The organism is Streptomyces sp. NPDC015220 (genome assembly GCF_043079345.1).
Taxonomy (GTDB): Bacteria; Actinomycetota; Actinomycetes; order Streptomycetales; family Streptomycetaceae; genus Streptomyces.
This window is the reverse complement of record NZ_JBIBUK010000023.1, coordinates 1-56,703: the sequence shown is the minus strand read 5'-3', so window position 1 is coordinate 56,703 and position 56,703 is coordinate 1. Positions and strand designations below refer to the sequence as shown.

At 73.7% G+C, this 56,703-nt stretch carries 49 protein-coding genes, 2 pseudogenes and 1 riboswitch (1 of these 52 only partly in view); of the genes and pseudogenes, 23 read left to right on the top strand and 28 right to left on the bottom strand.

What is annotated here, in order from left to right:
- Positions 1–817: the 3' portion of an AAA family ATPase gene (locus tag ACF061_RS31845; RefSeq protein WP_392270465.1), read on the top strand. It extends 2,177 nt beyond the left edge of the window; 817 of the gene's 2,994 nt are visible here — the last part of the coding sequence; its start codon lies beyond the left edge, outside the window; the stop codon is at positions 815–817.
- Positions 818–871: 54 nt separating this feature from the next.
- On the opposite strand, the gene ACF061_RS31840 is transcribed toward ACF061_RS31845, so the two are convergent.
- Positions 872–1,318 carry an Lrp/AsnC family transcriptional regulator gene (locus ACF061_RS31840; protein ID WP_392270464.1) on the bottom strand — a complete coding sequence of 149 codons (447 nt, stop codon included), beginning with the start codon at positions 1,316–1,318 and terminating at the stop codon, positions 872–874.
- Positions 1,319–1,442: 124 nt separating this feature from the next.
- On the opposite strand from ACF061_RS31840, the gene ACF061_RS31835 reads away from it, so the two are divergent.
- Positions 1,443–1,961 (top strand): rhodanese-like domain-containing protein, encoded by a 519-nt coding sequence (locus tag ACF061_RS31835; RefSeq protein WP_392270527.1) that lies wholly within the window; start codon positions 1,443–1,445, stop codon positions 1,959–1,961.
- A gap of 147 nt (positions 1,962–2,108) precedes the next feature.
- Here ACF061_RS31835 and ACF061_RS31830 read toward each other — a convergent pair whose 3' ends face one another.
- Positions 2,109–3,797 carry a DUF885 domain-containing protein gene (locus tag ACF061_RS31830; RefSeq protein ID WP_392270463.1) on the bottom strand — a complete coding sequence of 563 codons (1,689 nt, stop codon included), beginning with the start codon at positions 3,795–3,797 and terminating at the stop codon, positions 2,109–2,111.
- Between the two features lie 42 nt (positions 3,798–3,839).
- Positions 3,840–4,379: an Lrp/AsnC family transcriptional regulator gene (locus ACF061_RS31825; protein WP_392270462.1), complete on the bottom strand. Its 540-nt coding sequence runs from the start codon at positions 4,377–4,379 to the stop codon at positions 3,840–3,842.
- Positions 4,380–4,450: 71 nt separating this feature from the next.
- Between ACF061_RS31825 and ACF061_RS31820 the strand changes: the two genes are divergently transcribed.
- On the top strand, positions 4,451–5,659 hold the full coding sequence (locus ACF061_RS31820; protein ID WP_392270526.1) for a trans-sulfuration enzyme family protein: 1,209 nt from the start codon (positions 4,451–4,453) through the stop codon (positions 5,657–5,659).
- Positions 5,660–5,984: 325 nt separating this feature from the next.
- On the opposite strand, the gene ACF061_RS31815 is transcribed toward ACF061_RS31820, so the two are convergent.
- The 5 genes from ACF061_RS31815 to ACF061_RS31795 form a co-directional block, all read right to left on the bottom strand.
- A complete protein-coding gene (locus ACF061_RS31815) occupies positions 5,985–7,424 on the bottom strand; it encodes a GNAT family N-acetyltransferase (RefSeq protein ID WP_392270461.1) in 1,440 nt (479 codons plus the stop codon).
- Between the two features lie 195 nt (positions 7,425–7,619).
- A complete protein-coding gene (locus tag ACF061_RS31810; protein WP_392270460.1) occupies positions 7,620–10,277 on the bottom strand; it encodes a DUF6493 family protein in 2,658 nt (885 codons plus the stop codon).
- Positions 10,274–11,680, bottom strand: coding sequence for an SWIM zinc finger family protein (locus ACF061_RS31805; RefSeq protein WP_392270459.1), 1,407 nt, complete (start codon positions 11,678–11,680; stop codon positions 10,274–10,276). The genes ACF061_RS31810 and ACF061_RS31805 overlap by 4 nt, the downstream gene beginning before the upstream one ends.
- 144 nt (positions 11,681–11,824) lie before the next feature.
- The gene (locus ACF061_RS31800) at positions 11,825–13,408 is read right to left on the bottom strand and encodes an alkaline phosphatase D family protein (protein ID WP_392270458.1); all 1,584 of its coding nucleotides are present in this window, start codon (positions 13,406–13,408) and stop codon (positions 11,825–11,827) included.
- A 587-nt stretch (positions 13,409–13,995) separates the two neighbouring features.
- On the bottom strand, positions 13,996–15,537 hold the full coding sequence (locus ACF061_RS31795; protein ID WP_392270457.1) for a PLP-dependent aminotransferase family protein: 1,542 nt from the start codon (positions 15,535–15,537) through the stop codon (positions 13,996–13,998).
- Between ACF061_RS31795 and ACF061_RS31790 the strand changes: the two are divergent.
- Positions 15,528–16,373 (top strand): annotated as a pseudogene (locus ACF061_RS31790) (EamA family transporter); the annotation flags it as partial. The gene ACF061_RS31795 and the pseudogene ACF061_RS31790 sit on opposite strands and share 10 nt — an antisense overlap.
- Positions 16,374–16,469: 96 nt before the next feature.
- On the opposite strand, the gene ACF061_RS31785 reads toward ACF061_RS31790, so the two are convergent.
- Entirely contained in the window at positions 16,470–17,300 is an 831-nt protein-coding gene (locus tag ACF061_RS31785) for an alpha/beta fold hydrolase (RefSeq protein WP_392270456.1), read from the bottom strand.
- Between the two features lie 213 nt (positions 17,301–17,513).
- On the opposite strand from ACF061_RS31785, the pseudogene ACF061_RS31780 reads away from it, so the two are divergent.
- Both ACF061_RS31780 and ACF061_RS31775 read left to right on the top strand, forming a co-directional pair.
- Positions 17,514–18,396, top strand: a pseudogene (locus ACF061_RS31780) (sigma factor).
- 261 nt (positions 18,397–18,657) lie between these two features.
- Positions 18,658–19,419 carry a GntR family transcriptional regulator gene (locus ACF061_RS31775; protein ID WP_392270455.1) on the top strand — a complete coding sequence of 254 codons (762 nt, stop codon included), beginning with the start codon at positions 18,658–18,660 and terminating at the stop codon, positions 19,417–19,419.
- Between the two features lie 195 nt (positions 19,420–19,614).
- Here the strand turns inward: ACF061_RS31775 and ACF061_RS31770 are convergent, their stop codons facing one another.
- Positions 19,615–20,772: an ROK family transcriptional regulator gene (locus tag ACF061_RS31770; protein ID WP_392270454.1), complete on the bottom strand. Its 1,158-nt coding sequence runs from the start codon at positions 20,770–20,772 to the stop codon at positions 19,615–19,617.
- 231 nt (positions 20,773–21,003) lie between these two features.
- Between ACF061_RS31770 and ACF061_RS31765 the strand changes: the two genes are divergently transcribed.
- Positions 21,004–21,447, top strand: a complete 444-nt coding sequence (locus ACF061_RS31765; protein WP_392270453.1) for a hypothetical protein — start codon at positions 21,004–21,006, stop codon at positions 21,445–21,447.
- Positions 21,448–21,604: 157 nt separating this feature from the next.
- Here the strand turns inward: ACF061_RS31765 and mug are convergent, their stop codons facing one another.
- The 12 genes from mug to bioB all read right to left on the bottom strand — a co-directional run bounded on the left by mug (position 21,605) and on the right by bioB (position 35,659).
- Positions 21,605–22,189: a G/U mismatch-specific DNA glycosylase gene (mug, locus tag ACF061_RS31760; protein WP_392270525.1), complete on the bottom strand. Its 585-nt coding sequence runs from the start codon at positions 22,187–22,189 to the stop codon at positions 21,605–21,607.
- Positions 22,186–23,628 (bottom strand): adenylosuccinate lyase, encoded by a 1,443-nt coding sequence (purB, locus tag ACF061_RS31755; protein WP_392270452.1) that lies wholly within the window; start codon positions 23,626–23,628, stop codon positions 22,186–22,188. Before purB ends, mug begins: the two co-directional genes overlap by 4 nt.
- Positions 23,629–23,804: 176 nt before the next feature.
- Positions 23,805–24,611 (bottom strand): SGNH/GDSL hydrolase family protein, encoded by an 807-nt coding sequence (locus tag ACF061_RS31750; RefSeq protein ID WP_392270451.1) that lies wholly within the window; start codon positions 24,609–24,611, stop codon positions 23,805–23,807.
- A gap of 268 nt (positions 24,612–24,879) precedes the next feature.
- Complete coding sequence (locus tag ACF061_RS31745; protein ID WP_392270450.1) at positions 24,880–25,893, bottom strand: hemolysin family protein; 1,014 nt, start codon at positions 25,891–25,893, stop codon at positions 24,880–24,882.
- Entirely contained in the window at positions 25,890–27,296 is a 1,407-nt protein-coding gene (locus tag ACF061_RS31740; RefSeq protein WP_392270449.1) for a hemolysin family protein, read from the bottom strand. The genes ACF061_RS31745 and ACF061_RS31740 overlap by 4 nt, the downstream gene beginning before the upstream one ends.
- A gap of 151 nt (positions 27,297–27,447) precedes the next feature.
- Positions 27,448–27,882, bottom strand: a complete 435-nt coding sequence (locus ACF061_RS31735; RefSeq protein ID WP_392270448.1) for a GNAT family N-acetyltransferase — start codon at positions 27,880–27,882, stop codon at positions 27,448–27,450.
- Between the two features lie 131 nt (positions 27,883–28,013).
- Positions 28,014–30,581 (bottom strand): ABC transporter permease, encoded by a 2,568-nt coding sequence (locus tag ACF061_RS31730; protein WP_392270447.1) that lies wholly within the window; start codon positions 30,579–30,581, stop codon positions 28,014–28,016.
- 5 nt (positions 30,582–30,586) lie between these two features.
- Positions 30,587–31,450, bottom strand: a complete 864-nt coding sequence (locus ACF061_RS31725; protein ID WP_392270446.1) for an ABC transporter ATP-binding protein — start codon at positions 31,448–31,450, stop codon at positions 30,587–30,589.
- A 221-nt stretch (positions 31,451–31,671) separates the two neighbouring features.
- Positions 31,672–32,370 (bottom strand): class I SAM-dependent methyltransferase, encoded by a 699-nt coding sequence (locus tag ACF061_RS31720; RefSeq protein ID WP_392270445.1) that lies wholly within the window; start codon positions 32,368–32,370, stop codon positions 31,672–31,674.
- A gap of 65 nt (positions 32,371–32,435) precedes the next feature.
- Entirely contained in the window at positions 32,436–33,164 is a 729-nt protein-coding gene (bioD, locus tag ACF061_RS31715; protein WP_392270444.1) for a dethiobiotin synthase, read from the bottom strand.
- A 1-nt stretch (position 33,165) separates the two neighbouring features.
- Positions 33,166–34,464, bottom strand: a complete 1,299-nt coding sequence (locus ACF061_RS31710) for an adenosylmethionine--8-amino-7-oxononanoate transaminase (RefSeq protein ID WP_392270443.1) — start codon at positions 34,462–34,464, stop codon at positions 33,166–33,168.
- Positions 34,457–35,659, bottom strand: a complete 1,203-nt coding sequence (bioB, locus tag ACF061_RS31705) for a biotin synthase BioB (protein ID WP_392270442.1) — start codon at positions 35,657–35,659, stop codon at positions 34,457–34,459. The genes ACF061_RS31710 and bioB overlap by 8 nt, the downstream gene beginning before the upstream one ends.
- 148 nt (positions 35,660–35,807) lie before the next feature.
- On the opposite strand from bioB, the gene ACF061_RS31700 reads away from it, so the two are divergent.
- Positions 35,808–36,935 (top strand): 8-amino-7-oxononanoate synthase, encoded by a 1,128-nt coding sequence (locus tag ACF061_RS31700; RefSeq protein WP_392270441.1) that lies wholly within the window; start codon positions 35,808–35,810, stop codon positions 36,933–36,935.
- 42 nt (positions 36,936–36,977) lie between these two features.
- Here the strand turns inward: ACF061_RS31700 and ACF061_RS31695 are convergent, their stop codons facing one another.
- Both ACF061_RS31695 and ACF061_RS31690 read right to left on the bottom strand, forming a co-directional pair.
- Positions 36,978–37,208: a DUF397 domain-containing protein gene (locus ACF061_RS31695; protein WP_392270440.1), complete on the bottom strand. Its 231-nt coding sequence runs from the start codon at positions 37,206–37,208 to the stop codon at positions 36,978–36,980.
- Positions 37,209–37,235: 27 nt separating this feature from the next.
- Positions 37,236–38,096, bottom strand: a complete 861-nt coding sequence (locus ACF061_RS31690) for a helix-turn-helix domain-containing protein (protein ID WP_392270439.1) — start codon at positions 38,094–38,096, stop codon at positions 37,236–37,238.
- A 276-nt stretch (positions 38,097–38,372) separates the two neighbouring features.
- On the opposite strand from ACF061_RS31690, the gene ACF061_RS31685 reads away from it, so the two are divergent.
- Positions 38,373–38,870: an ATP-binding protein gene (locus ACF061_RS31685; RefSeq protein WP_392270438.1), complete on the top strand. Its 498-nt coding sequence runs from the start codon at positions 38,373–38,375 to the stop codon at positions 38,868–38,870.
- A gap of 55 nt (positions 38,871–38,925) precedes the next feature.
- Here the strand turns inward: ACF061_RS31685 and ACF061_RS31680 are convergent, their stop codons facing one another.
- Positions 38,926–39,399 (bottom strand): C40 family peptidase, encoded by a 474-nt coding sequence (locus tag ACF061_RS31680; protein ID WP_392270437.1) that lies wholly within the window; start codon positions 39,397–39,399, stop codon positions 38,926–38,928.
- 3 nt (positions 39,400–39,402) lie between these two features.
- A riboswitch (cyclic di-AMP (ydaO/yuaA leader) is annotated at positions 39,403–39,616 on the bottom strand.
- Between the two features lie 335 nt (positions 39,617–39,951).
- Positions 39,952–40,284 (bottom strand): hypothetical protein, encoded by a 333-nt coding sequence (locus ACF061_RS31675; RefSeq protein ID WP_392270436.1) that lies wholly within the window; start codon positions 40,282–40,284, stop codon positions 39,952–39,954.
- A gap of 316 nt (positions 40,285–40,600) precedes the next feature.
- On the opposite strand from ACF061_RS31675, the gene ACF061_RS31670 reads away from it, so the two are divergent.
- The 3 genes from ACF061_RS31670 to ACF061_RS31660 all read left to right on the top strand — a co-directional run bounded on the left by ACF061_RS31670 (position 40,601) and on the right by ACF061_RS31660 (position 43,656).
- Positions 40,601–40,957: an ANTAR domain-containing protein gene (locus ACF061_RS31670; protein WP_392270435.1), complete on the top strand. Its 357-nt coding sequence runs from the start codon at positions 40,601–40,603 to the stop codon at positions 40,955–40,957.
- A gap of 31 nt (positions 40,958–40,988) precedes the next feature.
- Complete coding sequence (locus ACF061_RS31665) at positions 40,989–41,252, top strand: type II toxin-antitoxin system Phd/YefM family antitoxin (RefSeq protein ID WP_392270434.1); 264 nt, start codon at positions 40,989–40,991, stop codon at positions 41,250–41,252.
- Positions 41,253–42,057: 805 nt separating this feature from the next.
- Positions 42,058–43,656 carry an alpha/beta hydrolase gene (locus ACF061_RS31660; RefSeq protein ID WP_392270433.1) on the top strand — a complete coding sequence of 533 codons (1,599 nt, stop codon included), beginning with the start codon at positions 42,058–42,060 and terminating at the stop codon, positions 43,654–43,656.
- Between the two features lie 70 nt (positions 43,657–43,726).
- Here the strand turns inward: ACF061_RS31660 and ACF061_RS31655 are convergent, their stop codons facing one another.
- Together ACF061_RS31655 and ACF061_RS31650 are read right to left on the bottom strand one after the other, a co-directional pair.
- Positions 43,727–44,452, bottom strand: a complete 726-nt coding sequence (locus ACF061_RS31655; RefSeq protein WP_392270432.1) for a lysophospholipid acyltransferase family protein — start codon at positions 44,450–44,452, stop codon at positions 43,727–43,729.
- A 378-nt stretch (positions 44,453–44,830) separates the two neighbouring features.
- A complete protein-coding gene (locus tag ACF061_RS31650) occupies positions 44,831–45,127 on the bottom strand; it encodes a heavy-metal-associated domain-containing protein (protein WP_392270431.1) in 297 nt (98 codons plus the stop codon).
- 294 nt (positions 45,128–45,421) lie between these two features.
- On the opposite strand from ACF061_RS31650, the gene ACF061_RS31645 reads away from it, so the two are divergent.
- From ACF061_RS31645 to ACF061_RS31595, 11 genes are all read left to right on the top strand, one after another.
- Positions 45,422–46,861 carry an MFS transporter gene (locus ACF061_RS31645; RefSeq protein ID WP_392270430.1) on the top strand — a complete coding sequence of 480 codons (1,440 nt, stop codon included), beginning with the start codon at positions 45,422–45,424 and terminating at the stop codon, positions 46,859–46,861.
- 164 nt (positions 46,862–47,025) lie between these two features.
- A complete protein-coding gene (locus ACF061_RS31640; RefSeq protein WP_392270429.1) occupies positions 47,026–48,201 on the top strand; it encodes a trans-sulfuration enzyme family protein in 1,176 nt (391 codons plus the stop codon).
- 96 nt (positions 48,202–48,297) lie between these two features.
- Positions 48,298–48,810, top strand: a complete 513-nt coding sequence (locus ACF061_RS31635; RefSeq protein WP_392270428.1) for a MaoC family dehydratase — start codon at positions 48,298–48,300, stop codon at positions 48,808–48,810.
- A gap of 68 nt (positions 48,811–48,878) precedes the next feature.
- Entirely contained in the window at positions 48,879–49,709 is an 831-nt protein-coding gene (locus ACF061_RS31630; protein ID WP_392270427.1) for a class I SAM-dependent methyltransferase, read from the top strand.
- Positions 49,706–50,779, top strand: coding sequence for a class I SAM-dependent methyltransferase (locus tag ACF061_RS31625; RefSeq protein ID WP_392270426.1), 1,074 nt, complete (start codon positions 49,706–49,708; stop codon positions 50,777–50,779). Before ACF061_RS31630 ends, ACF061_RS31625 begins: the two co-directional genes overlap by 4 nt.
- 105 nt (positions 50,780–50,884) lie before the next feature.
- Positions 50,885–51,775, top strand: coding sequence for a diiron oxygenase (locus ACF061_RS31620; RefSeq protein ID WP_392270425.1), 891 nt, complete (start codon positions 50,885–50,887; stop codon positions 51,773–51,775).
- Between the two features lie 85 nt (positions 51,776–51,860).
- Entirely contained in the window at positions 51,861–52,739 is an 879-nt protein-coding gene (locus ACF061_RS31615; RefSeq protein WP_392270424.1) for a hypothetical protein, read from the top strand.
- Between the two features lies 1 nt (position 52,740).
- Positions 52,741–53,463, top strand: coding sequence for a holo-ACP synthase (gene acpS, locus ACF061_RS31610; protein WP_392270423.1), 723 nt, complete (start codon positions 52,741–52,743; stop codon positions 53,461–53,463).
- A 1-nt stretch (position 53,464) separates the two neighbouring features.
- Positions 53,465–54,673, top strand: a complete 1,209-nt coding sequence (gene metK, locus ACF061_RS31605; RefSeq protein WP_392270422.1) for a methionine adenosyltransferase — start codon at positions 53,465–53,467, stop codon at positions 54,671–54,673.
- Position 54,674: 1 nt separating this feature from the next.
- Positions 54,675–55,658: a carbohydrate kinase family protein gene (locus ACF061_RS31600; protein WP_392270421.1), complete on the top strand. Its 984-nt coding sequence runs from the start codon at positions 54,675–54,677 to the stop codon at positions 55,656–55,658.
- A partial coding sequence (locus ACF061_RS31595) for a homocysteine S-methyltransferase family protein (protein ID WP_392270420.1) occupies positions 55,655–56,703 on the top strand: 1,049 nt, incomplete at its 3' end. The genes ACF061_RS31600 and ACF061_RS31595, both read left to right, overlap by 4 nt.

Genomic DNA, 56,703 nt, shown 5'->3' with positions numbered 1-56,703 from the left:
CCGCGAGCTCCAGCGCCGACTGGACACCTGGCAGGCGGAGGAGGCCGCCGTGCGCGCGGCGCTCGCCGAGACCGACACCGTCGCCGCCGCCCAGCAGGCGCCGGCCGACCTCGCCGCCGCGGAGGACGCCGCGGCCGCCGCCGGCCGGCGGCTGCGCGAGGCCGCCTCCGAACGGGACGCCGCCGCCCGCCGCTGCGCCGACCTCGACCGGCTCTCCGCGAACGCGGCCACCGGCGTCCGACGCCTCGCGCCGTTGCGCGAGGAGTACGACCGGGTGGCCCGGCTCGCGGCCCTCACCGCGGGCACCTCCGCCGACAACGAGCGCCGGATGCGCCTGGAGTCCTACGTCCTGGCGGCCCGCCTGGAACAGGTCGCCGCCGCCGCGACCGTGCGCCTGCTGCGCATGTCGTCCGGCCGCTACACCCTGGTCCACTCCGACGACCGCACCGGCCGCGGCCGAAGCGGCCTGGGGCTGCACGTCGTCGACGCCTGGACCGGCCGGGAACGGGACACGGCGACCCTGTCGGGCGGCGAGACGTTCTTCGCCTCGCTCGCCCTCGCCCTCGGCCTCGCGGACGTCGTCACCGACGAGGCCGGCGGGGTCCGGCTGGACACCCTCTTCATCGACGAGGGCTTCGGCAGCCTCGACGACCAGACCCTCGACGAGGTCCTGGACGTCCTCGACTCGCTGCGCGAACGCGACCGCAGCGTGGGCATCGTCAGTCACGTCGCCGACCTGCGGCGGCGCGTGCACGCGCAACTGGAGCTCGTGAAGGGCCGCTCCGGGTCGACGGTGCGGCAGCGCGGAGCGGCCTGACAGGGCCGTGCCGGGCCCCTGCCGGACCGGACCGCGCCGGGATCCTGGGCGGCCCTATCGGCCGAGGGGGCGCCTCGGCAGGGGAGAGGAGTACACCACGCTCGTGGTCACCGACCCCAGCGCGCCGATCCTGCCGGACACCTCCTCCAGGTGGCGCATGGAGCGCGCGGCGACCTTGATGACGAAGCAGTCGTCGCCCGTCACGTGGTGCGCCTCGAGGATCTCGGGGGTAGCGGCGACCAGGTCGTGGAAGGGCTTGTAGTTGCCGTTCGGATAGCGCAGCCGTACGAAGGCGAGGATCGGCAGTCCCAGCCGGTCCGGGTCCACCACGGCCGCGTACCCCTGGATGACGCCCGCCTCCTCCAGCCGCCGCACCCGTTCGGTGACCGCGCTCGGGGACATCGACACGGCACGTGCGAGTTCGGCGTAGCTGGCCCGGCCCTCCCGCTGGAGGACGTCGAGAATGCGCCAGTCGGTGGCGTCCGGGGAAAACGCGGTCATGGGCGATGGATAGCAGGGGAAACCCCGGCCGATCAAGAGGTGCGCGGTGGATCACCACTTCAGGGCGGCGGTCTTCGACCGTAGATTTCAGGTCGCCGAACCGATCCACGGAAAGGGCCAGACGATGACCTCCCCCGCAGCCACCGCCGCAACAGCCCCCGCCGGGCCCTTCCGGGCCGCCGCGAACCCGGTGCTGCGTGTGCCCCCCGCCGCGCCGGCCGAGGCCGCCGCCCACTTCCGGGCGAGCCTCGCCTTCCACGCGGACGTCTCCGACGTCGCCGCCGCGCTCGCGGCCGGCGGCGACGCCGGGTTCGTCGTGCTGGACTCCCGCTCCACCGAGGCGTGGGACCAGGGGCACGTCCCTGGCGCGGTGCACCTGCCGACCGCCCTGATCCCCGAGCAGGCCGAGGCGCTGCTCGACAGGTCCGTGCCGGTCGTCACCTACTGCTGGGGCCCCGGCTGCGACGGAGCCACCCGCGCCGCCCTCGCCCTCGCCGAACTGGGCTACCGGGTCAAGGAGATGCTCGGCGGCTTCGAGTACTGGGTGCGCGAGGGCTTCGCGTACGAGACCTGGCAGGGCGGCGAGCGCCGCGCGGCCGACCCGCTGACGGCACCGGTCGGGGGCGACGACTGCGGCTGCTGACCCGTCCCGGCCGCGGGAGCCACGGGCGCCGGGCGGGGCGGGCCGAAGGCGGACCCAGGGGAAAGGCGAAGGCGCGTCGGGCGAAGGCGCATCGGGCGGGGACCGGACGCGGGCGGGGCGGTCCGCCGGGCCGCCCCGCCTCCGGGATCACAGCTGGGAGAGCTCGTCCAGCAGGTCGTCCAGCCCCAGCGAACCCTGGGACAGGGCCGCCATGTGCCAGGCCTTCGCGTCGAACGCGTCGCCGTGCCGCTTCCGGGCGTTCTCGCGGCCCAGCAGCCAGGCCCGCTCGCCCAGCTTGTAGCCGATCGCCTGGCCGGGCATCGACAGGTAGCGGATCAGCTCGCTCGCCACGAAGTCCCTCGGCCGGCTGCTGTGCGAGCCGAAGAACTCCAGCGCCAGTTCCGGAGTCCAGCGCTCACCCGGGTGGAACGGCGAGTCCGCCGGGATCTCCAGCTCCAGGTGCATGCCGATGTCGATGATGACGCGGACCGCGCGCATCATCTGCGCGTCCAGGTAACCGAGCCGCCGCTCGGGGTCCGTGAGGAAACCGAGCTCGTCCATCAGGCGCTCCGCGTACAGTGCCCAGCCCTCGGCGTTGGCGCTGACGATGCCCACCGTCGCCTGGTAGCGCGAGAGGTCATCGGCCACGTGCGCCCACTGGGCGAGCTGCAGATGGTGCCCCGGAACGCCCTCGTGGTACCAGGTCGACACCAGGTCGTACACCGGGAAGCGGGTCAGCCCCATGGTCGGCAGCCAGGTCCGGCCCGGCCGCGAGAAGTCCGCGGACGGCGCCGTGTAGTACGGGGCCGCGGCGCCACCGGGCGGCGCGATGCAGGACTCCACCTTCCGTACCCGCTCGGCGAGTTCGAAGTGCGTGCCGTCCAGTGCCTCGATCGCCTCGTCCATCAGGCCCTGCAGCCAGGCGCGGACCTCGTCGACGCCCTCGATGCACGCGCCGTTCTCCTCGAGGTGCGCCAGCGCCACCCACGGCGTCCCGGCCCCGGGCAGGACCTTCTCGGCCTCCTTCTTCATCTCGCCCAGCAGACGGTGGAACTCCGACCAGCCGTAGGCGTACGCCTCGTCGAGGTCCAGGTCCGTTCCGTTGTAGTAGCGGGAGAAGCGCGCGTAGCGTTCCCGGCCGACCGTGTCCGGCGCGCCCTCGACCGCCGGCGCGTACACGTCGCGCATCCAGTCCCGCAGTTCGACGACGGCCGCGGTCGCCAGCCGGGCGGCCGCGTCCAGTTCGCCGCGCAGGGACTGCGGGCCGTCGGCGGCGAAGTCCTCGAACCAGCCGCGGCCCTGGCCGGTGTCCGACCACTCGGTGAGCTGTTCGACGAAGGTGGCCGTCGGCCGCGCTCCCGCGTACAGCTTGCGCTCCAGGCCGAGCGCCAGCGACTCGCGGTAGCCGCCCAGCGCGGCCGGGACGGCGCGCAGCCGTTCGGCGACCGCCGCCCAGTCCTCGTCCGTGTCGGTGGGGGTGATGGTGAAGGCCTCGCGCACCGAGTGCACCGGGCTGTGGATGTTGCTCACCGCCCGCAGGGACTCGTCGGCCTCGTGCACGGCGAGTTCGGCGGTCAGTCGCTCGCGCAGCAGACGGGCGCACCGGCGTTCGATGTCGGTGTCGGCACCGGGCAGGCGCTCCGCCTCCGTCAGCCGGGCCAGCGTCGTGCGCGCCAGCTCCGCGAGCGCCTCCTGGCCGGCGGGCGAGGTGTCGGGCAGCCGGCTGGAACTCTCCTTCACGCCGAGGTACGTGCCGGTGATCGGATCGAGGGCGATGAGCTCGTCGACGTACGCGTCGGCGACCTGACGGGGCAGCGGGCTATTGGTCTGAGACATGCGGACCATACTCGTACGCCGACGCCGCCCGCGTCAGCCCGGTTACCGGACCCCGGGCGGCGTTCCGTCCGATATGCGGTCCTGTTTCGCGGAGAGCGTTCCCGTCTCCGCGCCGGGCGGCAGCAGCGGTCCGCACTCCCACTGCTGGAAGATCAGCCGGGTCTCCACCCGCGCCACCTCGCGGCGCGCGGTGAACTCGTCCAGCACCAGCCGCTGCAGATCAGCCATGTCGGCGACCGCCACATGGACGAGGTAGTCCTCCGGACCGGTCAGGTGGAACACGGTCCGCGACTCCGGCAGTGCCCGGATCCGCTCCACGAACGGACCCACCAGCTCCCGTCGGTGCGGCCTGACCTGGACCGACAGCAACGCCTCCAGCCCCCGGCCCAGCTTGGCCGGATCGAGCCGCAGCTGATGGCCGAGGACCACGCCCGAGCGGCGCAGCCGGGCCACCCGGTCCAGACAGGTCGACGGCGCGACCCCGACCTGCGCGGCGAGATCGCGGTAGGTGGTCCGGGCGTCGTTCTGAAGCAGCCGCAGCAGATGGAGGTCCACCGGGTCCAGTACGACAGATTCCGCCATGCGCCGAACGTAGCACGGAGTTCCGGCCGCCCGGCCCGTTCGCTGTTCACCCTTCGGTCATGGACACGCCCTTGGACTCAGCGAGCACGTCCGCGTACGACGACGTACGCCCCGCCCCCAGAGCACTGGCCACCGAAGCGGTGCACGCCGGCCGTGAGGACCTCGCCCGGCAGGGGCTGCACGCCCCGCCGATCGACCTGTCCACCACCTACCCCTCCCGCGACAGCCGGGCCGAGGCCGCCCGCATCGACGCCTTCGCCGCCGACGGCGCCGAACTCGACGGCCCACCGGTCTACGGGCGGCTCGGCAACCCGACCGTCGCCCGCTTCGAGACCGCGCTGGCCCGGCTGGAGGGCACCGGATCCGCGGTCGCCTTCGCCAGCGGCATGGCCGCGCTCAGCGCGGTCCTCCTCGTGCGCGCCTCGATGGGCCTGCGGCACGTCGTGGCCGTCCGCCCCCTGTACGGCTGCAGCGACCACCTGCTGACCGCCGGGCTGCTGGGCAGCGAGGTGACCTGGACCGACCCGGCCGGGATCGCCGACGCGCTGCGCCCGGACACCGGCCTGGTGATGGTGGAGTCCCCGGCCAACCCGACGCTGGCCGAGGTGGACCTGCGAGCCGTCGCCCACGCCTGCGGCTCGGTGCCGCTGCTCGCCGACAACACCTTCGCCACCCCCGTGCTGCAGCGCCCGGCCGAAGCCGGCGCCCGGCTGGTGCTGCACAGCGCCACCAAGTACCTGGGCGGGCACGGGGACGTGATGGCCGGTGTGGTGGCCTGCGACGAGGAACTCGCCGGGCGGCTGCGGCAGGTGCGGTTCGCCACCGGCGGGGTCCTGCACCCGCTCGCCGGCTACCTGCTGCTGCGCGGCCTGTCCACGCTGCCGGTGCGGGTGCGCGCCGCCTCGGCCACCGCGGCGGAGCTGGCCACCAGGCTGGCGGCCGACCCGCGCGTCGCCCGGGTGCACTACCCGCGGATCGGCGGCGCGATGGTCGCCTTCGAGGTGCACGGCGACCCGCACGCCGTCATCGGCGGGGTCCGCCTGATCACGCCGGCCGTGAGCCTCGGCAGCGTCGACACGCTGATCCAGCACCCCGCCTCCATCAGCCACCGCATCGTGGACGCGGATGACCGGCGGGGCGCCGGGGTGAGCGACCGGCTGCTGCGCATGTCGGTCGGTCTGGAGGACGTCGAGGACCTGTGGGCCGACCTGGACACGGCCCTGGGCAGGCTCCGGCCGGGAACACCCGACGTGAAGGGCCTGCACGAGGCGCTGAACTGAGCGGGCCCACCGGCCCACCGTCCTGCCGGTCCGCCGTCCTGCCGGTCCGCCGTCCTGCTGGTCCGGCGGGCGATCCGCCGTCCGTCGGACCAGGAAGCTCTGGGGCCGCCGGACTTCCGCCGGTCCGGACCGCCGTCCTGCCTGTCCGGCTGTCCACGGGCCCGGCTGTGCGTCGGCCCACCGGTCCGGCGGGTCTCCCGGCCCGCCGTCCACCCGTTCGGCTGTCCGTCGGCCCACCGGCCCGCCGTCCCGGCCGAACTCCCGGCCCTCCGGAACGGCGGACAGCCGGACCGGTGGACTTCCACCATTCGGGGCGGGCCGGAGGTCAGTCGCGCAGGGCGGAGCCGTCGTACTCCCGGCGGTGGCCGTCCTGCGGCGGCCGCGAGTGTGCCGGGTGCTTGTCCAGGCGGGCCGTGATCACCAGGGTGCCTTCCTCGATCTGGTAGTCGAGCGGGAGGCCGAGACCGCGCATGGCGGCGACCATGCCGGTGTTCGACGCCTGCGTCACGGCGTACACGCTCGCGCAGCCCGCCTCGACGGCCATCGCCACCAGGCGGCTCAACAGTTCGGCGCCGATGCCACGCTGCTGCCACTCGTCCTCGACGAGGAGCGCGACCTCCGTCTCGTCGCCGTCCCACAGCAGATGGCCGAGGCCGACGATCCGGCCCGACGCGGTCTGCGCGGCGAGGGTCCGCCCGAAGCGCGGGCTGAGCAGGTGGTTCAGATAGCGGTCGGCGTCGCCGACCGGTCCGTGATAGCGCCGGCCCAGCGTCCGGGCCGAGCACCGGTCGTGCATCCGCCTGGCCGCGGGCAGGTCGCTGGTGTCGGCCCGGCGCACGGTGATCGCGCTGCCCTCGGGCAGCGTCAGCACGTCCTGTCCCCGCGGAATACGCGGTCCGAGCCGGGCGTCCAGCTCCACCAGCGCCCGGGCCCGGGCGAACTCGGTGGGTGTGAACGGCAGATGGGGCCGCTCGACGGTGATCACACCGCCCTCCGGCGCCCGCAGCCGCAGCACCGTGTCCTCCAGCACCCCCTCCGCAGGCACCTCCTCGGCCCCGTGGCCACCGCCCGCCGGCCGGTCCGGGAGGGAACGGATAGTGCACCGCCCCAGCAACTGCCGGAGTGCCAAGGGGAGCTCTGCCGCGTCCAGTGCCGTGCGCGCCGCCAGGCCCAGGACCCGGGTGGGCGCGTCCACCAGATCGTGCGCGTCGGCACGTTCGATCCACGTGTCCAAGCCACCGGCCGAGGCCACCGCGCGGGTCACCTCCGACGCCTCGGTCCCGCCGGGCGCGCGCAGCAGGAACTCGTCCACCGTGCCCGCGGCCAGCGGGTGCGTCTGCAGGCTGAGGATGTCGACGTGCCGGGTGGCCAGTGCCGCGCAGAGCGCGGCCAGCGACCCCGGCTCGTCCTTCACCGTCGTCCGCAGCCGCCACAGCGAGCTGGGCACCGGCACCGAGTCGGGTGCCGCCGGCGCGGCGACGGACGGCCCGGCCTGCCGCCGTTCGGCGGCGGGCGGCCGGGCACCGGTATCCTCCGCCGGGGGCGCGTGGCCGTGGCGCCGTGCCCACCAGGTGTGGAACGCCGTCGTCGCGATCAGCGCCAGTGCCGAGACCAGCAGCAGGGCCGGCCCGTCCGGGCCATGGCCGATCAGGTTCGCCACGCCGTCCGCCACCGCCACCGCCGTGAACAGCGCGGCAAGTTCGATCACGTCCCGCCGCCAGTGGTGCACCGGGCGACCGTGCTTCGTCCGTGTCACATCAGACATTTCCCGAGTCATACCGTCACTGTGGAGGAACGGTGTTGCCTGATCGCGAACGCCCTGTGACTTACTGGTAAAGCGTCGATCCGCCCCGTTGAACCGGTTTGGTGCGGTGTGCGGTGTGCGGTGTGCGGTGTGCGACGGCCGCGCCGGTCGGAGTGCGCCGCGGGAGCGACCGGCGGCCGGGCGCTCGACGTCAGGTCATGCGGCCACCTCCGCCGTCAGCGTGCCCCGCAGCCGGCGGGCCTCCGCGACCAGGCGTGACGAGCCGGGCCGGTCGGCCGTCACCGCCAGGTGCGGCAACTCGCCCCGGGCGCCGCATCGTTCCGCGCACTCCGCCGCCACCGCCAGCAGATCACCCAGCCCGCGCACCGGCCCGGCCGGGCCGCCGGCCGTGAGATCGGCGAGCAGAGCGGGCAGCAGGTGACTGAGCAGCCCCCAGAGGGTGGCGTTCGCCCCGGTGGCCGCCGCCGTGCGCAGCGACTCCGCGAGACGCAGCGGCTTCACGGCGCCCGACCGCACCAGCTGCCCCAGGTCCGTGCCCAGGCGGGCGGCGTCCAGCTGCCCGCGTGCCGCCAGGACCAGCAGCGCGTCCACGGCGGCCAGCCGGTCCTCCGGGTGCCGCGCGCCGAGCCCGTACGCCAGGCCCAGGTGCGTCGACTCGCCCGCCGCGCCGCCGGACTCGGCGAGCAGCGGCAGGACGGAGGCCACGCCCCGGACTCCGTCCACGGCGGCGGTGGACAGGTCGCGCAGCAGCCGCACGGAGACCAGCTCACGCCGTTCGGGGACCATGGTCGGCCAGTGCGCCTTCAGGGAGGTGCTCCAGTGGTAGCAGTACTGGCTCTCCCCGAACGCGCTCGTCGGCCGGCCCAGCGCCCGGAGGACGGCCGGGAAGTCCTCCTGCAGCTCCGGCAGTTCGCCGGCCTCGGCGAGTATCCGGGGCCCCGACGTCCGCCGGCGGATCGCGGGCAGCGCCGGCTCCCCGGCGGTCAGCCACCGGGCCAGGCGTGCGCCCTCCGCGGTGCCGAGGGCCGCCGCCCGCTCCGCCGCCGCCGTGGCCGCGGCACGGTCCTCGCGCCCCACCCGCAGCAGCGCCTGGGCGAAGTCGATCGCGGCCGCACGGACGCCCAGGCGTCGGTAGGCGTCGAGGCGCGTCACCAGTTCGTCCGGCTCCAGCAGGCCGGTGCTCCAGGTGGGCGTGGCGAGCAGGAACGGCAGCGGCTCGGTGCGTATCCGGTGGGCGACCTCCCACAGCCGGGCGTCGAAGACGTGGGCGAGCGCTTCGTGCGCGCAGGTTCTGGCGGGTGTGCCCCGCTGGAGCGCGGAGTGGAGCGTGGCGGTGCGCGTTCTGCTCCACAGCGTCGCCAGAATGAGGTCCAGGCCGTCGGCCGCGCCCGTCATGCCGTGGCGGCGGCTGCCGTAGTGGTGGTCCGCGTCGAACGGGTACGCCGGGCGGTCCTCGGCCCACCAGCGCCTGCCGACCACGGGACGCAGGGCCTCCAGCAGCGGCTCCCGGTCGGCGTACGCGTGACGGACCAGCCCGTCCAGGGTTCGTTCGAAAGTGGCCGGGTCCGCCTCCGCCGCCAGCGCGGCTCCCACCTCCTCGGCGAGTTCGGTCACCGAGGCCGGGGCCGGTGCGAGACGCAGCGGTCGTGGCACCGGCGGAAGGACCTCTTCGTGGACGGCCGGCCCGGCCGGTGCCGCGCCCAGGGTGCCCACCGCCCGAGCGCGCAGCGCGGGCCCCAACAGCTCCGCCGCGGTGTGCAGTTCCGCCCGCGCCTCGGTGGACCGGACCTTCTTCACATGCCGTTCCACGAGCTTCAACGCCCGCTCCCGCACGTCCGCGTCCTCGTGCCCGAAGGCCTGGGCGACGGCGGGCAGCAGCTCGTCCGCCGCGCCCCTGTCCCGGGCGAGCGCCTTTCCCACCAGGACGAGCTGCGCCCGCACCAGCTTGCGTTCCGGCCGGAACAGCACCGCCTCGGACATCTCGGCCAGCCGGCGGTGCGGCAGCTCGCCGTCCAGGGCGAGCGCCCCCAGCACGGACTGCGCGTAGGAGGCCACCACGGACACCCCGTCCGAGGCCAGCGCCAGCCAGTCGGCGATACGCTCCCGCTGTTCCTCGCGCGCCGGATCCAGGGACTTCAGCACACGCAGGAACGCCCGCTGGTCGGCGGCCCGGCCGCCCCGCAGCAGACGGGCCACGCAGGCGTCGACCGTCGCCCCGCGGTCGAGGGCGCCCTCGGCGGTGAGCCGGGCGAGCGCTTCGTGCCAGCTGTTCGGCCCCTCGCCCGCTCCCCCCTCCAGCAGACCGCCGATGTCGTCGGTCACGAAGAGCGCAGCCACCAGGTCCGTGAGGTACGGGTCCTTGCGCAGCCGGTCGAACACGGAGTCGCCGAGCTGCCAGGTGCCGCGGATGTGCCGCACCCAGCCGTGCACGTAGGCATCGGTCGTCGGCACCGGGCAGCCGGCCAGCCGCACCAGTCCGGCCATCAGCCCGTAAGGCACCGCCGCGCCGGGGGGCCGCTGTGCGATGCGGTGCGCCACATCGGCGAGCCAGCCGGGCTCGCGGTCGCCGAGAACGTGCAGGACGAGCCCGGGGGAGATCCCCGACCAGCGCATGTCGGCCGCCGCGAGCCAGCTCGCCGCACCCGCCGCGCCGGTCTGGCAGGCCGTCCCGGCCACGTGCAGCGCCGGATAGGCCCGGCGGGAGTCCGCGTCCCACCGCGCCGCCCGGAGCTCCTTGCGCAGAGCCTTCAACGCGGGGAACTCCGCCCGCCGTTCGGCGTCGGTCATCCCGTCCAGGAGATTCACGGCCTCGGCCGTCCGTCCGGCCCGTACCGCTTCCAGCAGCTCACTCATCGCACACCCCCGGCGACCCGCGCTTCGTACCGCTCCACGGCGACGGTTCCCCGCCGCACCATCCGCACCGCCAGCGCGTGCTTGCACGGCCCGCGCCCGCCCCGGTACCGCGCCCACCACAGGCAACTGCAGCTGAGCACCCCGTCCTCCTCGCGCACCCGGTGCGCGTGCCCGTCCTCTGCCGTGACCGTGGCCAGGGCTCCGTCCAACGCCACGGCCCCCGAGTCGGCCAGGACACGGGCGGACCGCAACCGAGGATTGTGCCGCTCGGCGCGATCGGCGTCGTAGGGCAGCTCCCGGTGGAAGTAGGCGGCCTCCGCGGTGTCGTACCCGACGCGGCCCGAGGTGCCCAGCCGGACCAGCGCCGCGCGGACCCGCTCCGGGCCGAGTCCGGAGGCGGCGCCGAGGTCGGCGACGTCGACGCGGGGCTCCCAGGCCAGCAGCACCGAGATCAGCTCCGCGTCCTGGGCCGCCTCGTCGGTGGCCAGCGCGTCCAGCACCCCGCCCTCACCGGAGAACCCGCGCGAGGCGTCGGGCGACAGCGTCAGCGTCAGCCGCATCCCGGGCAGGACGGCCTCCCAGGCACTGGCCGACGCGGCGGCGTCCGCGACCGCGGGCCCGTAGACCCGCAGCGCCGTCGCATGCCGAAGCACCCGCTGGAGTGCGGCCAGCCGTTCGGGACCCGGCAGGCACACCGCGCCGGGCACCGGCCGCACCGTCGGCCGCAGCCCGCGTCCGGCCGGCACCACCCAGCGTGGGCCGCTCCCGGCGCCCCGCTGCCCGCCGCGCGGCAGCGACCGCAGGAACCGCACGGCCTCGGCCGCCGGCAGTTCGGCCCGCAGATCGAAGCCGGCCGCTATGACCTGGGCCTCCGCGAAGCCGCGCAGCCACCGGTCCGGCAGCGGCACCTTCTTCTCCACCACCGGCCCGTCCGTCGTGGTGACGGCCAGCTCCTCGGGCCCGACCCGCAGGTGCAGCGGGTCGTGGGCGCCGATCCGGGACAGCGCCTCGCGCAGCGGGTTGTTCACGTCGACATTGGTCGTGCCGTGCCCCACCTCGCCACCGTCGAGGCCGGACCGCAGCACGTCCAGGCGCGCGTACACCCCGCAGCAGCCGGAGAAGGACTCGAAGCGCAGCCGGTCGCCGTTGCCGGTCACCACCGGGTCGAGGGAGGCGCGCAGCTGGGGCTGGTAGTAGCGGGCCGCCGCCACGTCGGCCACCGCCAGCAGTCCGGCCGCGGCCGCCCGCGGGGTCGTCAGGAACCCGGAGAAGAAGCGCGGGTGGTCCTCGACACCCGCCGGGGTGGCACCCCGCGACGTCTCCAGTCCCAGCCGGCGTCCGTCCGCGGCGGACTCCAGCACGGAGGGTCGGCAATAGGTCACGGCCTGCAAGGATCGCGTCATGGGAAAACCGTAGAGGCGACCACTGACAATGGCTCCGGCCTGCGGAAACGCTGGGATCCTCGGCCAGTTGGGAGTGTCGGTGCGACGGTGCCGCGCACCGGGGGATGACGCCGGTGCGCGGCACAGGAGAAGAGAGTACGGGAGTTACTGCCCGACCCGCCCCGGCTGAAGCACCTGGGTGAACAGCACCGTGCCGTCCTGCTCGCGCAGCCGGACCGTCAGTTCACCGCTGCCGCCGTCGATGTCGACCTCGCCGAAGAACTGGTAGCCCTCGGCCGGCGAGACGTTCGACGTGGTCGGCGCCTTGACGAAGACCCGGTCCGGCCCGAACGTGCCGTCGAGGGCGCTGGCCGGGAAGGCGCCCGCGTTGAGCGGGCCCGAGACGAACTCCCAGAACGGCTCGAAGTCCTTGAACGCCGCCCGCGCCGGGTCGTAGTGCTGGGCCGAGGTGTGGTGGACGTCGGCCGTCAGCCACACCGTGCCGGTGATCCGCCGGTGCTTGACGAACCGCAGCAGCTCGGCGATCTGCAGCTCGCGGCCGAGCGGCGCGCCGGGGTCGCCCTGCGCGACGGCCTCGAAGTTCGCCTTCCCCTCCACCCCGTCGGGCACGACCAGCCCGAGCGGCATGTCGGCCGCGACGACCTTCCACACCGCGCGCGAGCGGGCCAGTTCGCGCTTGAGCCACTCCAGCTGCTCACGGCCGAGGATGCCCTGCGGGTCGGTGGTCTGGTCGTCGGGCGAGTTGGCGTTGCGGTAGGTCCGCATGTCGAGCACGAACACGTCGAGCAGCGGGCCGTGGTGGTGCACGCGGTAGATCCGCCCGTCCGGGCGGCCGCTGACCGTGGAGACCGGGAAGTACTCCGAGAAGGCCCGCCGGGCCCGCAGCGCCAGGTCGTCGAGCCTGGTACCGGCCGGGTAGGGCGTGCCCGCGCCGATGACCTCGCCGGGGTACCAGTTGTTGCGGACCTCGTGGTCGTCCCACTGGACGATGTTCGGCACCTGCGCGTTGAACCGGCGCAGCGCGCCGTCCAGCAGGTTGTAGCGGAAGTTCCCGCGGTAGTCGGCCAGCGAGACCGCGACGTGCGACTTCTCCTCGGTGGTGACGTTCCGGTAGAGGCTGCCGTCGGCGAGCGTGGCGGTGGCCTGGATCGGGCCGTCGGCGTAGATGTTGTCGCCGCTGCACAGGAAGAAGTCCGGGTCCAGCTTCGCCATGGCGTCGAAGATCCGGTAGCCGCCGATCGACTCGTTGATGCCCCAGCCCTGCCCGGCCAGGTCGCCGGACCAGACGAACCGCACGCCCTGACGCCGGCGCCCGGGCGCGGTGCGGAAGGTTCCGTGGGCGGGCTCGCCGGTGCGGCGCGGATCGTCCGGGTCGGCGAGGAGCACCCGGTAGTGGATCTGCTCGCCCGCCGGGAGCCCGTGCAGCCGGGTCGTGCCCGTGAAGTCCGTGTCCGCGCCGAGCAGCGGCCCGTGCCATCGGCGGGGGTTGCGGAACGACTCGGTGGCGGACGTCTCGACGATCATCCGCGCCGGACGGTCGGCCCGTACCCACACCAGACCCGAGTCGGAGGTCACGTCCCCCGCCTGCGTGCCCCAGCCCGCCCGGGGGCGGCCCGACAGGGCGAGCGCCGGGGCGGCGCCGAGCGCGCCGGGCAGTGTCAGGGCCGCCGACGCGGCCAGCGAGCCGCGCAGAACGCTGCGGCGGCCCGGGAAGGGACGGTTGGACATGGCTGCGCCTCCAGGGACGGGATTCGGCCAGTGTTCGGTCCCACACCTACTGGTGCGGTGCGGCGCGCACGGAAACCACGGGTGAACAACCGGCCGCACGGGCCGCGCCGACCGGCGGACGCCTCGCTGGATCGACCCCGCGCCGAGGCGGGCCGGCCGGTGCCGCGACCGTGAGGGCGCACCGGGAAGCCCGCGGCGTCCGGTGCGGTGCGGGGCCTCGCGGGGCGGAGTGTCGCCCGCGCCCCGGGTGTGCTCGGGTGGTGCGGCCACGCGGCGTGGAGGTGTCCCCTGCCGAGGGACGGGGGAGCGCCGTCGCGGGCCGGTGAACCCCTTCCGGTCGCGGCACCGGAGCGGCGCGGTGGCCCGACGACTCGTGGACGGCCGACAGGGCGCACCCGTTTCCGGCCACCCGTGCGGCCACGCGGCCGGCCCCCGTCCGGCCACCCGTCCGACCACCCGCGCGGGCGGCCGCGAGCGGCGGTCACCGGTCGGCCGGCGTACGGGCGGGGCGGTGGGCCGGAGCGACCGGCGCGCACGGCCGCGAGGGCGTGCTCGCTCGGCGGCCCGCGCGTCGCTGCCGGGCCCGGTCACCCGTCGACCGCCCCCGCCATCAGCCGTACGCCCTCGCGGATCCGCGAGGGCGCGAGATGCGCGTACCCCAGGACCAGCCGCACGCCGTCGCGCCCCTCGCCCGCGTCGTCGCCCGCACGGACCGCCCCGGCGCCCGGGCCGCCGGTTGCCGAGTCCGCGACGCGCGCCGCACCCGGGACGTCCTCCCCCCGGGCCGTGTCACCACCGGCGCCCGCGTGCGTGTACGCCGTCAGCGTGCGCACCGCGACGCCCGCCGCGCCCACGCGGGCGAGGAACCGCTCCTCGGGGCCGTACCGTCCGGGCAGATCGGCGATCAGGTGCAGACCCGCGGCGATCCCGGACAGCCGCGCGCCGGGGAAGTGGTCCGCCAGGGCGGCGACGAGCGCGTCCCGGCGCTCCCGGTAGACCCGCTGACAGCGGCGGAGCTGCCGGTCGTAGTCGCCCCGCTCGACGAAACGGGCGAACAGCGCCTGGTCGACGGTCGGATGCCCGAGGTCGGCGGTCCGCTTGTACCCGACGACCTCGTCGGCCAGCGAGTCGGGTACGAGCAGCCAGCCCAGCCGCAGTCCCGGGGCCAGCGACTTGCTGACCGACCCCGCGTAGACGACGTGCTCCGGATCCAGGCCCTGCAACGCGCCGACCGGAGCACGGTCGTAGCGGAAGTCGCCGTCGTAGTCGTCCTCGAAGACGACGCCGTCCACCGACCGCGCCCAGTCGAGCAGTTCGGTGCGGCGCCGCGCGGAGCAGGCGATGCCGGTCGGGAACTGGTGCGCGGGCGTCGTCACCAGGGCGCGCACGCCCGACCGGCGCAGCGGGGCGAGCGCCGGCCCGTCCTCGTCCAGCGGCAGCGCGACGGTGCGGACGCCGGCCGCGGCGTACAGGGCGCTGTGCTGCGGGCTGCCCGGGTCCTCGACACCGACGGCGCGCATCCCGCGCGCGTACAGCACGGAGCCGAGCAGTGCGGCGGCCTGCGCCACCCCGGAGACGACCACCAGCCGCTCCGGGTCCGCGACGACGCCGCGGCGGCGGGTGAGCAGTTCGGCCAGGGCGGTGCGCAGCCGGGGCAGCCCGCGCGGGTCGGGATAGCCGAGGTCGTGGTGCGGGAGGTCGGCCAGCACCGAGCGGTGCGCGGCCGTCCAGGCCGCCCGAGGGAACAGCGACAGGTCCGGCGTGCCGGGCACGAAGTCCGCGCGGGCGCCGGGCGAGCGGGGAGCGAGGTCCCGCGTGCGCGTGCGCGCCGCCCGCACCGCGCCGCCCACCCAGGTCCCGGCTCCGCGTCCGCTGCGCAGATAGCCCTCCGCCGTCAGCTGCTCGTACGCCTCCGTGATCAGCCCGCGCGACACGCCGAGATCGGCGGCGAGGTCCCGGCTGGAGGGCAGCCGGGTCCCCGGGGCGAGCCGGCCGGAACGGACGGCCTCGCGCAACGCGGCCTGCAGGGAGCGGCCACGCGCTCGTGCCGGGGCCGCCGCGGCCGGCACCAGCAGTTCCCAGGCGGCCGAACCGAAGAGCCCACCCGGATTGGTCCCCGATGACGTCATGGAAGTGGACCTTAAACCGGTCCGCCGCGCTCCCTAGCGTCGCTGCCATGAACGCCACCACCTCGCGCGGCGCCCTGCTCGCCGCGTTCGCCTGCGTCCTCGTCGGAGGATCCTTCACCGCCAACAGCGTCCTCGGCCACTACCCTTACGCGGGGGGCCAGTTCCTGCGCTACGGACTGGCCTGCCTGCTGCTCCTGCCCCTGGCCGGGCGGGACGCCGCCGAGCGGCTGCGACGGCTGCCGCCGCGTCGGTGGGGCCGGCTGGCACTGCTGGCGGCGGTGGGCATGGTCGGCTTCAACCTGTCCGTCCTCGCGGCCGAGCGCACCGCCGAGCCGGCGGTGCCGGGCGTCTTCGTCGGCTGCGCCCCGGTGGCCGTGGCGGTCCTCGTCCCGTTCCTGGAGCGACGCCGTCCGCAGCGGGCCGTGCTCCAGGGAGCCCTGCTCGTCGCGGCCGGCGCGCTGACCGTGCAGGGCTGGGGGCGGACCGACGGCGCCGGAATCGCCTTCTCCGTGTGCGCGCTGGCCGGTGAGGTCGGCTTCGCCGTCCTCGCGGTGCCCGTGCTGCGCCCGCTCGGACCGCGGTTGCTGGCCGCGGTGGTGTGCGGCGTCGCGGCCGTGGAGTCGGCCCTGGCGGGCGCCGTCGTGGACGGCACGGCCTGGCTCCGGCGCCCGGACGCGGGGGAGGCCGCCGCGCTGCTGTGGCAGGCCGCGATCGTCACGGTCGTCGGCTTCGTCTGCTGGTACATGGGCATGGAGCGGATCGGCGCCGAGCGCGCCACCCTCTTCTCCGGGCTCATCCCCGTCGCCGCCGCCTGTACCGCGCCGCTGGTCGGCACCGGCTCGTACGGGGCCGCGCAGGCCGCGGGCAGCGCCCTGGTGGGCGCCGGGGTCGCCGTGGGCTCGGGGGCGCTGCGGAGGTCAGGACGCCGCCGGTCAGCGGCTGCCGTCGAGGAGCACGCGCGCGACCAGCGCCGGGTCGTCGTTCATCGGGACGTGTCCGCAGCCGGGCAGCCGCACCAGCCGGGCCCGCGGAATGATCTGCTTGGCGCGCACCCCCTGCCGGCGAACGAGCAGGCGGTCCTTGGCGCCCCAGGCCACGGTGACCGGGATGCCGGGCACGTCTTCCGTGAATCGCACGCCGACGCCCGCGCGGAGGGTCTCCCCGAACCCGGTGGCCCCCGCCAGGGCCAGCGTCTCGGCGACCACGGCCTGCGGTGAACGCCGCGCGGGCCGCGCGTAGATGGTGCTCGTCAGAACGGTCCGGCCGGCCGCCGTACGGGAGAGCCGCTCGACCAGCGGCACTGGCGTGCGCAGCGCGACCCCGCGCATCGTCCGCAGCACGCCGAACGCGTAACGCCGCTCGGCCTGCGTCCAGAACCCGGCCGGCGACAGGGCCGTGACGGACCGTGCGAGCCCTTCCCGGCCCAGCTCCAGGGCCAGCAGGCCGCCCAGGGAGTTGCCCGCCGCGTGGGGCCGGTCGACTCCCAGGGTCTCGCACAGGGCGCCCAGCGCGGTGTTCATCGTCGGCAGGTCGTGCCGCAGCCCGTCGGGCAGCGCGGGGGAGGCTCCGAAGCCGGGCAGGTCCACGGCGATCACGTCGCGCTCGGCCGCGAGGAGGTGGATCACCGGGTCCCAGGCCTGCCGGTGGTGACCGATGCCGTGCAGCAGGAGCAGGGGCTCTCCGGTGCCCACGCGCGCGTAGGAGAGGGTCACGGTCCGCGGGCCGTGCGGAGAGGGGACCTTGAAGGAGACTGTGGCGGACATGGATGCTCCTCGTCGGGGGATCGCCGGCGGACGCCAACTGGCGGTAGACAGCTTGTCAGCAATCACTACCCGCGGGTAGCCCCCTGATCGCACCCGTGAGCCGCGGCCCTGATCCGGCGCACACGGGCCGGATCCGGCGCGCACGGTCCCGATCCGGCGCGCACGGGCCGGTGGCCGCTGGACACGGCCTGGGGCGTCGGCTGGGACGGGGTGGTGACCACCGACACGGACACCGGTCTCTTCGAAGCGCACCGCCCCGTCCTCATGGGTGCCGCCCACCGCACGCTCGGGTGGCCGGCGGACGCCGAGGACGTGGTGCAGGAGGCCTGGCTGCGCTGGTCCGGCGCCGACCGGAGCGAGGTGCGCGAGCCGCGCGCCCATCTGGTGCGGATCACCACCCGTCCGGCCGTCGACCGGCTCCGCCAGACCAAGGCGCGCGGCGAGTCGTACGTCGGTCCGTGGCTGCCGGAGCCCCTGGTCACCGACTTCGCGGCCACCACCCAGGACGGTCCCGAGCGGGCCCTGCTCGCCGACTCGGTGTCGCCCGCCGTGCTGGTCCTCCTCGAGTCGCCGTCTCCCCTCGAACGCGCGGTGTTCGTCCTCAGGGAGCCTTCGGCTACCCCTACGGGGAGATCGCCGCCATGCTCGGCCGGGGCGAACCGGCCGTGCGCCGGCCGGCCGGACGGGCCCGCGGACACGTCGGGGAACGCCGGCCGCGCTGCGGGGCCGACCCGGCCCGGCGACGCGACCTCACCGAGCGGTTCCCGGCCGCCGCCGCGGGCGGCGACCTGGCCGGGCTGATGGCGCTGCTCGCGCCCGAGGTGCGGCTGGTCGGCGACAGCGGCGGCGAGGCCAGGGCGTCGCTGCGGGTCCTGGGACCGCCGGCAAGGTGAGCCGCTTCCTCGGCGGCGCGGCCCGGAAGGGCGTGCTGGACATGTCCTTCCGGATCCTGGAAGTCAATGGCGGTCCCGCCGCGCTCACCCTCTCGGGGGACAAGCCCGAGAGTCTTTTCCGGATCGACGTCGCGGACGGCCGTATCCAGACGGTCTACATCCTTCGCGATCCGGACAAGCCGACTCGGCCGGCCGACGCCTGAGCTCCCGCTGCCGCCGACGTCCGAAACCGCAGACCGGGCCCCCGTCCGTGCGACGGGGGCTTCTCCGTCACGTCATAAACGCGACTCTGTGCGAACGCCTCGTGAACGCTGTGCGGCACCACGGCGGTGTACGGCACAAGCGGCCGAGGATTGGTCTTGACCAAGGGTGGGGGCGGCTTTATGGTCGCAGATAAGTACAACAACCTTTAATAAACAAGGGCGCTAAAACGCCGCCGGACCACGGCGATTGCGGAGGACAGGGTGGGGACCACGCAACTGGAAACGGTGCCGGAGCCGAAGTACTGGCATCTCAAGACCGTGCTCAGTGAGGCACTGGACTCCGAGTTCGCGGTCGGCGAGATCCTGCCCAACGAGCGGGAACTGGCCGCCCGCTTCGGCGTGGCCCGTGCCACGCTCCGCCAGGCCCTGGAACAGCTGGAACTGGAGGGCAGGCTGCACCGCCGCCGCGGTGTCGGCACGACCGTCGCGCCGCCGCGCGTGGGAGTGGCCGTAGGCACCGAGCAGCACGCCTGGCCGGGCGCGGCCGGCGACGCCTGGCAGCCCGTGGACTGCGTGCAGGCCGTCCCGCCGGCCGCCGTCGCCGCCGTCCTGGAGACCGGCCCCGAGGAAGCCGTGCACACGGTGCGCCGGTCCCGGGTGAGCCACGGCCAGCCGGTCGCGGCCGAACTGCTCCACATCCCGGCGTCGTCGGTCCCCGACCTGACCGCGATCGACACGCCCTCCGGACCGGCGCGCGCTCGTGCCGTGCTGCGTGAGCTGCAGCACCTGGAACTGGAGGGCCAGGAACGCGCCGTGGAACTCGGCTCGGCCCGCGCGGACGACGCCAAGGAGCTGGACCGGCTGCCCGGCGCCCCCGTTCTCGTCGTCACGACCCGCTTCGTCGCCGGGGGCCGCACCGCCGCGCTCTCCGTGGCCACCTACCGCGCCGACACCTGCCGTCTGACCTTCGGGGACTCCGGCGGGGTGGAGATCCACCACGGTCCCGAGCGGCGCGCCTCGTGACCGCCGCCGGCGACCGGCGCGCCTGAACGAGGCATCCGGCCGCCGGGCGAAGTCCACGGCCGCCGGAGGAAGCCCCTGGCTGCCCGGGGCCGCCCACGGCCGCCGCGCGCCTGCGTGACACCCGGAGCCGTCCGGCACGCGACGGGCACGGGCGTCCGGCCGCGCGCGCCGGCCCCGGCCCGGCGCGCGGGCGCCTCAGCGCCGGGCCGGCACCGTGCCCTCCACCGCGAAGAGCTGCTCCTCCACGTGGTCGAGCGCCAGCCGCAGGGCGCCCGTCGCCACCGCCGCCTCGCCCAGCATCGACAGGGTCACCTGCGGGGGCCGCAGACAGTAGCGGGCCAGCTCGCGGCGCAGCGGCTCCAGCACGCCGTCCAGGCCGGCCGCCCAGCCGCCGACGACCACCAGCTCCGGGTCCAGGGCCAGCGCCAGCACCGCCACGTCGTGGACGAGCCGTCGGATGAACCGGTCCATCGCCGCCAGGGCCTGCCGGTCGCCCTGGCGGGCCAGTGCGAAGACCGCCGCCACCGCCTGCTCGTCCAGCGGATGCAGCGGCTGGTCCGTGGTCGACAGCAGCGTCTCGGGGGTCTCCCCCCGGCCCAGCAGGTGAAGCGCCCCGATCTCGCCGGCCGCCCCGCCGAACCCGCGGTGCAGCCGGCCGCCGATCAGCGCACCGGCGCCCGGGCTCAGCCCGGCCAGCACGAACACCACGTCGTCGGAGTCCTTGGCCGAGCCCTTCCAGTGCTCGGCGACCGCCGCGGCGTTGGCGTCGTTCTCGACCAGGACCGGGCACTTGAACGAACGGCTCAGCCGTTCGCCCAGGTTCAGCCCCGTCCAGCCGGGCAGGGCGGTGCCCAGCCGTACGATGCCGCCGGCCTCGACGATCCCCGGCGTGCCGACCCCGACGGCACGCAGTGAGCTGCGCGGGACCCCGGCCCGGCGCAGCAGCTCGGCGACGGCGCTGCGCAGCCGCTCCAGGCGCTCGTCCGCGTCGGCCGTCTCGTCCACGTCCTTGGCCTGGGCGCCGACCACCCGGCCGTCCAGGTCGGACAGCAGCGCGGCGACCCGGTGAGCGCCGATCTCCAGGCCGAGCAGATGCCCGGCCTCGGCACGGAACCGGAACCTACGCGCGGGCCGTCCCTGTCGTCGGGCGGCGCCCTCCTCGGCGGCCTTCTCGACGACCAGGCCCGCCCCGATGAGATCCTCGACCACGCCCTCGACCGTCGGCCGGGACAGCCCGGTCACCCGGGTGATCTCCGTGAGCGTGGCGCAGTCCGTGGCACGCAGCGCGTGCAGCACCACCGCGGAATTGATCCTGCGCAGCAGCGAGGGATCCCCGCCGGTCAGCCGCCCCAACGTTCGTCCTCCCAGCTCGTGCGCGTGTTGGGCGGATCGTACTCGGCGCGGGCCGGGGCAGCGACCGCCGGGAGGGCAAGGGCGCCACGCCGGGCCGTCGCATCCGGCGCCGCGACCCGTGGGGCAGGCCGCGGAGCGGGCCCCGTCGACGGCCCGTCGGCGGCCGGGCCAACGGCCGTCAGCGGGTTGACGCACCGCCAATTGTCAGTGGCGGCCGCTTTACTGGAACGCATGGACATCGCCAAGGCGCTCGCCGCGATCGACCGGCTGTGCTCCGGGACGTTCCCCGCCGAGCCCACCCGGACGGACACCGGCCCGGCCGGCCCCGGTTACCGGACAGCCGAACTGGCGACGAGCGAGGACTTCCGGGAGGACGACGGCGCCCGGCGGGAGGAGACGGCGGAGCAGTACGAGTGCGACCGGGACGGACTGGGGGAGCGGCTCACCGAACGCTGGGGCCCGCCCCAGGTGTTCAGCCTGTACAGCGTGTTGGCGCGGACCACGGAGGGGGAGGCCGTGGCGGAGCCGTGGGGCCGGCTCAGCGGGCATGTGCCGGACGTCCAGCTGTGGCGGGCGCGGGAGACCGGCCGGTGGGTAGCCCTGGGCGTCTCCCAGTGGGACGAGGAGTGGCCCTTCCAGCTCCTCGCGATCGTCACCGACGTGGACCCGCCGTGACCGGTCGCGCCGTGACAGCTCGGGCGTGATCCGGCCCGCCCGGCCCCGACACGCCGGAGCTCACCGCGGACGGCGACGCCGGGCACGCCCTCGGGCCGTCCGGCACCGGCACGCACCGGAGGGCGCCGGGGCGTCCGCTCACGCCGACCGGCCGCCGTCACCCGGCCGCGGCGCGACCGGCGGGCGCGATGTGCGCGTCCCCCGCCGCCGCCGCCCGCAGCCGGGCGAACTCCTCCGCCATCGTCTCGGCCGTCCAGTGCGCGTTCAGCCCGCTCGGGTTGGGCAGCACCCACACCCGCGTGTCGCCGATCAACCGTTCCTGCGGCCCCACTTGGGCCTTGCGGTCGCCGAAAGCCGCCCGGTACGCGGTGACACCGACCACGGCCAGCCACCGGGGGCGCAGCCGTGCCACCTTCAGCGCCAGCAGCCGGCCGCCCTCGCGGTACTCCTCGGCGGTCAGTTCGTCGGCCCGGGCGGTGGGCCGGGCCACGACGTTGGTGATGCCCAGCCCGTACGACAGCAGCTCGCCCTGCTCCGAGGGCTTCATCAGCCTCGGCGTGAACCCCGACCGGTGCAGCACCGGCCAGAAACGGTTGCCGGGCCGGGCGAAGTGGTGGCCCGTCGCCGCCGTCATCAGGCCGGGGTTGATGCCGCAGAACAGCACGTGGAGGCCGTCCGCGACCAGGTCCGGTACCGGACGGTCGCGGGCGGCCTCGAGCTCCGCGGGGGTGAAGCGGGTCAGAGGATCGCCCCCGGCGCGTAGGCCGCGGCCTGCGGGTGCTGCTTGACGATCTCGTCGATCCGGCCGACCACCACGCCGACCTGGTCGGCCGCCGCACCGGTGAAGGAGAGCTTGTCGGCCATGAGCGCGTCCAGCCGCGCCCGGTCGAGCGGGAGGCGCTCGTCGGCGGCGAGCTTGTCGAGCAGGTCGTTGCGCTCCGCGCCCTGCTCGCGCATCGCGAGCGCGGTGGCGACGGCGTTCTCCTTGATCGCCTCGTGCGCCACCTCACGGCCGACGCCGGCCCGCACCGCGCCCATCAGCACCTTGGTCGTCGCGAGGAACGGCAGGTAGCGGTCCAGCTCCCGGGCGACGACCGCGGGGAACGCGCCGAACTCGTCGAGCACCGTCAGGAACGTCTCCAGCAGGCCGTCCAGCGCGAAGAACGCGTCCGGCAGCGCGACCCGGCGCACCACCGAGCAGGACACGTCGCCCTCGTTCCACTGGTCGCCCGCCAGCTCGCCGGTCATCGAGGCGTAGCCGCGCAGGATCACCATGAGGCCGTTGACGCGCTCGCAGGAGCGGGTGTTCATCTTGTGCGGCATCGCCGAGGAACCCACCTGGCCGGGCTTGAAGCCCTCGGTGACCAGCTCGTGGCCGGCCATCAGCCGGATCGTCTTCGCCAGCGAGGAGGGCGCCGCGGCGAGCTGCACCAGCGCCGTGACGACCTCGTAGTCCAGCGAGCGCGGGTAGACCTGGCCGACCGAGGTGAAGGCCTGCGAGAAGCCGAGGTGGCGGGCGACGCGCCCTTCCAGCTCCGCCAGCTTGGCCGCGTCGCCGCCGAGCAGGTCCAGCATGTCCTGAGCGGTGCCGACCGGGCCCTTGACGCCGCGCAGCGGGTAGCGGGCCAGCAGCTCCTCGACCCGCCCGTGGGCCACCAGCAGCTCGTCGGCGGCGGTGGCGAACCGCTTGCCCAGCGTCGTGGCCTGCGCCGCCACGTTGTGCGAGCGGCCGGCCATGACCAGCTCGCCGTACTCCGCCGCCAGCTTCCCCAGCCGTGCCAGCACGGCAACCGTACGGTCCCGCACGAGCTCCAGCGAGAGCCGGATCTGCAACTGCTCGACGTTCTCCGTCAGGTCCCGGGAGGTCATGCCCTTGTGGACCTGCTCGTGCCCGGCGAGGTCGTTGAACTCCTCGATCCGTGCCTTCACGTCGTGCCGCGTGACCTTCTCGCGCTCGGCGATCGAGGCCAGGTCGACCTGGTCCAGGACACGCTCGTAGTCCGCGATCGCCTCGTCCGGCACCTCGATGCCGAGGTCCTTCTGGGCGCGCAGCACGGCGAGCCAGAGCTGCCGCTCCAGCCTCACCTTCTGCTCGGGCGACCAGAGCGTGGCGAGCTCGGCGGAGGCGTAGCGTCCGGCGAGGACGTTCGGGATGCGGGGCTTGGCGGGCGCAGAAGTCACGTGACGGAATTCTACTGGCGATTCGTGCAGACCAGCGCCGCGGGGGTGCTCGTCGGAAGCTACGAGAACGAACCCGCCGGGAGCCGGGCGGGTCCCGGCGACCGCGGCAGCCGGTTCCTCCGTCCGGACCCGGACCGGGCCGGACCCGCGAGCCGGCCCGGACCGGACGACGGGAGCTAGGAGAGCTTCACGTCGGCGGGCGGTCGCGCCGGGTCGTCGTAGGGGAGCAGCTCGGGCCGCTTGGGAGGCCGGCCGTCGCCGGAGGAGCGGCCGGTCAGGCGCCGGCCTATCCAGGGCAGCAGGTGCTGCCGGGCGAAGCGGGCGTCCGCGACCCGGCGGCTGGCCCAGCCCGGTGGCACGGTCGCGGCCATCGGTGTGCGCCACTCGGCGTCCTCGGGTTCGTACCCGAGCGACTGCCACACGGCCTCCGCCACCCGGCGGTGGCCCTCGGCCGTCAGGTGCAGCCGGTCCACGTCCCATATGCGTGGGTCGGCCAGCGACGGCGCGCCGTACAGGTCGACGACCAGTGCCCCGTGCTTGTCGGCGAGCTCGTCCACGCAGGTGAACAGCTCCTCCATACGCGGCCGGAAGCGCTCCAGGACGGGGCCCTGCCGACCCGGGCTGCGCATCAGCACGAGCTGCCGGCACGAGGGCGCCAGGCGTTCCACCGCCTCCGTCAGCAGACCCCGCACCCTGCCCATGTCGCACTTGGGCCGCAGGGTGTCGTTGAGCCCGCCCACCAGCGTCACCACGTCGGCCCGCATGGCCGCGGCCACCTCGACCTGCTCGTCGACGATCTGCCCGATGAGCTTGCCGCGCACGGCGAGGTTGGCGTACCGGAAACCGGGCGTACGGGCGGCCATCCGGGCCGCCAGGAGGTCGGCCCAGCCGCGGTAGGAGCCGTCGGGCAGCAGGTCCGACATGCCCTCGGTGAACGAGTCGCCGACCGCGACCAGACTGGTGTGTGTGGGATTCGTCTGCATGGCGTGAGCGATGGTAACCCGACGCGTCCAACGCATACCAAGCGGTCGGTCCGGCTGTGCGGGTCGCCGCTCCGCCCGGACCCGCGGCCGGAGCGGCGCACGGACCCGCGGCCGGAGCGGCGCACGGACCTGTGGCCGGAGCGGCGCACGGACCTGTGGCCGGACCCGCGGCCGCTCCCGGCCCTGCGGCCGGGACCGCTCCCGGACCCGTTCCTGCACCTGCGGCCCGCTCCCGACCCTGCGGCCGGGCCCGCTCCCGGACCCGCTGTCAGACCCGTTGACCGAACAGCTCCCGCAGCACGTCCTCCATGGTCACCAGGCCGGCCAGCCGTCCGTCCGCGCCCAGCACGGCCGCAAGATGGGTGCGGCTGCCGCGCATCGCCGTGAGCACGTCGTCCAGCGGAGTGCCCTCCCGCACCCGGGCGATCGGGCGCATGTCCCGCAGTCGGAACGGCTCGGTGCTCGGCGAGGCGTCCAGGGCGTCCTTCACATGCAGGTAGCCGATGATCCGGCGGCCCTCGTCCACCACGGGGAAGCGGGAGAAGCCGGACTCGGCCGACAACCGTTCGAGCTGCTGCGGGGTGACCCCGAGACGGGCGTAGACGACGCGTTCCAGCGGGAGCACCACGTCCCGCACAGGCCGGCTGCCCAGCTCCAGGGCGTCGTGCAGCCGCTCCTGCGCCCGGTCGTCGATCAGACCGGCCTCACTGGCGTCCTTGACGATCTCCGCCAGCTCGGTGTCCGTGAAGGTCGCCGACACCTCGTCCTTCGCCTCCACCCGCAACAGCTTGAGCAGCGTGTTCGCGAACGTGTTCACCGTGAAGATCACCGGACGCAGGGCCCGGGACAGGGCGACCAGCGGCGGCCCCAGCAGCAGCGCGCTGCGCACCGGCTCGGCGAGCGCGATGTTCTTCGGCACCATCTCGCCCAGCAGCATGTGCAGATACGTCGCCAGGCCCAGGGCGATCACGAACGACACCGCGTGGCCCGCGGCGGCCGGCACGCCGATCGCGTGGAACGCCGGCTCCAGCAGGTGCGCGATCGCGGGCTCCGCCACCACGCCGAGGACCAGCGTGCACAGGGTGATGCCGAGCTGGGCGGCCGCCAGCAGCGCGGAGACGTGCTGCAGGCCCCACAGCACGCTCCTGGCACGCCGGTCGCCCTCCTCGGCGTACGGCTCCACCTGGCTGCGGCGCACCGAGATCAGCGCGAACTCGGCGCCCACGAAGAAGGCGTTGACGACCAGGGTCGCCAGTCCGATCAGGATCTGTACGGCGGTCACCGGCCGGCCCTCTTCCCCTCGTCCGGGTGCTTGCCCTGTCTGCCGGAGCCTTCGCCCCGGTGCCTGTCGTGTCCGGGGCGTTCCTCGTCCGGCTCGTCGTCGAGCGGGGCGTGCAGCAGCACCCGCGCGGCCCGGCGCCCGCCCGCGTCCACCACGTCCAGCCGCCACCCGGCGACCTGCAGGACGTCACCGGTCTGGGGTATCCGGCCGAGTTCGGCGGCGACCAGTCCGGCGAGCGTCTCGTAGGGGCCGTCGGGCACCCTCAGCCCGACGCGCGCCAGCTGGTCCACGCGCGCGGAGCCGTCGGCCGAGTACAGGCCGCGGCCCTGCGCGTCGGCCCCGGCCGGGGCCAGGTCGGGCGTCTCGTGCGGGTCGTGCTCGTCGCGCACGTCGCCGACGACCTCCTCGACGATGTCCTCCAGCGTCGCCACTCCCGCCGTGCCGCCGTACTCGTCGATGACGACCGCCATCGTGCGCCGGCCGGACAGCCGGTCCAGCAGCCGGTCGACGGTCAGGGACTCGGGCACGAGCATCGGCTCGCGCATGATCTCGGAGACGCGCAGGTTCAGCCGCCGCTCGGCGGGTACCGCCAGCACGTCCTTGACGTGGGCCGTTCCCACCACCGAGTCGAGGTTGCCGCGGTACACGGGGAAGCGGGACAGCCCGGTCGCCCGGGTCGCGTTCGCCACGTCCTCGCAGGTCGCCTGGGCGTCCAGGGCGACGACCTGGACACGCGGCGTCATCACGTTCTCCGCGGTCAGGTCGGCGAGGTTGAGGGTGCGCACGAACAGCTCGGCGGTGTCCGCCTCCAGGGCGCCCTCCTTGGCGGAGTGCCGGGCCAGCGCGGCCAGCTCCTGGGGGCCGCGCGCGGAGGCGAGCTCCTCGGCGGGCTCCACCCCCAGCCGGCGCACCACGCGGTTCGCCGTGTTGTTGAGGTGCGTGATGAACGGGCGGAAGGCCGAGCTGAACCAGCGCTGCGGGGTGGCCACCCGCTTGGCGATCGCGAGCGGCGAGGAGATCGCCCAGTTCTTGGGGACCAGCTCGCCGACGACCATCAGGAACACCGTGGACAGTGCGGTGCCCAGCACCAGCGCCACCGATGTCGCCGCGGACCGGGACAGGCCGAGCGCCTGGATCGGACCGGCGATGAGCTTGGCGATGGACGGCTCGGCGAGCATGCCGACCACCAGGTTGGTGACCGTGATGCCGAGCTGGGCGCCGGAGAGCTGGAACGTCAGGTTCCGTACGGCCTTGAGCGCGCCGGCGGCGCCGCGCTCGCCGCGTTCCGCCGCGCGCTCCAGGGCGCCGCGCTCGACGGTGGTCAGCGAGAACTCCGCCGCGACGAACGCGCCGCAGGCCAGCGACAGCAGCACCGCCACGAGCAGGAGGAGGACTTCGGTCATCGGGTCACCCCCCTCCCATGGTCGGACAGGACAAGGGGGATCGCGCGGCGGTCATCGCCGGGAGGCTCGCCCATGGACGGACGCTCACAACCTTTCATGGAGGATCGAGTGCTCCTCCAAGGGTAAAGGATGGGCAAAAAGCCGTGGTGGGTCAGTCCGACCGGTCCGCCAGCGGCTTCACCCAGCGGCGCCAGTGCTCCTCGGGGGCGTACCCGGCCGCACGCCAGGCGTGGTGCGCGCGCTCGTTGCGGGTCAGCACCATCGCGTCCCCGCGCCGCCCGCCCAGCCGTGCGAACCGCTCCTCGGCGGCGGCCAGCAGCGCCGAGCCGATGCCCCGGCGCCGGCGGTCCGGGCGCACCGCCAGCCGGTACAGGTGGCAGCGCCAGCCGTCGAAGCCCGCGATGACCGTGCCGACCAGCTCGCCGGCCCGCTCCGCGAGCAGCAGCGCCCCGGGGTCGCGGGCCACCAGCCGCCGCACGCCGTCCCGGTCGTCGGTGATGCTCGTGCCCTCCGCGGCCGTCCGCCAGAAGGCCAGCACGGCGTCGATGTCGTCGGCGGTCGCGGGGCGTATGCGCGGCTCTGTCATGCGGTGATCACACCACTCCCGGCCGGCCGCGGAACGCGATTTCCAGGATCCGGACACACCGGCACGTCGACGGCACCGGTCCCGCCGCGGGGGCTTCCGCCTCCGTGTTCGTGCCTGACTGCCGCGGTTCCTCACTCGTGCGCGATGGCCGCCAGCACGTTCATGCGCGACGCCCGCAGCGCCGGCAGCAGGGCCGCCACGACCCCCACGAACGCCGACCCGACCACGACGGCGGCGATGGTGCCCCACGGGATCGCCAGCGCGGTCATGCCCTGCAGGGCCAGCACCCGCTGGGCGCACACCCCCCACACCACCCCCACTACCAGTCCCAGGACCGCCCCGAAGACCGAGATCACCACCGACTCCAGCCGGATCATCCGCCGCAGTTGCCGCCGGGCCAGCCCGATGGCCCGCAGCAGCCCGATCTCGCGCGTCCGCTCCACCACCGACAGGGCGAGTGTGTTCACCACGCCGAGCACCGCGATGACGATGGCCAGCCCGAGCAGCGCGTAGACGAGGTAGAGCAGCACCGCGATCTGGTCGTGCACCAGTTTCTTGTAGTCGGCCTGGTCCCGGACCTGCACATTGGGATAGGGGACGAGCGTCCGCTCCAGCCGGGCGCGCAACAGGCCGGTGCCGGTGCCGGGAGCGGCGTCGACGTACAGGGCGGCGTCCTGCGTGCCGGGCTCGTACCGGTCGACCGTGCCGATGCCGAAGTACAGACCGCCCTGCAGACCGAACCCCTGGGCCTGCTGCTGGTGGGTCAGGGCGCCCACCGTCAGTCCGGCCCGGCCCCCTCCCTGGAACTCGGTGGGCAGCACGCTGCCCAGCCGTACGCCGTGCTTCCGGGCGAAGCCCACGTCCATGGCCAGGTGCCCGTCGGCCAGTGCCGCCGCCGAGTTCCCGGCCGCGTACTTGATGTGCGCGACGGCGTCCAGTGGCCGGTCGAAGCCCGAGGCGGCCGTCTCGACCCGCCTGCCGTCCGGCAGCCGCACCGCGACCTCCACCAGCCGCTGCCGTACGACGACGCCCGCGCCCGGGGTGGCGCGGACCTTCTCGGTGATCTCCGGCGGGAACGGTATGAAGCTACGGTTCTGCACGATGTAGTCGGCGCCGAGCGTCCTGTCGATCTGATGGTCGATGGACCGGGTCATGGAGGCGCCGGCCACCGACATCCCGCCGACCAGTGCCAGACCCACCATCAGCGCCGCCGCCGTCGCACCGGTGCGGCGCGGGTTGCGCAGGGCGTTGCGCTGGCTCATCCGCCCGACGGAGCCGAAGAGCGCCGGGAACGCCCCGCCCAGCACCCGGATCAGCGGGCGCGCCAGCAGCGGCCCGGCGACCACGGTCGCGATCAGGGTGAGGACGACGCCGAGCCCGAGCAGCGAGACGGCGGTCGCGGTCGTGCTCGCCGTCCCGCAGCCGGTGAGCGCGCCCGCGCCGGCCGTCCCGAGGACCGCCCCCACCGCCGCGCGCACCCGGAGCGGCCGTCCGGCGTCGGCGACCTCGGCGTCCGCGAGCGCCGCCATGGGGGACACGGCCGCGGCGCGGCGGGCCGGAAGGTAGGCCGCCACGAACGTCACGGCGACACCGACGACGTACGCCGCGACGGGTGTGGCCCGGCCGATGACCATCTCGTCCACCCGCAGGCGCATGCCGAACGCGCCCATGAGCCTCATGAGACCGGCGGCGAGCCCGATCCCGGCCGCCAGGCCCAGTGTGGAGCCGGCCAGCCCGAGCAGTACCGCCTCGGTCAGCACCGACCGCCGCACCTGCCGCCGGTCGGCGCCCAGGGCGCGGAGCAGGCCCAGTTCGCGGGTGCGCTGGGCGATCAGCATCGAGAAGGTGTTGACGATCAGGAAGACGCCGACGAGCACCGCGATCCCGGCGAAGCCGAGCATCACGTACTTGATGACGCCCAGGAACCCGCCCAGGCTCTCGGCGGCCGACCTGGCCTGCTCGGCGGCGGTCTTCACGTCGTACGTCCCGGTGCCGACCGCCGCGCCGACGCGCCGCCTCAGCTCCGTGTCGGTGACGCCCCGGGCCGCGTCCACCGCGATGCCGGTCGCGCGGGCGGTGGAGCCGAGCAGCCTGGTCTGTGCCGTCGGGGTGTCGAGGCAGAGGAGGGCCGCGCCCGGGTTGGTGGTGGTGAAGGTGGTGATGCCGACGATCCGCACCCGGAACGTGCCCGGCCGTGCCCGCACCGTCAGCGTGTCGCCGATCCGCAGGTGCTGGTGCCCGGCCGTGTCGGCGTCCAGCAGCGCCTGCCCGTCCCCGTGCGGGGCGTGACCGGAGGTCAGCCTGACCGGGCTGCGGCCGGTGTCCTCCCAGTTGCGGACGGTGGTGGACGCGCCGGTGGTCGGGCCGACGGGTTGGTTCCGGTCGTCGACGACCACCACGTTGTCCACGACCGCGTCCACGCGGGCGGCCGCGACCCCGGGCACCCGGGCCACGCGCCGGGCGAGCGAGGCGGGCACGGTCTGCACCGCGCCGCTCGGCACCGGTGGCGTGAGGTCCTGCTTCGGCCCCACCGTCACATCGGCGGCGGTCGAGGCGAAGAGGCGGTCGTAGGTGCGGCCGACGGTGTCGGAGAAGATCAGGCTGCCCGCGACGAAGGCCACCGACAGCACGACGGCCAGGGCCGACATGAGCAGCCGCCCCTTGTGGGCGAGGAAACTGCGCAGTGTCGCCTTGAGCACGTCCCTCAGGCCTCCTCGACGGCGGCGTCGTTGCCGTCGCGCAGCGGGCTCCCGTCCCCGGCGAACCGGCCGCCGACCGGACCGGGACCGGGCGACGGGGCGCCGTCCCGGGCGAACAGGCGCACGCGCTCCAGCACCGCCTGGGCCGTCGGATGCGCCATCTCGTCCACGATCCGCCCGTCCGCCAGGTAGAGCACGAGGTCGGAGTGGGCCGCGGCGCCCGGGTCGTGGGTCACCATGACGACCGTCTGCCCGAGGTTGTCGACGGCGTCCCGCAGGAAGCCGAGCACCTCCAGGCCGGCCCGTGAGTCCAGATTGCCGGTCGGCTCGTCGGCGAAGATGAGTTCGGGCCGCGAGACGAGCGCCCGCGCGCAGGCCACGCGCTGCTGCTGGCCGCCGGAGAGCTGGGCCGGCCGGTGCCCCAGCCGGTTCCTCAGTCCCAGGGTGTCGATGACCCGGTTCAGCCACCGCTCGTCGGGGGCGCGGCCCGCGATGTCCATCGGCAGGGTGATGTTCTCCAGCGCGTTCAGCGTGGGGATGAGGTTGAACGACTGGAACATGAAGCCGATCCGGTCCCGGCGCAGCCGGGTCAGCTCGCGGTCCCTCAGTCCCGTGATCTCGGTGCCGCCGATCCACACCTGCCCGGCCGAGACCGTGTCGAGCCCCGCCAGGCAGTGCATGAGGGTGGACTTGCCGGAGCCGGAAGGGCCCATGACCGCGGTGAACCGGCCGCGCGCGATGTCCACGTCCACCGAGTCCAGCGCCAGCACGGCGGTCTCGCCCGACCCGTACGCCTTGGTCAGCCCGCGGGCCCGGGCCGCGGTCCCGGCGGACGGCGCCCGGCCCGGCGTCGCGGCAGGTGTGGACACGGCGGCCTCCTCGATGGTCGGTCGACGCTGCACATGAGGGGATACGACTGCTTTGTCCCCCGCTGAGCCTAATGTGAGCGGGCGCACCCCTGGTATCCCCCGATGAGCCGAGCCGGATCCGCGCCCCGGGACCCGCCCGGTGGCCCCGGCGTCGCGGGCGAGGCCGGACGAGCGAAGGGCGCTGGGCGAGCGGGACACCGGGCGAGCGGGGGACGCCGTGATCAGCGCCCGGCCGGCCCGTCCGGGACCGGCCGCCAGGCGGTGCCGAGCGAGCAGAACGAGGTGGGCAGAACGGGACCGCTCGCGGGCATCAGCACCTGCCGGTAGGGGCCGAGCGAGAACCCGGCCGCGCGCAGGGCGGAGATCGGATCGCGGGCCAGATGGCAGCCGCCGCTCAACAGCGGCCACACCGTGCGGTCCAGGGCGCGCTGGGTGAGGGCCATCGCCCGGCCGCCGCCCCTGCCGTGCTCGAAGAACCGCACCTCGCCACCCGGTCGCAGCACCCGCAGCACCTCGGCAAGGGCCCGAGGCAGATCGCGCACGCTGCACAGGACCAGCGAGAGCACCACCGCGTCGAACGCCTCGCTCTTGACCGGCAGCGCCTCCGCGCAGCCCGGCACCACGTCGACCGGGACCTCCGCGCGCAGGGCCGCCGACACGGCCTCGCGCCGCAGCAGGCGCTCCGGCTCGATCGCGACGACCTCCGCGACCGTACCCGGGTAGTGCGCGAAGTTGAGCCCGTTGCCCGCGCCGATCTCGATCACCCGGCCGGACAGCCCGGCGAGCAGCCGCTCCCGCACCCCGGCCATGCCCATCCCGGTCTCCGCCGCCACGCTGAGCCGGGTGTAGCAGCGGGCGAACCACGGGTGGTGGACGGGATCCCGTGCCACCTTGCCGGGACCGGCTGACCGCAGCGGCATGGCTACCTCCCGGACAGGACAGGCCTACGGAGAGCCTCCCCCGCGCCGGCCTGCCACACACCCCACTAGGCGAACGGGGGCGGGGCCTCCCGCACCGTGAACGCCGCCGCGTCCCAGGTGCCGTGCAGCCGCGGCGCCAGCCAGTCCCGGGCGGCCGCCCGGAAGTCGGCGGGTGCCAGGGCGCCGGCGCCGTCGGGCAGCGCGCCCAGCAGGGGAGCGCCGGCCACCTGCGGCAGGTCGGCGACGTTGCAGCGGGTGGCGAGATCGGGCTCGGCGGGCCAGCTGCCGATCACCACGCCGAGCGGATCCAGTCCGCGCGAGCGCAGTTCACGGGCGGTCAGCTCGGTGATGTTCAGGTTGCCGAGGCCGGGCGAGGCGACGACCAGGACCGGGGCCCGCAGCAGCTGGGCCGCGTCCGCCAGCGTTCCGCCCGCCTCGTCGAACCGCACCAGCAGCCCGCCCGCACCCTCGACCAGCACAAGGTCGTGCTCGGTGGCCAGCTTGGCGGCGGCCTCGGCCACCTCCTGCGGACGCACCGGCGGCAGACCGGCCCGCAGCGCCGCCGTTCCGGGCGCCAACGGCTCGGGGTAGCGGGCGACTTCGGCCCAGGTCACCGGACCGGCCAGCCGTACGACCTCGGCGCCGTCCCCACGCTCGTGCGGACCCACACCCGTCTGGGCGGCCTTCAGCACGGCCACCGACCGGCCGGCCGCGGCGGCCGCCGCGGCGACGGCCGCCGTCGTGACCGTCTTGCCGACCTCCGTGCCCGTGCCCGTGATCACCAGTACCGGCATCTCATCCCTCCCGTGCCGCCGCGCACACCGCGCGCGCGATCCGTGCCACGTCCACGTCGTCCACGACGTACGGCGGCATCGTGTACACAAGGTCCCGGAACGGCCGCAGCCACACGCCCTCGCGCACCGCGGCCCGGGTCGCCGCGGCGATGTCCACCGGACGGTCGAGCTGGACGACCCCGATGGCGCCCAGGACCCTGACGTCCCGCACGCCTTCGAGCTCGGCCGCCGGCGCCAGGCCGTGCCGCAGGCCCGCCTCGATCCGTTCGACCTCCGTCCGCCAGTCCTGGCCGAGCAGCAGTTCGATCGAGGCGCAGGCGACGGCCGTCGCCAGCGGGTTGCCCATGAACGTCGGGCCGTGCGCCAGCACCGGCACCTCGCCCCGGGAGATCCCGTCGGCCACCCGCGGGGTGCACAGCGTCGCCGCCAGCGTCAGGTAGCCGCCGGTCAGTGCCTTGCCCACGCACATCACGTCGGGTGCGACCGCCGCGTGCTCGGCCGCGAACAGCGCGCCGGTGCGGCCGAACCCGGTCGCGATCTCGTCGAACACCAGCAGCACGTCGTGCGCGTCGCACGCCTCGCGCAGCACCCGCAGATACGCGGGGGAGTGGAACCGCATCCCGCCCGCGCCCTGCACCACCGGCTCGACGATCACGGCGGCCACTTCGTCCGCGTGCCGTTCGATCATGTCGTGCAGATGGGCGGCGTACGCCTCCTCGTACCCGGCCGGCGGAGCGTCCGCGAAGACCTGGCGCGGCAGCACGCCGGTCCACAGCTCGTGCATCCCGCCCTCGGGGTCGCACACGGCCATCGGCTGCCAGGTGTCGCCGTGGTAGCCGCCCCGCCAGGTCAGCAGCCGCCGCTTCTCCGGGCGGCCGAGCGAACGCCAGTACTGCAGGCACATCTTGACGGCGACCTCGACCGACACCGAGCCGGAGTCGGCGAGGAAGACGTGTTCGAGGCCGTCGGGCGACATGTCGACGAGCAGCTTGGCGAGACGGACGGCGGGCTCGTGGGTGAGCCCGCCGAACATCACGTGGCTCATCCGCTCCAGCTGATCGCGGACCGCCTCGTTGAGCACCGGATGGTTGTAGCCGTGGATCGCGGCCCACCACGAGGACATGCCGTCGACCAGTTCGCCGGAGCCGTCCGCGAGCCGCAGCCGGACCCCGCTCGCGGACTCGACCACGAGCGGTTCCCCGCGGCCCGGCATCGGACCGTACGGGTGCCACACGTGCCGCCGGTCGAGGTCCAGGAGCGCGGACACGCCCGTACCGGAAGGGCCGGACAGATCAGGCATTGGGCGCGAGGTCCGTTCCCGCGCCCCGGCGGCGCACGGTCACCAGATCGGTGCGGGGCTCGCTGCCCCCGGGCCCGGCGGCCCCGGCGCCGGAACCGCACACCCCCGCGTCCCCGTGCGACCCGCAGGCGGTCTCGGCGTGCGATCCGCAGCCAGTGTCCCGGTGCGACCCGCAGCCGCCTGCGGCAGCCGCCCGGTGCTCCGGCAGGGTGACCTGGTCGGCGCCCTCCACCTCGAACCCGGCGTCCGCGATCATGTCCAGGTCGGCCCTGCCGGCCTGGCCCTCGCTCGTCAGGTAGTCGCCGAGGAAGATGGAGTTGGCCAGGTGCAGGGCGAGCGGCTGCATGGAGCGCAGGTGCACCTCGCGGCCGCCCGCGATGCGGACCTCCACGTCCGGGCAGACGAACCGCACCATGGCGAGGATCCGCAGGCAGCGCTGCGGGGTCAGGTTCCACTCCTTGGCGAGCGGGGTGCCCTCGAACGGGATCAGGAAGTTCACCGGAACGGAGTCCGGGTCCAGCTCGCGCAGCGAGTAGACGACGTCCACCAGGTCCTCGTCGCTCTCGCCCATTCCGGCGATCAGCCCGGAACAGGCGGACAGCCCGGCCGAGTGCGCCTTGTTCACCGTGTCCACCCGGTCGGCGTAGGTGTGGGTGGTGGTGATGTCGCCGTAGGTCGACTCGGAGGTGTTGAGGTTGTGGTTGTAGGCGTCGGCCCCGGCCGCGCGCAGCCGCTCCGCCTGGCCGTCGGAGAGCAGTCCGAGACAGGCGCACACCTCGACGCCCTCGTTCTGGTCCTTGATGGCCTTGATGGTCTCCGACACCCGGTCGACGTCACGGTCCGTCGGACCGCGCCCGCTGGCCACCAGGCAGACCCGCTTGGCGCCGCCGGCCAGCCCGGCCGCCGCCGCCGCGGAGGCCTCGTCGGGCTTGAGCCAGGTGTACTTGAGGATGTCGGCCTTCGAACCGAGCCGCTGGGAGCAGTACGAGCAGTCCTCGGGGCAGAGCCCGGACTTGAGGTTGACGAGGTAGTTGAGTTTCACCCGCCGGCCGAACCAGTGGCGGCGCACCTTCCCCGCCGCCGCCACCACGTCGAGCAGGTCGTCGTCGGAGCCGGCCAGCACGGCCAGGGCTTCCTCGCGGGTCGGCGGTTCGCGCCGAAGCCCCTTGTCCACGAGCGTGTTCAGGAGGTCCATGGAAGTCGATCCTGGCCTACCGGGCCGCCCGCGGCCAAGGAGGGTTCGCACAACAGAGACGCTTCCACGTGTGGGTATCACCACACCATGGGCGGCTGGTCGGGCCGCTAGGGTCTGTGCACTGCCTACAAAAGCCTCCGGAGGACCCATGGCGTTCGGCTGGATCGACGACCAGGCGGACGCGCGCCGCCGCGCCGGGCTGACACGGACCCTGCGCCCCCGCTCCGCCGACTCCCCGCTCCTCGACCTGGCGAGCAACGACTACCTGGGGCTGGCCCGCCACCCCGAGGTGACCGAGGGGGCCGCGGCCGCGGCGCGCGCCTGGGGCGGCGGCGCCACGGGCTCCCGGCTGGTCACCGGCACCACCGAACTGCACACCGGGCTGGAGCGCGAACTGGCCGACTTCTGCGGCTTCGAGGCGGCGCTGGTGTTCTCGTCCGGATACGCGGCCAACCTCGCCGCGGTCACCACGCTCGCCCCGCACGGTTCGCTGATCGTCTCGGACGCGGGCAACCACGCCTCGCTCATCGACGGCTGCCGGCTGGCCCGCGCCACCACACAGGTGGTGGCGCACAGCGACCCGGAGGCCGCGCGCAAGGCGCTCGGCGCGCACGAGGGGCCGGCCGTCCTCGTCTCCGACACGGTGTTCTCGGTCGACGGCGACGCGGCGCCGCTGGCGGAGTTCGCGGCGGTGTGCCGGGAGCGGGGCGCGGGGTTGGTCGTGGACGACGCCCACGGCCTCGGTGTGCTGGGCGCCGGCGGTCGCGGCGCCGCCCGGGCGGCGGGGCTGGCCGGCGCCGGGGACGTGGTCGTGACGGTGACGCTGTCCAAGTCGCTGGGCAGCCAGGGCGGAGCCGTGCTCGGGCCCGCCCTGGTGATCGACCATCTGGTCAACGTGGCACGGACGTTCATCTTCGACACGGGCCTGGCCCCCGCGGCGGCGGGGGCGGCCCTGGCCGCCCTGGGACTGCTGCGCCGGGAACCGGAGCGGGCGGCGCGGGCCCGCGCGGTGGCGGCCGGACTGCACGCCCGGCTGACCGCCGCGGGGCTGGAGGCCGTGCGCCCGGACGCCGCGGTGGTCTCCGTGCGCGCGCCGTCCCCGGAGGGCGCCGTGCGATGGGCGGCGGACTGCCGTGCGGCGGGCCTGGCCGTGGGCTGCTTCCGTCCTCCTTCCGTGCCCGACGGCATCTCACGGCTCAGGCTGACCGCCCGCGCGGACCTCTCCGAGGCGCAGATCGACCACGCCGTACGGGTCATCGGCGAAACGCGACCATGAGTCGGCGTGACACGGCCGTGCGTCGCCAGGGGGGAGTCGCGGTCAGATGCGGTGCACCGCGGCCGTGAAGTCCGCCCAGCTCCCGGGTGAGAAGAGCAGTGCGGGCCCGGCCGGGGCCTTGGAGTCGCGCACGGCGAACAGTCCGGCGTCCGGGCCCGACACCGGCCGGGCCGCCTCGACGCAGTTGTTCGCCCCCGTGCTGTAGCTGCTGCGCAGCCATCGCACGCCGTGCAGATCGGTGCTGGACGATAGGTTCCGCGGCAGAGCGGACATGGAGCCTCCTTACGCGTTCGCGCGCCGTCAGGTGTTCCGGCGCATCCCTGCGATGAAGTCCAACGAGTCCTCGGTCGAAAGGGCATGGAACCGAAGGGCGTCGAAGGCCTCGGTGTAGGCCTCAAGGTCTTCTTTCCGATCGAGATAGAGGCTACTCGTCAAGTGGTCGAGAACGACCACATCCAGATCAGAAGTGTTCGAAAACGAGAAGACAACGAAAGGGCCGGTGATGCCGATGTGCGCGCCCGCCGCGAACGGCAGCACCTGCAACCGGACTTGCGGCAGCCGTGCCGCCTCGGTCAGCCGTTCCAGCTGACGCGCCATGACCTCCGGGCCACCGACCTCCCGGCGCAGGACCGCCTCGTCGAGCACCGCGTTCAGCTCGAGCGGCGGATCGGCCCGCAGGACGTCCTGCCGGGCCAGCCGCACCTCCACCAGGGCGTCCAGCCGCTCGTCGTCGAGTCCGTCCACGGCGGCCCGGGTCACCGCGCGCGCGTACTCGGGCGTCTGGAGCAGCCCGGGGACGACGGAGGTCTCCAGGGTCCGCATCGCGGTCGCCTGGGACTCCAGACTGATGAAGTCCCGGTAGGTCGGCGGCAGTACGCCGCGGTAGGCGTGCCACCAGTGGCGCCGGTCGTCACCGTCCCCGGATCCCGCCAACACCAGCAGCAGATCGCGCAGTTGGGGGTCGTGGACCGCGTAGGCGTCCAGCAGTAGCCGTACGTCGGCCGGTTTCACCCCGCTGGCCCCGGTTTCGATCCGGCTCACCTTCGACTGGTGCCAGCCCACCAGCCGGGCCGCCTCCCCGCTGGTGAGACCCGCTCCGGTGCGCAGCGTGCGCAGTTCGGCGCCGAGCTTCCGGCGGCGCACCACGGGACCGTGCTGCATGGACACTTCCCACTCCCTCCCGGCTCCCGGCGGCGGCTTCGGCGCTCGGCGCCGCGGCCGGGACCCGTGCCACGGCACAGGACGATCCGCGCGGCGCGCGGTCGACCGCCGCAGAGTTCACCGCTTCGAGCGACAGATATATGCATATCTCGGGGGATCGCCACCGGTGCCGTCGTCGTGGTGGCAGTCTGACGGCGAACCACCAGTCCGGGACCGTACTCGAACCATCCGCTCCGTGCCGGACCACGGTCCCGTGGGAAGGGGACGAACATCGCCATGGCAGACCACCTGGAAGCATCCGTCACTCTGCCGAGCGATCCCGCCTCGGTCTCCGCCGCCCGCGCCTACGCGGTGGGCGCCCTGGCGGAGTGGGGCCTGCCCGCGGGGACGGAGACCGCCGACACCGTGCGGCTCATCGTCTCGGAGCTCGCCACCAACGCCGTGCAGCACACCCTCGGGCAGTCGCCCACCTTCACGGTGGACCTCGTCCTCGAACGCGACGAGCTGTTGAGCATCGGGGTGACCGACAGCCATCCGCGGTTACCGAAACGACTGCCGGCCGCTGTCCAGCAGGACAACGGCCGGGGCATGGTGATCATCCGATGGCTGGCCGCGGAGTGCGGCGGCAGACTGACCGTGCGGCGCACCCGGGAGGGCGGCAAGACGGTCCGCATCGAACTCCCCTGGACGGCGCCGGGCCGCCCCGCACGGACGGCGGGCCGACGGGACTCGTCGCCCGAGTCCCGTGGGCCGGAGCCCGGGGCCGGACACTGAGAGGGCCCGAGGGCGGTGACGGCGCCTCGGCCGGCCGTCACCGCCCTCGGGCGGATCAGCTGACCCGGCCGTACCAGACGCTCCTGGTCCAGATCTTCTGCAGCCGCACCACGTCCCCGGTCTTCGGCGCGTGCCAGATCTTGCCCGCGCCGGCGTAGATGCCGACGTGGTAGACGTACGAGCCCGAGTGGAAGAACACCAGGTCACCCGCGCGGCGGCTGCTCGCTGAGATGTGCCGGGACTTGTTGTACTGCTGTTCGGCCGTGCGGGGCAGCTTCTTGCCCGCCCTCTTGAACGAGTACAGCGTGAGCCCGGAGCAGTCGAACCGTCGCGGTCCCGTCGCTCCCCACTGGTAGGGGGAACCCTTCTTGGACGCCGCGATCTGGAGCGCCTTCGTCGCGAGCGTCGCGGCGGAGGCGTCGGAGGCGGCGCCCGGCACCACGATCGAGCCGCCCACGGCGGCGATGGTCAGGGCCGAGGCCGTGCCGGCCCGGGCCATGAACGACGGGACACGATTGAGCGCAGTCATGCGCAACCCTTCGTCAGCCGCCTGTGAAGGATGACCTGTCGGATTCGGGCTGGCGAAGTTGCCCGGCCGCGTTGTCGCGGCTTCACCCCAAGGGCTGCTCGGTACGGCCGAGGTGCGACCGTTCCGGCGACCCGTCGTGCTCGGGTCCTCCACTCCTGCCGATCCACTCCCGTCGACCGGTTGTCCGGGCGGCGGCAGGATTCGGCGTCCGCCCGGACCGCCCCGCCGCTGTGGCGGGGGCTTGTCGTCAGACACGGATCTTCACCTACGGATGTCCGAAAATCCCAACGGAACCGGGGATTTGTGTTGTTACTCACCACTCACCCGTTCGGGTGGACGCTCGTGCACTCGAACGTCCGTCTGGTCCCACGGCGACGCCCGGACCAGCACCGGAACACGCCATTCCGCCATCCGGGCAGGCGCGTCGCGCAACCGGAAGCGCCTCGGGAACACGGGTTTTTCTAGCCGAAAGGCGGTACGTCGTTTGGTCCGTTTCGGCTTACGCCCGTGCGTGCCGCCGGCGTCGCCCGCGGTCGCGTGACCGCGTGCGGCTCAACTGGCCCGGTCGGGCGGCAGGGTGACCCGGGCGGCACGCCGCTCGCCGTCCAGCGCGCGCAGCGCCCGCGCCAGGGTGGCGGTGTGCAGCTCGGTCTCGTTCCGTTGGTGCATCAGCGCGAGCGCGTCGCGCAGTTCGGCAGCTTTGCGGACCAGGGCCTGAGCGGCCCTCAGCCCGCCATAGGTGTCCTCGCGCCGACCCGGGTTGATCCGGCCGAGGAGGTCCACCACGTCGAGGTAACAGTCGATCAGCTCCGCCTCGGCGCGGGTCAGCGCGGGCAGCGCCGGCGGCTCGGAGGGCTGGGACGGCTCGTGCGGGGGCGGTGGCATCGGCGCCTCAGCGCGCTCGGCGGCCCGAAGGCGCCGGACCGCCGAGCGCGCGCTCGGCGGACTCCGGCGGTGGGCGGTGGGCGGGCGGTCGGGTCATGGCACGGTCCTCCGCGGGGCGGCTGGTCCGGTCGGCGGGTGAGCGGCGCCCACGGGAGCGGCGGCCGCTGGTGGGAGCGCGACGGCTTCGTGAAAAACGTACAGGACGTACGCGAGCGTGGGGGAGGGTTCGAGCCGCCGGTCTCCGGTCGTGCGCGCCGTCCTCCTGGCGCAAGCTGGAGATGGAACTCCGGCCGCTCCACGACCCAGGGAATCTCCGATGGTGTTCTTCGCGATTTCCAGGCGGCACCCCCTCCAGCCGCTGTCCGTCACCGATCTGGTGCTGGAGCACGAGCGGCTGCACGAGGAGATCGACCAGTTGCAGCACGCCCTGGGCTCGCACGCGGTCATAGACCAGGCCATCGGCGCCGTGGTGGCCTTCGGGCGGATGCCCCCCGAGGACGCCTGGCGGGTGCTGCGCGAGGTCTCCCAGCGCACGAACACCAAGCTGCGCACGGTCGCCGAGCACGTCCTGAAGTTCGCGCAGGGCGGCGCTCTGTCCGACACCGAACTGGAGGAGCTGAGGCGGGCGCTCGACCGGCACTCGCAGCGCCTCACGGGCCGGGCGAAGCCCTGAGGGCGGCGGCGGACGCCCGTAAGCTGGGGACATGGCCCACGAGATTCCGGTGACGCGAGCCCGGGCCGAGCTCGCCGACCTGATCAACCGGGTGGTCTACGGCGGGGAGCGCGTCGTGGTCACCCGGCACGGCAAGGCCCTGGTCGCGCTGGTCTCCGCCGCCGACCTGGCACGGCTCGAGGAGTCCGGGGAGCCGGCCGGGGAACAGGTGATCGACGTGGGTCTCATGGGCCGGGAACGGGCCGGCGGCGCCGCACGAGCGGCGCGTTCCGGCGTCGCCGCGGAACACCACTGATCACCGACCCGGTGCTGACCCCCCTCCGGAGCACACCCGCGTTCCCGGACCGCGATGAGGACGGGGGAGTCAGCGCCCGGCGCTGACCCCCGTCCCGAGCGCGCCCGCGTCCCCGGGCCGCGGTCCGGGGACGCGGCGGGTACCGACCGCGACGGCCTGCCCGGTCCGCGGCACGGGGGCGGCGGTGGCCCGTGGCGCCGTCGGCCTCCTGCCCTCCGTCCCGCCCGGGCCGGCGGCGGCCCCGTGGCGGTGTGACACCCGGCGGCGGGCTCGGGGCGGCGGGCCGGGGGCGCCGGTGACACCTGTGGCGCGGACCGGCCCCCGGCCGTGAAGCGATACGGGGCCCGGCCGATGTCGTCAAAACCCCGGCGAACCCGGCCCGCGGACCCCCGTCGCCCGCGGACCCGCCCGCGGACCCGCGTCGCCCGCGGACCCGCGTCGCCCGCGGACCCGCCCGCGGACCCGCGTCGCCCGCGGTTCCTCCGCGCCGGTCGCCGAGGACCGCGTGATCCGGGCCGCCCGCGGCGCACGGCCGGTCGTCCCCGCGGTCGCCGCGCGGGAACCGAAGTGCCGGACGTGCCCGACCGGGTGCGGGCGCGGCTCGCGACGCGGACGGCGCGGGCGTGGCGGCGACCGGACGAGGCGCCGTCCCGGCCCGGCCGGGACGGCGCCGGATCTCCGCTGAGCGGCACACGTCGTGCCGGTTATCGGATTGGCAAAGAAGGTCAACAAACCCTGTTCTCAGCCGCCTCACAGCCGGGAGGATCCCCGTACCCACTCGCAACGATGTACGGGGAGGTCCCACTTGAGGGACATCAGACCGAAGAACCGGGTCCTGGCGCTCGGTTCGGCCGGCGCGCTCGTCACGGCGACTCTGATAGCGGGCGCCGTGGCGGCCCCCGCGGCCAATGCGGACAGCCGCCCGGGGCAGGACCGCGAGGCCCGCGGCGCCGCCGTCGCCGCCGCCCGCGCCGCCCAGGCCGGCATCGACTGGCAGGACTGTCCCGCCGATTGGGGGCTTGCCAAGCCCATCCAGTGCGGCTACGTCTCGGTGCCGCTCGACTACGCCCACCCCGACGGCAAGCAGATCAAGCTCGCCGTCGACCGCATCGGCAACACCGGCACCAAGAGCGAGCGCCAGGGCGCCCTGATCTACAACCCGGGCGGTCCGGGCGGCTCCGGCCTGCGCTTCCCGGCCCGGGTCACCGCCAAGAACCCCGTCTGGGCCAACGCGGCGAAGGCCTACGACTTCGTCGGCTTCGACCCGCGCGGCGTCGGCCACTCGACGCCCATCTCCTGCATCGACCCGCAGGAGTCCGTCAAGGCGCCCAAGATGGACCCGGTGCCCGACTCCGAGGCCGACAAGCGCGCCCAGCGCAAGCTGGCCCGTGAGTACGCCGACGGCTGCCTCGAGCGCACCGGCAGCGCGATGCTCCAGCAGATGACCACGCCGAACACCGCGCGCGACCTGGACGTCATCCGCGCCGCGCTCGGCGAGAAGAAGATCAACTACCTGGGCGTCTCCTACGGCACCTACCTCGGCGCGGTCTACGGCACGCTCTTCCCGGACCACGTCCGCCGGATGATCGTCGACAGCGTCGTCGACCCGTCGCGGGACAACATCTGGTACGAGGCCAACCTGAACCAGGACGTCGCCTTCGAGGGCCGCTGGAAGGACTGGCAGGACTGGGTCGCCGCGAACGACGCCAGCTACCACCTGGGCACCACCCGCGACGCCGTCCAGGCCAAGTGGCTCCAGCTGCGCGCCACCGCGAAGAAGAACCCGATCGGCGGGGTCGTCGGCCCGGCCGAGCTGCTCGGCTTCTTCCAGAGCGCGCCGTACTACGACTCCTCGTGGGCGCCGGTGGCGAAGGTGTTCAGCAAGTACTTCGCGGGTGACACCCAGGCGCTCGTCGACGCCGCCGCCCCGGACATGTCCGACACCGCGGGCAACATCTCCTCGGAGAACGGCAACGCCGTCTACACGGCCGTCGAGTGCACCGACGCCAAGTGGCCCACGAGCTGGAACAAGTGGGACCGGGACAACACGCGGCTGAACGCCAAGTACCCGTTCCTGACCTGGTCCAACGCCTGGATGAACCTGCCCTGCGCCACCTGGCCGGTCAAGCAGCAGACCCCGGTGAACGTCAGGACCGGCAAGGGCCTGCCGCAGGTGCTGATCGTGCAGTCCACGCGGGACGCCGCCACCCCGTACCAGGGCGCCGTCGAACTGCACAAGCGCTTCCAGGGCTCCCGCCTGATCACGGAGAAGGACGCGGGCTCCCACGGCGTCACCGGTCTGGTCAACCCGTGCATCAACAACCGGGTGGACGCCTACCTGCTCACCGGCGAGGTGGACGGGACGGACGTGACCTGCGCTCCGCACGCCACGCCGAAGCCGTAACGGGCCGCGGAAGTACCCGCCGAGGGGCGGCCGGTGGATCCGGCCGCCCCTCGGGCGTTCCACGGCGGGCTCAGCCGAGCGGCGACCGGGGGAACCCGCGTCCCCGCCGACCCTCCGAGCCGTTCTGCCCGTCCTTGGCCACTGCCGCGTACTCGTCGACGTACTCCTGCCCCGACAGCGACAGGATCGCGTACATGATCTCGTCGGTCACGGCGCGCAGGACCGCCTTCTCCTCCTCCATGCCGGCGTAGCGGGAGAAGTCCAGGGGCGCGCCGAAGCGGATGACGACGGGACGGATCCTCGGGACGACCCTGCCCGGCGGCTGGGCCTCGAAGGTGCCGATCATCGCGCACGGCACGACCGGCGCCCGGGCCTGAAGGGCCATGACCGCGACGCCGACCTTGCCCTTGTAGAGCCGGCCGTCGTGCGACCGGGTGCCCTCGGGGTAGATGCCGAGGAGTTCTCCCCTGCGCAGCACCCCGAGCCCTTCCCGGATCGCGGCCCGGCCCGCGTCCTTCCCGGAGCGGTCGACCGGGATCTGCCCGGCACTGCGGAAGAAGGCGGCGGTGAGGCGGCCCTTGACGCCGGGGCCGGTGAAGTACTCGGCCTTGGCCAGGAAGGTGATGCGTCGTCCGAGGATCGCGGGCATCAGGAAGTGGTCCGAGAACGACAGGTGGTTGCCCGCGACGATCGCCGCGCCGTCCGCCGGTACGTGCTCCAGTCCTTCGACGCGCGGCCGGAAGACCACCCTCAGCAGCGGTCCCAGAAGCACGTATTTGAGCAGGTAGTAGAACACGGCTCACCCCTCACTCCACCGGGTCCGCTTCGGACCGTCGTCAGCGGGGCGGGGCCGGGACCGCGGGAGCCGGCCCGCGCGCACCCGCGGCCCTCCGCGACCTGTCCGGCCGGGCTCCTGCTGACCCTTCGCCGAGTTTACTGATGCCCGGTCGGCTCCGGGCGTAACGGCGTCGCGTCAGGGCCGCGCGGCCCTGACGCGGGGTAAGCCCCTCGCGGGGGCCCGGCCGCGGCCGGTCGTCGGGGAGCCGTCCCGGCAAGGCCGGGACGGGGCCGGCGCGAACCGGCGCGGGCCGGGACGCGTGCGCACGCTCCTGTCGTCGGAGCCGGTGCCGCGCGTCCCGGCCCGGGAATGCCGGATCCGGGGGGACCGCCGCTCTCAGGCGGCCTGGCCGACGAGTTCGTAGCCGGCCTCGTCGACGGCGGCGCGAACCGCCTCCTCGTCGAGCGGGGCGGCGGAGGTGACGGTGACCTCACCGGTCTTGGCCACGGCCGTGACCGCGGTGACGCCGTCCAGGACGGAGATCTCCTTGGACACCGCGCCCTCGCAGTGGCCGCAGGTCATGCCGGACACCTTGTAGACGGTGGTGACGCCCGAGCCGTGGATCTGGACGTCGGACGAGGCGTTCGTACCGCAGGAGCCGCAGCAGGATCCGGAGTTCGTCTGATCGGTCATGGCTTCTTCCTTGTTCGGTGTGCATGGGTGGGTCCGCGGGAGGGCGGCGGTCCGTCCTCCCCATGAACGAGAATATATACCCCCCAGGGGTACCTGACCACCGGGTGTGTCGCGCGGCCGTCCCGGACCGGCCCCGGCGCCCCCGGCGGCCGCCCTGTCGGGCCACCCGGTCGCGTCCCGCCGGGGCCGGCTCCCGCCGTTCCCCCGGACGACTCTCTTACATACCCCCCATGGGTATGCTACGGTGCAGCCGCAAGGTACCCCCCTGGGGTATATAGCAGAGAGGGTGAACTCATGTCAGCCGTCAATCCCCGGCGCTGGTGGGCGCTTCTGGTGCTCGCCGCCGCCCAGTTCATGGTGATCATGGACACGTCCATCATCGGGGTGGCGCTCCCCGAGATGCAGAAGGACCTCGGCTTCTCGCAGGGCGAGTTGCAGTGGGTCTTCAACGCCTACGTCATCGCCTTCGGCGGCTTGCTGCTCCTCGGCGGCCGCCTCTCCGACCTGCTCGGCGCGCGCAAGGTCTTCAGCGCCGGCTGGGTCGTTCTGATCGCGGGCTCGGTCGTCGCGGCCGCCGCGCAGAACGCCGGGGTGGAGGTGGTCGGCCGTGCCGTGCAGGGCGTGGGCGGTGCCCTCATCGCGCCCTCGGCGATGACGCTGCTGATGATGCTCTTCGCGCACAACCCCAAGGAACTGGGCAAGGCCATGGCCCTGTACGGCGCCGCGGCTCCCGCGGGCGGTACGGCCGGTGTGTTCCTCGGCGGTGTGTTCACCGAGTGGCTGAGCTGGCCGTGGGTCTTCATCATCTACATCCCGATCGGCGTCGCCACCCTCGCGGCCACCAAGCTGCTGCCCGCCGTCGGCAGCCGCCGCGGCGCGGTCGACGTGTTCGGCGCGGCCGCCGTCACGGCGGGTCTGGCGCTCGCGGTCTTCGCCGTCGTCCGCGCCCCGGAGGTCGGCTGGAGCTCGACCGGGACGGTGGTCCAGCTGATCGGGGCCGGCGCCCTGCTGGTGCTCTTCTTCGTGATCCAGAAGACGGTGCGCGAGCCGCTCATGCCGCTCGGCATCTGGCGTGTCCCCCGGCTCGGTTCGGCCAACCTGGCGATGACGCTGCTCGGCGCCGCCTGGATCCCGATGTGGTACTTCCTCAACCTGTACCTCCAGCAGGTCCTCGGCTTCGGGGCGTTCGAGTCCGGCGCCGCGCTGCTGCCGATGACCGGACTGCTGATGATCTTCATGACGCTGATCACGGCGCGGCTGCTCGCGAAGGTCGGCGCCAAGCCGCTGATCGGCGGCGGCCTGCTGGTCCTCGCCGCCGGCCTGCTGTGGCTGTCCGCCGTGAAGCCCACCGGCACCTTCGCGGTCGACGTCCTGCCCGCCTCGCTCGTCGCGGCGCTCGGCATGTCCCTCGCCTACATCCCGGCGATGATGGCCGCGATGTCCGGAGCCCCGCAGGAGCAGGCGGGCCTGGCCTCCGGAATCGTCAACACCACCTACCAGGTGGGTTCGGCACTCGGCCTGGCGGCCCTGACCGCGGTGGCCACCTCCCAGGGCGCCGGACAGCTGGGCGACCTGCCGGCGCTGACGGACGGCTTCAGCGCGGCGTTCGTGTCGGCCGCGGCGATCGCGGCGGCCGGCGGACTGATCACCCTGCTGGTGATGCGGAGCGACAAGGCGGCCGCCGCGCAGAGCGACGCCGCTCCGGCGGCGCACGGCGAGCGCGCCGGGGTCTAGTACGGCGGCACTGGTACGCACGACCGCGCCCGGTGGGGGGACGGAGGCGTGCGCGCCCCGGACCGTCCACCGGGAGCAGGACGAGGACCATACCCATTCTGAAGGGCCGTTCGGTCCGGGCAACCGGCATCGAACGGCCCTCCTGCTGTGCTGAGGAGTCAGTGATGGACATACAGACCCGAGCCGTGCACGCCCTGAGGGACGACCCGGCGCCGGGCGGCAGCCGGCCCCTGAGCGTGCCCATCGTGCAGTCCTCGGCCTTCGCCTTCGACTCCGCCGACGCGCTGGCGGAGGCCATGGCCGGGCCGGACGGGCCGTACGTGTACTCCCGGCGCGGCAATCCGACCGTCCGGGTCCTGGAACGCACCGTCGCCGCACTGGAGGGCGGGGCCGCCGCGATCGCCTTCGCCTCCGGCATGGGCGCCATCAGCGGTGTGCTGCTGGCACTGCTGCGGCCCGGTGACCACGTGCTGGCCCAGCGCTGCCTGTACGGCGGCACCTACGCCGTCCTGTCCGACCTCGCCGGGCGCTACGGGATCGAGGTGGAGTACGTCGACACCCAGGACGCGGCGGACTTCGAGCGGCTGGTACGGCCCGCCACACGCGTGCTGCACCTGGAGACCATCGCCAACCCGACGGGTCAGGTCCCGGACCTGCCGGGCCTGGCGGCGGCGGCCCGGCGGCACGGGGTGGTGACCGTGGTGGACAACTCCCTCGCGTCCCCCGTGCTGTGCCGTCCCGTCGAACACGGCGCCGATGTGGTCGTGCACTCGACGACCAAGTACCTGGCGGGCCATTCGGACGTCCTCGGCGGTGTAGCCGTCTTCGCCGACCCGGAGCTGCGCGACCGGGTGTGGCCGCGGACCGTCGAACTCGGGGCGAGCGCGGACCCGTTCGCCGCCTGGCTCACCCTGCGCGGGCTGCCCTCGCTGCCGTTGCGCATGCGTCAGCACTGCGCCGGCGCGCGACTGGTGGCCCAGCGGCTGGCGGAGCACGAGCGGGTCACCGGCGTCAGCTGGCCCTGGATGGCGGACCATCCCTCGTACCGTCTGGCGCGCCAGGTCCTGTCGGGCGGAGGCGGCATGGTCTCCTTCGACCTCGCCGGCGGACGCGCGGCCGGGCGCGCCTTCATCGAACGGGTCCGGGTGGCCCGGCTGGCGCTGTCGCTGGGCGGCGTGGAGACGCTGGTCACCCATCCGGCGTCGACGTCCCACCGGGAGCTGGACGGACAGGCCCTGGCGGCGGCCGGCATCGGTGCGGGGACGGTGCGGATGTCGGTGGGCATCGAGCACCCGGAAGACCTCTGGAGCGACATCGAGCAAGCCCTGGAAGGGAGTTGAGGTCAGTTGGAGCTAGATTTGGATTGACAAAATAAATGGTCGATTCGTAGATTGGGGGAAGTCCAGGGAATCTACTTCTCCGCCCCAGGGGGCTTCATGCGCTACTTCGAGGACTTCCGCAAGGGCGACGTCCATGAGCTCGGCACCGTCACCGTCAGCGAGCGCGAGGTGCTGGAGTTCGCGCGGCGCTACGACCCGCAGCCCTTCCACACCGACGCCGAACAGGCGAAGCGGTCGCCCTTCGGCGGGCTGATCGCCAGCGGCTTCCACACCTCGGCGCTCTTCATGCGGCGGTACGTCGACGGCCTGCTCGCCTACAGCGCCTGCGTCGGCTCCCCCGGTATCGACGAGGTCCGCTACCACCGGCCCGTGCGGCCCGGGGACGTCCTCACCGCGCGCATCACCATCCTGGGGTCGCGCCCCTCGCTCGGCGCTCCCGCCACCGGCATCGTCCAGCCCCGCTGCGAGCTGGTGGCCCCGGACGGGACGGTCGTGTTCAGCATGATCCTGCACAGCATCTTCCGGCGGCGCCCCGCCGACTCCTTCGCCACCTCCCCCGTGTCGATGCCCGTGGCGCAGGACCCGGTCCCCTGTGCGGGGAAGGGCTGAACACGACCGTCCGCACCACCACCGATGCGCTTCCGCTACGGAAGCGATTCCCGAACGGAGGACCTCCCGTGGAGGCCGTATCCCGCACCGCCCAGTGGACCGCCGCCGCGCGGGCCCTGGAGACCGAGCGCGAGGACAGGCTGTTCGCCGACCCGTACGCGCGCACCGTCGCCGGAACCATCGGCTTCGAACTGCTCGAACGCTACGCGGGCGCAGGCACCGTGCCGTTCCTCGCCATCCGCACCACCTACCTGGACCGCGCCATCGGCAGCGCGGTGCACGAACAGGGACTCCGCCAGGTCGTCTTCCTCGCCGGCGGCATGGACACCCGCTACTACCGGCTCGAGTGGCCGCAGGGCGTCACCGTCTACGAACTCGACCGGCCCGCCCTGCTGGAGACCAAGGCGGCCATGCTCGCCGACGAGCCGGAGCCGGCCGGCCGCGAGCGCCGCACCGTCGCCGTCGACCTCACCGAGGACTGGACCGGCCCGCTGAAGGAAGCGGGCTGGCAGTCGGAACGGCCCACCCTCTGGGTGGTCGAGGGCCTGCTGTTCTTCCTGCCCGAGGACGCCGTGCGCACCCTCATCACCACGCTGTGGCAGAACAGCGCGCCGGGCTCGGTCCTCCTCGGCGACGTGATCAGCGAGGCCGCCCTGCAGAACCCGCTGTCGCGGCCCTTCATGAAGGCGCTCGAGGAGGACGGCAACCCCTGGCTCTTCGGGACCGAGGAGCCCGAGCTGCTGCTCACCTCCTGCGGCTGGACGGTGCGCGAGGTCCGGCAGCCCGGCGAGGAGGGCGCCGACTTCGGCCGCTGGCCGTACCCGGTGCCACCGCGCGAGGTGCCCGGCGTCCCCAGGTCCTTCCTGTTCACGGCGACCAGGGACGGGGACGCCTCATGACCGGCCCGAACGGCGCCGCGGGCACCGACCCGACCGCCGCCTTCCACCAGCGCCTCATCGACGACGCCGCGGCCGCCGTGCGCGGCCTGACCGTCTCCCTCGGCGAGCGGCTCGGCCTGTACCGCGTGCTCGCCGAGCACGGCCCGCTCACGCCCGCCGAGTTCGCCGAGCGCGCGGGCATCACCGCGCGGTACGCGGAGGAGTGGCTGCACGCCCAGCTCAGCGCCGCCTACGTGGAACGCCACCCGTCCTCCGACAAGTACACGCTGCCCGCCGCTCACGCCGCCGTGCTCGCCGAGAGCGGGGCCGCGACCTTCGCCGCCGGCTTCTTCACCGCCCTCAAGGCGCTGTACGCCACCGAGGACCTGCTCGCGGACGCCTACCGCATCGGTGACGGCGTCGGCTGGGCCGAGCACGACCCGGCCCTGGACACCGGCATGGGCAGCTTCTTCCAGCCCACCTACCAGCACCGGCTGCTGGCCGACTGGCTCCCCGCGCTGCACGACGTCCCCCGCAAGCTGGCCGACGGCGGGACCGCCGCCGACGTCGGCTGCGGCGTCGGCCACACCACCCGGCTCATCGCCAAGGCCTTCCCGAAGGCCACGGTGTACGGCTTCGACTACTCCGAGGAGGCCATCGTCATCGCCCGGCAACTCGCCGAGGACGAGGGCCTGTCCGACCGAGTCGTCTTCGAGACGGCGTCCGCCGACGACTACCCGGGCGCCGGGTACGACCTGGTGACCTTCTTCAACTGCCTGCACGACATGGGTGACCCGGTGGCCGCGGCCCAGCACGTCCACAAGTCGCTGGACCCCGACGGCACCTGGATGCTGGTCGAGTCCAACGTGTCCCGCGCCGACATCGACACCCCCACACCGGCGGCCCGGATGTTCATGGCCCTGTCCGCCGTGATGTGCCTGCCCGTCGCCGTCGCCCAGCGCGGCCCGCACGCCCTCGGCAACCACTCGGGGGAGAAGGCGTTCCGCGCCATCGCCGAGGAGGCCGGCTTCACCCGGTGGCGGCGCGCCACGGAGACCCCGGTCAACGCCGTCTACGAGGTCCGGCCCTGACGCAGGGCCCGCCGTCCGGACCGGGCCGGGCTCGCGCGTCCTGGTCCGGCCCGCTCCGAACGTCAAGACCCAGCCGCCCGATCCGCGCACCCGACAGGAGAGACCATGGCCACCGCGGCCCTGCCCGTCACCGACCGCTTCATCGACGTCCTCCAGCGGCTCAGCGAGAAGTCCGTCGAGGACTACTACAACCCGTACCAGCAGTTCGACTGGCCCGAGAAGCTGGACGAGAACCGGCTGTGGATGAGCCCCGAGCTGCTCACCCCGTACGGCACCCCGTACTTCGACGAGCTCGGCGAGGAGATGCTGCACCGGCTGTCCAAGTGGGAGTCGATCAACTTCTACAGCCTCAACGTGCACGGCATCCGCGAGCTGCTCATCGAGGTCGTCGGCCGCATCCACATGCCCGGCTTCGAGGTGCCGTCCGACTTCTTCCACCACTTCATCGGCGAGGAGAACGAGCACATGTGGTTCTTCGCCGAGTTCTGCCGCCGCTACGGCGACAAGATCTACTCCTCCACGGCCATGCGCGCCGACTCCGCCTGGGAGCCGGAGGTCGAGAACTTCCTGGTCTTCGCCCGCATCCTGTTCTTCGAGGAGCTCGTCGACCACTACAACACCCGGATGGCGCAGGACGCGCAGCTCTGCGACACCATCCGGCAGGTCAACCGCCTCCACCACCAGGACGAGTCCCGGCACATCGCCTTCGGACGCGAGCTGGTCTCCCTGCTGTTCACCAGGATGAAGGCGGCCGTGAGCGCGGAGCGGATGCGCGAGGTGGAGAGCTACCTCAAGCGCTACGTCGTCTTCAGCGTCAACTCCCTCTACAACCCCCACGTCTACCGGGACGCAGGCATCGCCGACCCGCTGGGGCTGCGCAACGTCCTCCTCGCCGACGAGCGCCGGCGCCCGTACGAGCGCAAGGCCATCCGCAAGCCGCTCGCCTTCTTCCTCAAGACGGGGATCTTCACCGACGACACGCTCCCGGCCCTCTGACCGCGGGCCGGCCCGGTCACCGGATCCTTGGGGTCCTCCTGAACACCGCTCCTGTCGAACCCGAACCGAGAGGTGGTCATCCACCATGTCCCACACCGTGTCCGCAGCACCGCGAAGTTCTCCCGGGGCCGTCCGCGGTCTGCCCTCCCTCGGACCGGAAGGCACCGCCCTGCTGCGGCTCCTCGACGACACGTTCGAAGGGTGGGGGGTGGCGGCGGGGGCCAGCCCCATGACCATGCCGCCGCTGCTCCCGGCCGCCGACCTGGCGCGCCTGGACTACTACGACAACTTCCCGCACCAGGCCGTCGTGGCCACCCCCCTCGACGTGGACCGCCGCAGCGAGTTCTGCGCCGACACCGGCTGTTTCCCGTGCTCCGCGCTGCAACCCGCCGAGCTCGGCCTGCCCTCCGCCTCCTGTTACGCGGTCTACCTCGATCACGAGGGCCGTGAGGTGGCCGAGGACACCCTCGTCACCGTCGTCGGCTGGTGCTTCCGCAAGGAGGAGCAGTACGTCGGTCTCAGGCGCCAACTCGGCTTCCGCATGCGCGAGATCGTCGCGCTCGGCAGCCGTGAGCACGCCGAGGGCCACCTGAGCGCCTTCAGTGAGCGGATCACCGCCTTCGCCGGGGCGCTCGACCTGCCGCTGCGCAGGGAAGCCGCCTGCGACCCCTTCTTCGACAAGGGAGGTTCCAAGGCGTTGCTGCAACGACTGACGCCGGTCAAGCACGAGTACCTCTTCGAGGACCTGGCGATCGCCTCCGTCAACACGCACCGCAACTTCTTCGGCGACCGCTGCTCCATCACCCTCGCCGGCACCGGCGGGCCGGTCTTCACCAGCTGCGTGGCCTTCGGCCTGGAGCGGTGGCTGTCCGCGCTCACCCGGCGCCACGGCAGCTGGGCCGCGGCCACCGACGCCGTCCACGCGGCCCGGGAACGCCTGGTTCCGGTCGGGCCGGGGGTGTGACGTGCCGGCCCACCCCGCCGCCGGCGGCGGCCAGGGCTGGGCGAACCTCGGCATGGACATCGTGTCCGTCAAACGCGTCCGCCGGCTCCTCGACGACCACGGCGAGGACTTCTTCGAGCGGATGCTGGATCCCGGCGAACTCGCCGACTGCCGTACGTCCGGCGGCCTTGACCTGCTCGGTCTCTGCGGACGCATCGCGGCCAAGGAGGCGGCGTTCAAGACCCTCCGGGTCCGGGACCGGTTCCTGCCGTGGCGCGACATCGTGGTGCGCCGCTCCGAGGGCGGCTGGCCGCTGGTCGAACTGCGGCGGACCGCCTCGGAGATGGCAGCCCGGTCCGGTATCGCGGACATCACGGTGAGTATCAGCCATGACGTGGACTACGCGGTGGCCGTGGCCGCCCCCATCCCCGGCGAATTCCCCGGTCCCGGCCGGGAGACGCCTGCCAACCCACTCGCACCCAGCATCACTAGGAGCACACCCATGAACGACGCCCTGCAGCAGGTCAAGGACTGGATCCTCAAGCGCCACCCGGAGCGGGAGGACATCCCGAGCGACCTGGACCTGATCGAGAACCGCCTCATCGACTCGCTGTCGTTCGTCGAGTTCGTCTTCCTGCTCGAACAGCACAGCGGGCGCTCCATCGAGATGGAGACCCTCGAGGTCGACACCATCCGCACGCTCGACGCCATAGAGGCCAACTTCCTCCGCGCGGAGGTGAAGTGAGATGGGGCGGCGGCTCTTCACCTCCGAGTCCGTCACCGAGGGCCACCCCGACAAGATCGCCGACCGGATCAGCGACACCGTGCTGGACGCCCTGCTGGAGCAGGACCCGGCCGCCCGCGTCGCGGTCGAGACTCTGATCACCACCGGGCAGGTGCACATCGCGGGGGAGGTCACCACCACCGCGTACGTCCCCATCGCGGAACTCGTGCGCGACGCGGTCCTCGACATCGGGTACGACTCGTCGGCCAAGGGCTTCGACGGAGCGTCCTGCGGTGTGTCGGTCTCCATCGGCGCGCAGTCCCCGGACATCGCGCAGGGCGTGGACTCCGCCTACGAGGCTCGGACCGAGGGCGGCGAGGACGAGCTCTCCCGGCAGGGCGCCGGCGACCAGGGGCTGATGTTCGGCTACGCCTGTGACGACACCCCGGAGTTCATGCCCCTGCCCATCCACCTGGCGCACCGGCTGGCGCAGCGGCTGACCGAGGTCCGCAAGGACGGCGCCTGTCCCTACCTGCGGCCGGACGGCAAGACGCAGGTCACCATCGAGTACGACGGCGACACGCCGGTCCGCCTGGACACCGTCGTCGTCTCCTCGCAGCACGCCCCGGACATCAATCTGGACGGCCTGCTCACCCCGGACGTCCGGGAGTCCGTCGTCGAGCCGGTGCTCAAGGAACTGGCCGAACGCGGCGTGTCGCTGGAGAGCGACGGCTACCGGCTGCTGGTGAACCCCACCGGCCGGTTCGAGATCGGCGGTCCGATGGGCGACGCCGGGCTGACCGGACGCAAGATCATCATCGACACCTACGGCGGCATGGCCCGGCACGGCGGCGGCGCCTTCTCCGGCAAGGACCCCTCCAAGGTGGACCGCTCGGCGGCGTACGCGATGCGCTGGGTCGCCAAGAACGTGGTGGCGGCCGGCCTGGCCTCCCGCTGCGAGGTGCAGGTGGCCTACGCGATCGGCAAGGCCGAGCCGGTCGGTCTGTTCGTGGAGACCTTCGGCACCCAGAGGGTGGAGCCCGAGAGGATCGAGAAGGCCATCGACGAGGTCTTCGACCTGCGTCCGGCGGCCATCATCCGCGACCTCGACCTGCTCCGCCCGATCTACTCCCAGACCTCCGCCTACGGCCACTTCGGCAGACAACTGCCCGGTTTCTCCTGGGAGTCCACGGACCGGGCCGAGGCGCTCCGCAGGGCTGTGGAGGGCTGAGATGCGCATCGCTGTCACGGGTTCCATCGCCACCGACCACCTGATGTCCTTCCCCGGGAGCTTCACCGACCAGCTCCTGGCCGACCGCCTCGACCGCGTCTCCCTGTCCTTCCTCGCCGACCGGCTCGAGATCCGACGCGGCGGCGTGGCAGCGAACGTCTCCTTCGGACTCGGGCTGCTCGGCCTGCGCCCGGTCCTGGTCGGCGCGGTCGGCGCCGACTTCGAGCCCTACCGGGTGTGGCTGAAGCAGCACGGGGTCGACACCGACTCCGTGCTGGTCAGCGAGGAAGCCCACACGGCCCGGTTCGTGTGCACCACGGACCGGATGCAGAACCAGATCGCGACCTTCTACGCCGGCGCGATGACCGAGGCCCGCAGGATCGACCTGCGATCGGTCGTGGAACGGGTCGGACGGCTCGGACTGGTCATGGTCTCGCCCGACGACCCCGAGGCGATGCTCCGGCACACCCGCGCCTGCCGTGCGCTGGGCGTCCCCTTCGCCGCGGACCCCTCGCAGCAACTGGCCCGGCTGAGCAGAAGGGAAGTGCTCGAACTCGTCGACGGAGCCCGCTGGCTGTTCACCAACGAGTACGAGGCCGCGCTGTTGCGGGACCGCACCGGCCTGACCGAGGCCGAGCTCCTTCGCCGGGTCGGCTGCTGGGTGACCACGCACGGGGCCGCGGGGGTGCGCATCCGCAGGGCCGGCCGGGACGTCCTGGCCGTCCCGGCGGTCGAGGTGCCCGGCGTCGTGGACCCCACCGGGGTCGGTGACGCCTTCCGCGCCGGTTTCCTCGCCGGAACCGCCTGGGACCTGCCCGAGCGGTGCGCGGCCCAGCTCGGCTGCGTCCTCGCCGCCACGGTCCTGGACTACGTGGGGACACAGGAGTACCAGCTCTACCGCGACGTGCTGCTCGCGCGGCTGCGGGACACCTATGGAGTGGGCTGCGCGGCGCACCTCACGCCCCATCTGCGGGAGGTGTCGTGAGCGCGGCGCGAACCGAGGAACTGAGGACGGCGCTCGCCACCCGTGTGGTGGTCGCCGACGGCGCGATGGGCACCATGCTCCAGGCCCAGGACCCGACGCTCGAGGACTTCCAGGACCTCGAGGGCTGCAACGAGATCCTGAACGTCACGCGGCCCGACATCGTGCGTTCGGTGCACTCCGCCTACTTCGACGCGGGCGTGGACTGCGTCGAGACCAACACCTTCGGCGCCAACCTCACCGCCCTGGGCGAGTACGACATCGTGGAACGCGTCGCCGAGCTGTCCGAGGCGGGCGCCCGCGTCGCCCGGGAGACCGCGGACGAGTACGCCGCGCGGGACGGCCGGACCCGCTGGGTGCTGGGCTCGATGGGGCCGGGCACCAAGCTGCCGACGCTGGGCCACACGAGCTTCACCGTCATCCGGGACGCCTACCAGGCCAACGCCGAGGGTCTGCTGGCGGGCGGCGCGGACGCGCTGATCGTGGAGACCACCCAGGACCTGCTGCAGACCAAGGCCTCCGTCATCGCCGCCCGGCGCGCGATGGAGGCCGCCGGCCACGAGGTCCCGCTGATCGTGTCGGTCACGGTGGAGGCGACCGGCACGATGCTGCTGGGCTCGGAGATCGGTGCGGCGCTGACCGCGCTGGAGCCGCTGGGCATCGACATGATCGGCCTGAACTGCGCCACCGGCCCGGCCGAGATGAACGAGCACCTGCGCTACCTGGCACGGCACGCCCGCGTCCGGTTGTCGTGCATGCCGAACGCCGGTCTGCCCGAGCTCACCAAGGACGGTGCCCGGTACCCCCTGTCCGCCGTGGAGCTGGCGGACGCGCAGGAGAACTTCGTCCGGGACTACGGTCTGTCCCTGGTCGGCGGCTGCTGCGGTACGACGCCGGAGCATCTGCGGCGGGTGGTGGAGCGGGTGCGGGGTGTGGTGCCGGCCGGGCGGGATCCGCGTCCGGAGCCGGGTGCGGCGTCGTTGTACCAGACGGTGCCGTTCCGGCAGGACACGTCGTATCTGGCGATCGGTGAGCGGACCAACGCGAA

Excerpts from the sequence above, each read along its gene's own strand:
- ACF061_RS31840 (WP_392270464.1), bottom strand. The coding sequence starts at position 1,318 with ATGACCGCGTTTTCCCCGGACGCCACCGACTGGCGCATTCTCGACGTC.
- ACF061_RS31835 (WP_392270527.1), top strand. The coding sequence starts at position 1,443 with ATGACCTCCCCCGCAGCCACCGCCGCAACAGCCCCCGCCGGGCCCTTC.
- ACF061_RS31830 (WP_392270463.1), bottom strand. The coding sequence starts at position 3,797 with ATGTCTCAGACCAATAGCCCGCTGCCCCGTCAGGTCGCCGACGCGTAC.
- ACF061_RS31825 (WP_392270462.1), bottom strand. The coding sequence starts at position 4,379 with ATGGCGGAATCTGTCGTACTGGACCCGGTGGACCTCCATCTGCTGCGG.
- ACF061_RS31815 (WP_392270461.1), bottom strand. The coding sequence starts at position 7,424 with ATGTCTGATGTGACACGGACGAAGCACGGTCGCCCGGTGCACCACTGG.
- ACF061_RS31810 (WP_392270460.1), bottom strand. The coding sequence starts at position 10,277 with ATGAGTGAGCTGCTGGAAGCGGTACGGGCCGGACGGACGGCCGAGGCC.
- ACF061_RS31805 (WP_392270459.1), bottom strand. The coding sequence starts at position 11,680 with ATGACGCGATCCTTGCAGGCCGTGACCTATTGCCGACCCTCCGTGCTG.
- ACF061_RS31800 (WP_392270458.1), bottom strand. The coding sequence starts at position 13,408 with ATGTCCAACCGTCCCTTCCCGGGCCGCCGCAGCGTTCTGCGCGGCTCG.
- ACF061_RS31795 (WP_392270457.1), bottom strand. The coding sequence starts at position 15,537 with ATGACGTCATCGGGGACCAATCCGGGTGGGCTCTTCGGTTCGGCCGCC.
- ACF061_RS31785 (WP_392270456.1), bottom strand. The coding sequence starts at position 17,300 with ATGTCCGCCACAGTCTCCTTCAAGGTCCCCTCTCCGCACGGCCCGCGG.
- ACF061_RS31765 (WP_392270453.1), top strand. The coding sequence starts at position 21,004 with ATGGACATCGCCAAGGCGCTCGCCGCGATCGACCGGCTGTGCTCCGGG.
- ACF061_RS31750 (WP_392270451.1), bottom strand. The coding sequence starts at position 24,611 with ATGCAGACGAATCCCACACACACCAGTCTGGTCGCGGTCGGCGACTCG.
- ACF061_RS31740 (WP_392270449.1), bottom strand. The coding sequence starts at position 27,296 with ATGACCGAAGTCCTCCTCCTGCTCGTGGCGGTGCTGCTGTCGCTGGCC.
- ACF061_RS31735 (WP_392270448.1), bottom strand. The coding sequence starts at position 27,882 with ATGACAGAGCCGCGCATACGCCCCGCGACCGCCGACGACATCGACGCC.
- ACF061_RS31720 (WP_392270445.1), bottom strand. The coding sequence starts at position 32,370 with ATGCCGCTGCGGTCAGCCGGTCCCGGCAAGGTGGCACGGGATCCCGTC.
- bioD (WP_392270444.1), bottom strand. The coding sequence starts at position 33,164 with ATGCCGGTACTGGTGATCACGGGCACGGGCACGGAGGTCGGCAAGACG.
- ACF061_RS31710 (WP_392270443.1), bottom strand. The coding sequence starts at position 34,464 with ATGCCTGATCTGTCCGGCCCTTCCGGTACGGGCGTGTCCGCGCTCCTG.
- bioB (WP_392270442.1), bottom strand. The coding sequence starts at position 35,659 with ATGGACCTCCTGAACACGCTCGTGGACAAGGGGCTTCGGCGCGAACCG.
- ACF061_RS31700 (WP_392270441.1), top strand. The coding sequence starts at position 35,808 with ATGGCGTTCGGCTGGATCGACGACCAGGCGGACGCGCGCCGCCGCGCC.
- ACF061_RS31695 (WP_392270440.1), bottom strand. The coding sequence starts at position 37,208 with ATGTCCGCTCTGCCGCGGAACCTATCGTCCAGCACCGATCTGCACGGC.
- ACF061_RS31690 (WP_392270439.1), bottom strand. The coding sequence starts at position 38,096 with ATGCAGCACGGTCCCGTGGTGCGCCGCCGGAAGCTCGGCGCCGAACTG.
- ACF061_RS31685 (WP_392270438.1), top strand. The coding sequence starts at position 38,373 with ATGGCAGACCACCTGGAAGCATCCGTCACTCTGCCGAGCGATCCCGCC.
- ACF061_RS31680 (WP_392270437.1), bottom strand. The coding sequence starts at position 39,399 with ATGACTGCGCTCAATCGTGTCCCGTCGTTCATGGCCCGGGCCGGCACG.
- ACF061_RS31675 (WP_392270436.1), bottom strand. The coding sequence starts at position 40,284 with ATGCCACCGCCCCCGCACGAGCCGTCCCAGCCCTCCGAGCCGCCGGCG.
- ACF061_RS31670 (WP_392270435.1), top strand. The coding sequence starts at position 40,601 with ATGGTGTTCTTCGCGATTTCCAGGCGGCACCCCCTCCAGCCGCTGTCC.
- ACF061_RS31665 (WP_392270434.1), top strand. The coding sequence starts at position 40,989 with ATGGCCCACGAGATTCCGGTGACGCGAGCCCGGGCCGAGCTCGCCGAC.
- ACF061_RS31650 (WP_392270431.1), bottom strand. The coding sequence starts at position 45,127 with ATGACCGATCAGACGAACTCCGGATCCTGCTGCGGCTCCTGCGGTACG.
- ACF061_RS31645 (WP_392270430.1), top strand. The coding sequence starts at position 45,422 with ATGTCAGCCGTCAATCCCCGGCGCTGGTGGGCGCTTCTGGTGCTCGCC.
- ACF061_RS31640 (WP_392270429.1), top strand. The coding sequence starts at position 47,026 with ATGGACATACAGACCCGAGCCGTGCACGCCCTGAGGGACGACCCGGCG.
- ACF061_RS31635 (WP_392270428.1), top strand. The coding sequence starts at position 48,298 with ATGCGCTACTTCGAGGACTTCCGCAAGGGCGACGTCCATGAGCTCGGC.
- ACF061_RS31625 (WP_392270426.1), top strand. The coding sequence starts at position 49,706 with ATGACCGGCCCGAACGGCGCCGCGGGCACCGACCCGACCGCCGCCTTC.
- ACF061_RS31620 (WP_392270425.1), top strand. The coding sequence starts at position 50,885 with ATGGCCACCGCGGCCCTGCCCGTCACCGACCGCTTCATCGACGTCCTC.
- ACF061_RS31615 (WP_392270424.1), top strand. The coding sequence starts at position 51,861 with ATGTCCCACACCGTGTCCGCAGCACCGCGAAGTTCTCCCGGGGCCGTC.
- metK (WP_392270422.1), top strand. The coding sequence starts at position 53,465 with ATGGGGCGGCGGCTCTTCACCTCCGAGTCCGTCACCGAGGGCCACCCC.
- ACF061_RS31600 (WP_392270421.1), top strand. The coding sequence starts at position 54,675 with ATGCGCATCGCTGTCACGGGTTCCATCGCCACCGACCACCTGATGTCC.